The organism is Streptomyces sp. NPDC004647, from assembly GCF_040609575.1.
Lineage (GTDB): Bacteria > Actinomycetota > Actinomycetes > Streptomycetales > Streptomycetaceae > Streptomyces.
Genome location: NZ_JBEXKU010000021.1, coordinates 1 through 57,671, shown reverse-complemented (window position 1 = coordinate 57,671; position 57,671 = coordinate 1). Strand labels below are relative to the sequence as shown.

General features: G+C 70.8%; 44 protein-coding genes, 6 tRNA genes and 1 riboswitch. Of the genes, 31 read left to right on the top strand and 19 right to left on the bottom strand.

What is annotated here, in order from left to right; translation table 11 throughout:
• Positions 1 to 13: 13 nt before the first annotated feature.
• A complete protein-coding gene (locus ABZW18_RS12160; protein WP_356185750.1) occupies positions 14 to 331 on the bottom strand; it encodes an Lsr2 family protein in 318 nt (105 codons plus the stop codon).
• A gap of 358 nt (positions 332 to 689) precedes the next feature.
• Between ABZW18_RS12160 and purS the strand changes: the two genes are divergently transcribed.
• From purS to ABZW18_RS12135, 5 genes are all read left to right on the top strand, one after another.
• Complete coding sequence (gene purS, locus ABZW18_RS12155; protein ID WP_356185748.1) at positions 690 to 935, top strand: phosphoribosylformylglycinamidine synthase subunit PurS; 246 nt, start codon at positions 690 to 692, stop codon at positions 933 to 935.
• A gap of 62 nt (positions 936 to 997) precedes the next feature.
• Positions 998 to 1,699: a phosphoribosylformylglycinamidine synthase subunit PurQ gene (purQ, locus tag ABZW18_RS12150; RefSeq protein ID WP_356185839.1), complete on the top strand. Its 702-nt coding sequence runs from the start codon at positions 998 to 1,000 to the stop codon at positions 1,697 to 1,699.
• 32 nt (positions 1,700 to 1,731) lie between these two features.
• Entirely contained in the window at positions 1,732 to 3,981 is a 2,250-nt protein-coding gene (gene purL, locus ABZW18_RS12145; protein WP_356185745.1) for a phosphoribosylformylglycinamidine synthase subunit PurL, read from the top strand.
• 145 nt (positions 3,982 to 4,126) lie between these two features.
• The gene (locus ABZW18_RS12140) at positions 4,127 to 4,636 is read left to right on the top strand and encodes a winged helix-turn-helix domain-containing protein (RefSeq protein ID WP_356185743.1); all 510 of its coding nucleotides are present in this window, start codon (positions 4,127 to 4,129) and stop codon (positions 4,634 to 4,636) included.
• A 44-nt stretch (positions 4,637 to 4,680) separates the two neighbouring features.
• Entirely contained in the window at positions 4,681 to 5,505 is an 825-nt protein-coding gene (locus ABZW18_RS12135) for a M23 family metallopeptidase (protein ID WP_356185740.1), read from the top strand.
• A 57-nt stretch (positions 5,506 to 5,562) separates the two neighbouring features.
• Here ABZW18_RS12135 and ABZW18_RS12130 read toward each other — a convergent pair whose 3' ends face one another.
• On the bottom strand, positions 5,563 to 5,958 hold the full coding sequence (locus tag ABZW18_RS12130; RefSeq protein WP_356185737.1) for a nuclear transport factor 2 family protein: 396 nt from the start codon (positions 5,956 to 5,958) through the stop codon (positions 5,563 to 5,565).
• Between the two features lie 105 nt (positions 5,959 to 6,063).
• Between ABZW18_RS12130 and ABZW18_RS12125 the strand changes: the two genes are divergently transcribed.
• From ABZW18_RS12125 to purM, 3 genes are all read left to right on the top strand, one after another.
• On the top strand, positions 6,064 to 6,912 hold the full coding sequence (locus ABZW18_RS12125; RefSeq protein ID WP_356185734.1) for a sterol carrier family protein: 849 nt from the start codon (positions 6,064 to 6,066) through the stop codon (positions 6,910 to 6,912).
• A gap of 249 nt (positions 6,913 to 7,161) precedes the next feature.
• Entirely contained in the window at positions 7,162 to 8,721 is a 1,560-nt protein-coding gene (purF, locus tag ABZW18_RS12120) for an amidophosphoribosyltransferase (protein WP_356185731.1), read from the top strand.
• 32 nt (positions 8,722 to 8,753) lie between these two features.
• Positions 8,754 to 9,839, top strand: coding sequence for a phosphoribosylformylglycinamidine cyclo-ligase (purM, locus tag ABZW18_RS12115; RefSeq protein ID WP_356185729.1), 1,086 nt, complete (start codon positions 8,754 to 8,756; stop codon positions 9,837 to 9,839).
• A gap of 83 nt (positions 9,840 to 9,922) precedes the next feature.
• Here the strand turns inward: purM and ABZW18_RS12110 are convergent, their stop codons facing one another.
• Positions 9,923 to 10,177, bottom strand: coding sequence for a DUF3073 domain-containing protein (locus ABZW18_RS12110; protein ID WP_356185726.1), 255 nt, complete (start codon positions 10,175 to 10,177; stop codon positions 9,923 to 9,925).
• Between the two features lie 312 nt (positions 10,178 to 10,489).
• Entirely contained in the window at positions 10,490 to 11,590 is a 1,101-nt protein-coding gene (locus ABZW18_RS12105) for a Glu/Leu/Phe/Val dehydrogenase dimerization domain-containing protein (RefSeq protein ID WP_356185723.1), read from the bottom strand.
• Between the two features lie 189 nt (positions 11,591 to 11,779).
• Between ABZW18_RS12105 and ABZW18_RS12100 the strand changes: the two genes are divergently transcribed.
• Together ABZW18_RS12100 and bldC are read left to right on the top strand one after the other, a co-directional pair.
• Positions 11,780 to 12,616 carry a hypothetical protein gene (locus ABZW18_RS12100; RefSeq protein ID WP_356185721.1) on the top strand — a complete coding sequence of 279 codons (837 nt, stop codon included), beginning with the start codon at positions 11,780 to 11,782 and terminating at the stop codon, positions 12,614 to 12,616.
• Between the two features lie 521 nt (positions 12,617 to 13,137).
• On the top strand, positions 13,138 to 13,344 hold the full coding sequence (gene bldC, locus ABZW18_RS12095; protein WP_003949541.1) for a developmental transcriptional regulator BldC: 207 nt from the start codon (positions 13,138 to 13,140) through the stop codon (positions 13,342 to 13,344).
• A gap of 432 nt (positions 13,345 to 13,776) precedes the next feature.
• Here bldC and ABZW18_RS12090 read toward each other — a convergent pair whose 3' ends face one another.
• The 7 genes from ABZW18_RS12090 to ABZW18_RS12060 form a co-directional block, all read right to left on the bottom strand.
• Positions 13,777 to 13,998, bottom strand: a complete 222-nt coding sequence (locus ABZW18_RS12090) for a DUF6274 family protein (RefSeq protein ID WP_356185718.1) — start codon at positions 13,996 to 13,998, stop codon at positions 13,777 to 13,779.
• Between the two features lie 112 nt (positions 13,999 to 14,110).
• Positions 14,111 to 14,185: transfer RNA gene (locus ABZW18_RS12085), tRNA-Asp, on the bottom strand.
• A 115-nt stretch (positions 14,186 to 14,300) separates the two neighbouring features.
• Positions 14,301 to 18,329: an ATP-dependent RNA helicase HrpA gene (gene hrpA, locus ABZW18_RS12080; protein WP_356185716.1), complete on the bottom strand. Its 4,029-nt coding sequence runs from the start codon at positions 18,327 to 18,329 to the stop codon at positions 14,301 to 14,303.
• A 204-nt stretch (positions 18,330 to 18,533) separates the two neighbouring features.
• A tRNA-Phe gene (locus tag ABZW18_RS12075) sits at positions 18,534 to 18,607 on the bottom strand.
• A gap of 4 nt (positions 18,608 to 18,611) precedes the next feature.
• Positions 18,612 to 18,686: transfer RNA gene (locus ABZW18_RS12070), tRNA-Asp, on the bottom strand.
• A 37-nt stretch (positions 18,687 to 18,723) separates the two neighbouring features.
• Positions 18,724 to 18,796, bottom strand: a tRNA-Glu gene (locus ABZW18_RS12065).
• Between the two features lie 118 nt (positions 18,797 to 18,914).
• Complete coding sequence (locus tag ABZW18_RS12060) at positions 18,915 to 20,462, bottom strand: metallophosphoesterase (RefSeq protein ID WP_356185713.1); 1,548 nt, start codon at positions 20,460 to 20,462, stop codon at positions 18,915 to 18,917.
• A 161-nt stretch (positions 20,463 to 20,623) separates the two neighbouring features.
• Here ABZW18_RS12060 and ABZW18_RS12055 point away from each other — a divergent pair, with 161 nt between their 5' ends.
• The 5 genes from ABZW18_RS12055 to ABZW18_RS12035 all read left to right on the top strand — a co-directional run bounded on the left by ABZW18_RS12055 (position 20,624) and on the right by ABZW18_RS12035 (position 25,690).
• Positions 20,624 to 20,974: a metallopeptidase family protein gene (locus tag ABZW18_RS12055; RefSeq protein WP_356185711.1), complete on the top strand. Its 351-nt coding sequence runs from the start codon at positions 20,624 to 20,626 to the stop codon at positions 20,972 to 20,974.
• An 80-nt stretch (positions 20,975 to 21,054) separates the two neighbouring features.
• Complete coding sequence (crcB, locus tag ABZW18_RS12050; RefSeq protein WP_356185709.1) at positions 21,055 to 21,603, top strand: fluoride efflux transporter CrcB; 549 nt, start codon at positions 21,055 to 21,057, stop codon at positions 21,601 to 21,603.
• The gene (gene crcB, locus ABZW18_RS12045; protein WP_356185706.1) at positions 21,600 to 21,974 is read left to right on the top strand and encodes a fluoride efflux transporter CrcB; all 375 of its coding nucleotides are present in this window, start codon (positions 21,600 to 21,602) and stop codon (positions 21,972 to 21,974) included. Before crcB (ABZW18_RS12050) ends, crcB (ABZW18_RS12045) begins: the two co-directional genes overlap by 4 nt.
• 1,140 nt (positions 21,975 to 23,114) lie before the next feature.
• A complete protein-coding gene (locus tag ABZW18_RS12040; protein WP_356185704.1) occupies positions 23,115 to 25,370 on the top strand; it encodes a DEAD/DEAH box helicase in 2,256 nt (751 codons plus the stop codon).
• Between the two features lie 247 nt (positions 25,371 to 25,617).
• Positions 25,618 to 25,690 (top strand) — tRNA-Lys (locus tag ABZW18_RS12035).
• A 128-nt stretch (positions 25,691 to 25,818) separates the two neighbouring features.
• Here the strand turns inward: ABZW18_RS12035 and ABZW18_RS12030 are convergent.
• Complete coding sequence (locus ABZW18_RS12030) at positions 25,819 to 26,310, bottom strand: phospholipase D-like domain-containing protein (RefSeq protein WP_356185701.1); 492 nt, start codon at positions 26,308 to 26,310, stop codon at positions 25,819 to 25,821.
• 432 nt (positions 26,311 to 26,742) lie between these two features.
• On the opposite strand from ABZW18_RS12030, the gene ABZW18_RS12025 reads away from it, so the two are divergent.
• The 10 genes from ABZW18_RS12025 (at position 26,743) to ABZW18_RS11980 (ending at position 36,162) form a co-directional block, all read left to right on the top strand.
• Positions 26,743 to 27,846 carry an aromatic acid exporter family protein gene (locus ABZW18_RS12025; RefSeq protein ID WP_356185698.1) on the top strand — a complete coding sequence of 368 codons (1,104 nt, stop codon included), beginning with the start codon at positions 26,743 to 26,745 and terminating at the stop codon, positions 27,844 to 27,846.
• A gap of 74 nt (positions 27,847 to 27,920) precedes the next feature.
• Entirely contained in the window at positions 27,921 to 29,534 is a 1,614-nt protein-coding gene (locus ABZW18_RS12020; protein ID WP_356185836.1) for an AI-2E family transporter, read from the top strand.
• Between the two features lie 256 nt (positions 29,535 to 29,790).
• A tRNA-Lys gene (locus tag ABZW18_RS12015) sits at positions 29,791 to 29,863 on the top strand.
• Between the two features lie 437 nt (positions 29,864 to 30,300).
• Positions 30,301 to 31,725 (top strand): ATP-binding protein, encoded by a 1,425-nt coding sequence (locus tag ABZW18_RS12010; protein ID WP_356185696.1) that lies wholly within the window; start codon positions 30,301 to 30,303, stop codon positions 31,723 to 31,725.
• Positions 31,722 to 32,156: a roadblock/LC7 domain-containing protein gene (locus ABZW18_RS12005; protein ID WP_356185693.1), complete on the top strand. Its 435-nt coding sequence runs from the start codon at positions 31,722 to 31,724 to the stop codon at positions 32,154 to 32,156. Before ABZW18_RS12010 ends, ABZW18_RS12005 begins: the two co-directional genes overlap by 4 nt.
• Complete coding sequence (locus ABZW18_RS12000; protein ID WP_356185690.1) at positions 32,153 to 32,512, top strand: DUF742 domain-containing protein; 360 nt, start codon at positions 32,153 to 32,155, stop codon at positions 32,510 to 32,512. The genes ABZW18_RS12005 and ABZW18_RS12000 overlap by 4 nt, the downstream gene beginning before the upstream one ends.
• The gene (locus tag ABZW18_RS11995; protein ID WP_356185687.1) at positions 32,490 to 33,089 is read left to right on the top strand and encodes an ATP/GTP-binding protein; all 600 of its coding nucleotides are present in this window, start codon (positions 32,490 to 32,492) and stop codon (positions 33,087 to 33,089) included. Before ABZW18_RS12000 ends, ABZW18_RS11995 begins: the two co-directional genes overlap by 23 nt.
• A gap of 185 nt (positions 33,090 to 33,274) precedes the next feature.
• Entirely contained in the window at positions 33,275 to 34,612 is a 1,338-nt protein-coding gene (locus ABZW18_RS11990) for a cytochrome P450 (protein WP_356185833.1), read from the top strand.
• Positions 34,594 to 35,733, top strand: coding sequence for a cytochrome P450 (locus ABZW18_RS11985; protein ID WP_356185830.1), 1,140 nt, complete (start codon positions 34,594 to 34,596; stop codon positions 35,731 to 35,733). Before ABZW18_RS11990 ends, ABZW18_RS11985 begins: the two co-directional genes overlap by 19 nt.
• 237 nt (positions 35,734 to 35,970) lie before the next feature.
• Positions 35,971 to 36,162 carry a hypothetical protein gene (locus tag ABZW18_RS11980; RefSeq protein ID WP_356185685.1) on the top strand — a complete coding sequence of 64 codons (192 nt, stop codon included), beginning with the start codon at positions 35,971 to 35,973 and terminating at the stop codon, positions 36,160 to 36,162.
• A gap of 212 nt (positions 36,163 to 36,374) precedes the next feature.
• Here ABZW18_RS11980 and ABZW18_RS11975 read toward each other — a convergent pair whose 3' ends face one another.
• Positions 36,375 to 37,748, bottom strand: coding sequence for a hypothetical protein (locus ABZW18_RS11975; protein WP_356185683.1), 1,374 nt, complete (start codon positions 37,746 to 37,748; stop codon positions 36,375 to 36,377).
• 201 nt (positions 37,749 to 37,949) lie between these two features.
• On the opposite strand from ABZW18_RS11975, the gene ABZW18_RS11970 reads away from it, so the two are divergent.
• On the top strand, positions 37,950 to 39,242 hold the full coding sequence (locus ABZW18_RS11970) for a PP2C family protein-serine/threonine phosphatase (RefSeq protein WP_356185680.1): 1,293 nt from the start codon (positions 37,950 to 37,952) through the stop codon (positions 39,240 to 39,242).
• 215 nt (positions 39,243 to 39,457) lie between these two features.
• Positions 39,458 to 39,629, top strand: a riboswitch (cyclic di-AMP (ydaO/yuaA leader).
• A 7-nt stretch (positions 39,630 to 39,636) separates the two neighbouring features.
• Entirely contained in the window at positions 39,637 to 40,704 is a 1,068-nt protein-coding gene (locus ABZW18_RS11965; protein ID WP_356185677.1) for a M23 family metallopeptidase, read from the top strand.
• 312 nt (positions 40,705 to 41,016) lie between these two features.
• Here ABZW18_RS11965 and ABZW18_RS11960 read toward each other — a convergent pair whose 3' ends face one another.
• The 4 genes from ABZW18_RS11960 to ABZW18_RS11945 all read right to left on the bottom strand — a co-directional run bounded on the left by ABZW18_RS11960 (position 41,017) and on the right by ABZW18_RS11945 (position 47,160).
• Positions 41,017 to 42,594 carry a PrsW family glutamic-type intramembrane protease gene (locus ABZW18_RS11960; protein ID WP_356185675.1) on the bottom strand — a complete coding sequence of 526 codons (1,578 nt, stop codon included), beginning with the start codon at positions 42,592 to 42,594 and terminating at the stop codon, positions 41,017 to 41,019.
• Between the two features lie 77 nt (positions 42,595 to 42,671).
• A complete protein-coding gene (gene trmB, locus ABZW18_RS11955; RefSeq protein WP_356185827.1) occupies positions 42,672 to 43,409 on the bottom strand; it encodes a tRNA (guanosine(46)-N7)-methyltransferase TrmB in 738 nt (245 codons plus the stop codon).
• Between the two features lie 704 nt (positions 43,410 to 44,113).
• Entirely contained in the window at positions 44,114 to 45,505 is a 1,392-nt protein-coding gene (lhgO, locus tag ABZW18_RS11950; RefSeq protein WP_356185672.1) for an L-2-hydroxyglutarate oxidase, read from the bottom strand.
• A gap of 227 nt (positions 45,506 to 45,732) precedes the next feature.
• Positions 45,733 to 47,160, bottom strand: a complete 1,428-nt coding sequence (locus ABZW18_RS11945; RefSeq protein WP_356185669.1) for an MFS transporter — start codon at positions 47,158 to 47,160, stop codon at positions 45,733 to 45,735.
• A gap of 763 nt (positions 47,161 to 47,923) precedes the next feature.
• On the opposite strand from ABZW18_RS11945, the gene ABZW18_RS11940 reads away from it, so the two are divergent.
• Positions 47,924 to 50,038 carry an asparagine synthase-related protein gene (locus tag ABZW18_RS11940; protein WP_356185666.1) on the top strand — a complete coding sequence of 705 codons (2,115 nt, stop codon included), beginning with the start codon at positions 47,924 to 47,926 and terminating at the stop codon, positions 50,036 to 50,038.
• A gap of 511 nt (positions 50,039 to 50,549) precedes the next feature.
• Here ABZW18_RS11940 and ABZW18_RS11935 read toward each other — a convergent pair.
• Positions 50,550 to 51,362 carry a helix-turn-helix domain-containing protein gene (locus tag ABZW18_RS11935; protein ID WP_356185663.1) on the bottom strand — a complete coding sequence of 271 codons (813 nt, stop codon included), beginning with the start codon at positions 51,360 to 51,362 and terminating at the stop codon, positions 50,550 to 50,552.
• Positions 51,363 to 51,793: 431 nt separating this feature from the next.
• Here ABZW18_RS11935 and ABZW18_RS11930 point away from each other — a divergent pair, with 431 nt between their 5' ends.
• Entirely contained in the window at positions 51,794 to 53,137 is a 1,344-nt protein-coding gene (locus tag ABZW18_RS11930) for an NAD(P)/FAD-dependent oxidoreductase (RefSeq protein WP_356185660.1), read from the top strand.
• Between the two features lie 182 nt (positions 53,138 to 53,319).
• Positions 53,320 to 55,200 carry a SpoIIE family protein phosphatase gene (locus ABZW18_RS11925; RefSeq protein WP_356185657.1) on the top strand — a complete coding sequence of 627 codons (1,881 nt, stop codon included), beginning with the start codon at positions 53,320 to 53,322 and terminating at the stop codon, positions 55,198 to 55,200.
• 82 nt (positions 55,201 to 55,282) lie between these two features.
• On the opposite strand, the gene ABZW18_RS11920 is transcribed toward ABZW18_RS11925, so the two are convergent.
• Complete coding sequence (locus ABZW18_RS11920) at positions 55,283 to 56,596, bottom strand: MFS transporter (RefSeq protein WP_356185655.1); 1,314 nt, start codon at positions 56,594 to 56,596, stop codon at positions 55,283 to 55,285.
• Between the two features lie 126 nt (positions 56,597 to 56,722).
• Between ABZW18_RS11920 and ABZW18_RS11915 the strand changes: the two genes are divergently transcribed.
• Entirely contained in the window at positions 56,723 to 57,283 is a 561-nt protein-coding gene (locus ABZW18_RS11915) for a MarR family transcriptional regulator (protein ID WP_356185652.1), read from the top strand.
• Positions 57,284 to 57,671 lie beyond the last annotated feature (388 nt).

Genomic DNA, 57,671 nt, shown 5'->3' with positions numbered 1-57,671 from the left:
TGTGCAAGTCGGATCAACTGGCGGCGTTGAACGCCTCGTAGACCTTCTTGGGGATGCGGCCGCGCGGCGGGACGTCCATGCCGTTGGACCGGGCCCAGGCGCGGACCGCCGCCGGGTCGGGGGCGACCGAGGTGCGGTGGTACGTCTTGCCCGACTTGGACCGCTTTCGGCCTGCCTCCACGTAAGGTGCGAGAGCGCCGCGCAGTTTCTTCGCATTGGCTGTGTTGAGGTCGATCTCGTACGACTTTCCGTCGAGGCCGAAGATGACCGTCTCAGCTGCTTCCCCGCCGTCGATGTCGTCGGCGAGTGTGACGACTACGCGCTGAGCCACGGATATCGGTCCTTTCGTACGGCGCTGCCGCAATGACGTGCGGAGATGCGGAGGGCCGAGTTGTTTGACGACAGTTCTTTTTCATTTGTACAGCGGCGGGCATTATATTGCGAGGCTCAGTTAATTCCGCCCGCGTGGCACGCCGCAATCGGGACCATACGTTTTTCCCCGGATTTTCCCCAGGGGTTACTGGTGCCGATGCGTAAACGTGACCCGCCCTGGCATATCTACCCGCGTAGAATTTCGATCGGGGTAGGCTGAGGTCACCGGATCCGGGGGTCTGGGACTGTGAGCATGCAGCGGCTGCCGCCGCGGGCTCCCCAGAAGACACAGCCGCACCACACCATCGGGAGTGCCAGTGGCACGCGTCGTAGTCGACGTCATGCTCAAGCCGGAGATCCTCGACCCTCAGGGCCAGGCGGTGCAGCGTGCACTGCCTCGTCTGGGCTTCGAAGGAATCGCGGACGTCCGCCAGGGAAAGCGCTTTGAACTCGAGGTCGAGGGGCCGGTGGACGACGCCGCGCTCGCCCGGATCAATGAGATGGCCGGGACTTTCCTCGCCAACACCGTGATCGAGGACTTCACCGTGAAGGTGGAGTCGTGACGGCCCGCCCGTCTCCCTCCGCCACCCTCGACGGAGGGCCTGCGGTCCGCGGCAATGTCCGCATCGGAATCATCACCTTCCCCGGAAGCCTGGACGACCGGGACACCCAGCGCGCGATCCGCCTCGTCGGCGCGGAACCCGTTCCGCTGTGGCACCGCGACAAGGGACTGAATCAGGTCGACGCGGTCGTACTGCCCGGCGGTTTCTCCTACGGCGACTACCTGCGGGCGGGCGCTATCTCCCGTTTCTCGCCGGTGATGGACACCGTCATCGAGCAGGCGAAGGCCGGGCTCCCGGTCCTCGGCATCTGCAACGGCTTCCAGGCCCTCACCGAGGCGCACCTGCTGCCCGGCGCCATGCTCGGCAACGACCATCTGCACTTCATCTGCCGCGAGCAGAAGCTGCGGGTGGAGAACGCGGCCACTGCCTGGACCGCGGACTACACCGTGGGTCAGGAGATCCACATTCCGCTGAAGAACATGGACGGCCGCTACGTCGCCGACGAGCGCACGCTGGACATGCTGGAGGCGGAGGGCCGGGTCGCCTTCCGTTATCTGGGCGGCGGACCCGGGGGGTATCCGCTCAAGGAACGTGCCAACCCCAATGGTTCGCTCCGCGACATCGCCGGCATCACCAATGAGGCGGGCAATGTCGTCGGCCTCATGCCGCACCCCGAGCACGCCGTTGAGCCGCTCGTGGGCACCGGCGGGACCGACGGCCTCGGCTTCTTCACTTCGATCCTGAAGCGCCTGGTGAGCACGTGACCGAGCGAGGCGAGGAAACAAAGAGGACCAGCATGACTCTGGACACCGTCAAGCACGCCACCGAGACCCCGGAGTCCGGCCAGCCCTGGGCCGAACTCGGTCTGAAGCAGGACGAGTACGAGCGCATCCGCGAGATTCTCGGCCGACGCCCGACCGGCGCCGAACTGGCGATGTACTCCGTCATGTGGTCCGAGCACTGCTCGTACAAGTCGAGCAAGGTCCATCTGAAGCAGTTCGGGGAGAAGGCCCCCGCGAACGACGCCCTGCTGGTGGGCATCGGCGAGAACGCGGGCGTCGTCGACGTCGGCCAGGGCTACGCCGTCACCTTCAAGGTCGAGTCGCACAACCACCCCTCGTACATCGAGCCCTACCAGGGCGCGGCCACCGGTGTCGGCGGCATCGTCCGCGACATCCTCGCGATGGGCGCCCGCCCGGTCGCCGTGATGGACCCGCTGCGGTTCGGCGCCGCCGACCACCCCGACACCAGGCGGGTGCTGCCGGGAGTCGTCTCGGGTATCGGCGGCTACGGCAACTGCCTGGGCCTGCCCAACATCGGCGGCGAGGTGGTCTTTGACCCCTGCTACCAGGGAAATCCGCTGGTCAACGCCCTGTGTGTGGGTGTGATGAAGCACGAGGACATCCACCTCGCCAAGGCTTCCGGCAGCGGCAACAAGGTCATCCTCTACGGTGCCCGTACCGGCGGCGACGGCATCGGCGGCGTCTCGGTCCTGGCCTCCGAGACCTTCGACGACAGCAAGCCCACCAAGCGGCCCGCCGTCCAGGTCGGCGACCCGTTCCAGGAGAAGCTGCTCATCGAGTGCACGCTGGAGATCTTCGGGGAGGACCTGGTCGCCGGCATCCAGGACCTCGGCGGCGCGGGTCTGTCGTGCGCCACCAGCGAGCTGGCGTCGGCCGGTTCGGGCGGTATGCGCGTCGAGCTGGACACCGTCCACCTGCGCGACTCCTCCCTCTCGCCCGAGGAAATCCTCATGAGCGAGTCGCAGGAGCGCATGTGCGCGATCGTCGAGCCCGGCAAGGTCGACCGCTTCCTGGAGATCTGCGAGAAGTGGGACGTCATCGCCACCGTCATCGGTGAAGTGACGGACGGCGAGCGGCTGGAGATCTTCTGGCACGGCGAGAAGATCGTCGACGTTCCGCCGCGCAGCGTCGCCCACGAGGGCCCGACCTACCACCGGCCCTACGCCCGCCCCGAGTGGCAGGACGCCCTCCAGGCCGACGACGCGAACAAACTGGCCCGCCCGGCATCCGGCGCGGAGCTGCGGGAACAGATCCTGTCCCTCGTCTCCTCCCCGAACCAGGCGTCCAAGTCCTGGGTGACGGACCAGTACGACCGGTTCGTGCAGGGCAATACGGTGCTGGCGCAGCCGGAGGACTCCGGCATGATCCGCATCGACGAGGAGTCGAACCTCGGCGTTGCCGTCGCCACCGACGGCAACGGCCGCTACGCCAAGCTCGACCCGTACACGGGCGCGCAGCTGGCGCTCGCCGAGTCGTACCGGAATGTCGCGGCGTCCGGCGCCCGGCCGCTGGCCGTCTCCGACTGCCTCAACTTCGGCTCGCCCGAGGACCCGGCGGTCATGTGGCAGTTCGCCGAGGCCACGCGCGGTCTGGCCGACGGCTGCCTGGAGTTGGGCACCCCGGTGACCGGCGGCAATGTGTCCCTCTACAACCAGACCGGCGACGTCGCCATCCACCCGACCCCGGTGGTCGCGGTGCTCGGCGTCATCGACGACGTCAGCCGCCGTACGCCGATCGGCTTCGCGGACGAGGGCCAGCTCATCTACCTCCTCGGTGACACCAAGGAGGAGCTGGGTGGCTCGGCCTGGTCCCAGGTGGTTCACGACCATCTGGGCGGCCTTCCGCCGCAGGTGGATCTGGAGCGCGAGAAGCTGCTCGCCGAGATCCTGATCTCGGCGTCCCGCGACGGCATGGCCGACGCGGCACACGACCTGTCCGACGGCGGTCTGATCCAGGCCCTCGTGGAGTCGTGCCTGAAGGGCGGCCGGGGCGTCCGGATCGTCGTACCCGACGACCTGGACCCGTTCGTCTTCCTCTTCTCGGAGTCCGCGGGACGCGCGATCGTGGCGATCCCGCGCAGTGAGGAGCTCCGCTTCACCGATATGTGCGGCGCGCGGGGTCTTCCGGCCACCCGCATCGGTGTGGTGGACGGGGACTCCCTGGAGGTCCAGGACCAGTTCAGCATCCCGCTGTCCGAGCTGAAGCAGGTGTCGGACGCCACGATCCCGGCGCTGCTCGCCTGACGCACCCGTTTCAACGCCGCGGCCCCGCCCATGTCTTGGGCGGGGCCGCGGCGTTTTGCGCGCGGACCGCGGACCGCGGACGGACTCAGGACGGACCACGGACGGCCCTTGTGGCAAGGAGTACGTAATTACGTATTCTCGACCCATGGAGTTGGAGCAGCGGGTCACCGAGCTGGAGAGACGGCTCGCGGCCCTCGAGAAGCCGGGCGGGAGCGGCAAGGGCCCCGCCTTGCCCAGCGGAGTCGACTTCTGGGCGCTCGAAGGGCTCAAGGCCCAGCTCTCGGAAGCCGGAGAGGCGAGCGGCGGGGTGCTGTTCACCGGGGCCGTGCATCTGCCGACCGGTGAGCAGTACGAGTGGCAGTACGGCCGCACCACCGACGATCTGGTCGGGAGCGAGTGGGCGGACGCCGCCGACGCGTTCGCGGCGCTGGGTCAGCCCGTACGGCTGCGGCTGCTGCACGAGATACTCGCCGGCCGCCGCACCGCAGCCGAGCTCACCGAGCTCGACGGGGTCGGTACGTCCGGCCAGGTCTACCACCATCTGCGACAGCTGACCGGGGCCGGCTGGCTGCACAGCGCGGGGCGGGGACGGTACGAGATCCCGCCCGCGCGGGTGGTCCCGCTGCTCGTGGCGCTGGCCGCGGCCCGGTCTTGACCAGCTCGGCGAAACGGAAGCACTGGAGAGGGGAAGGGAAAGAGATGTCCGCTGTCCGCCTGATCAAGCGGCTGCGGCCCGGCTTCTACGGTCTGGTCGTACTGATCGTCGTCGTCGGGTTCTTTGTCGAGATCCCGGTCTGGGCGAGGCTCGGAGCGATCGTCCTGGCGTTCTCCACCGAGCTGGTGCGCGTCCCGGGGCACAAGAAAATCCCGGGCGGCGGGACCCCGGAAACCGCGGCCATCGAGGTCGCGGCACCGGTCACCGGCCGCTGGAGTGCGCTCAACAGCCCGGCGAACAAGGTCCCCAGCCATGGGACACGCGCCTGCGGGCAGGCGTTCGCGATCGACGTCCTGCGGGAGCCGGAGGACGGATCCCGGCCCGCGTTCGGCTGGTGGCCGCTCGTGCGACCGAATCGCGACTTCCCGGCTTTCGGGGAACCCGCGCTGGCCGTGGCCGATGCGACGGTCGTACGGGCCCGGGACGGGAAGCGCGACCACCTCAGCCGGAACTCCTACCCCGCGCTGCCGGCCTTCTTCGTCGAGGCGGCCGCACGTGACATGGCCGGTCCCGGCGCCCTGATCGGCAACCATCTGATACTCGACCTCGGCGACGGCACCTACGCCCTCTACGCTCACCTCCAGCGCGGCTCGATCACGGTCCGGGAAGGGGAGCGGGTGCGTGCGGGTGAGCAGCTCGCCCGCGTGGGCAATACGGGCAACTCCACCGAACCGCATCTGCACTTCCAGCTGATGGACAGCGCTGATCTGCACACGGCGCGCGGGATCCCGTTCAACTGGCGAGGCGTCGGCGTGCCCAGGAACGGCGATGCGTTCACGGTCGAACCTTCCACGGCCCCGCTCCCGTAGAGGGCGGGGCCGGGCGGCCGGCTCAGGGGGCGGCCGGCTCGGGGCAGAAGAGGCGGTTCAGCGCCAGAACTCGTTCTCGACCTCGATGTCCTCGACGCACTCGTCCAGATCGCTGACCTTCCCACCGACGATGGTGAAGAAGATCCCGCCGGGCATCTCGACTCCGCGGTCGCCCCGGTCCGCGTAGCTCCGGTGGACGGACATGACATGCCCGCGGCCGTCGGCGAAGAGGTGCTCGAGCTCGACCCTGAACGTGCCGTTGGTCTCCTCGGCGATGTTGCGGTAGAGCTGCATGACGGCGTCGCGGCCCTTGTGGTGGCCCGACATCATGTTGTCGCCGGGCACGTGGTGGGTGACGTCCGAGGTCATCAGGGTCGCCAGGGTGTCGAGGTCGCCGCTGCTGAAGGCTTCGTAGCCCCGGCGTACCAGGGCACAGTCCGGGTGCTCAGCCATAATGATTCACACCTTTCGTTCCTGTGTTCCCGCTATGTCTCCATCATCTGCCGGGCCCGGAACACTGTCCATGTCGGGGGCGGGCGCGTGACTATGCTCGGCGGCATGCCGCCCGCCCAGCGCAAGTCACGGTCCCGCAAGTACGACCCAGCGACAGTGCGCGGCGCGCTGAACGCGGAAGTGCGGGCGGTGCGCGAGGCCGTGGCGGTGATGTGCGCGGCCGGGGACGCACCGCAGCTGCTGGAGGCGCCGACGCGGCTCCAGGGGTGGTCGGTACGCCAGTTGATCGTCCATATCGCCATGGGCCTGGAGACATTGCCGCGGCTGCTCGCCGAGCGTCCGGCACCCGCCCGGGCCGAGCTCGACCTCCAGGGATATCTGCGCAGCATGCGCGGCCGGTCCGGAGACATCGCCATCGCCGGGACGGCTGTCGTGGAGGAGGACGCGCTGCCGGACGAGGGCGGTCCGCAGACCGTGGTCGCCCGGCTGGACTCCGCCGCCGAGCGGCTGGCAGCCGCGCTCGCCGAGATGGACGGTAGGACGGTGGTCACCACCCGCTTCGGGGCTATGACCGTGGACGACTTCCTGGTCACCCGGCTCCTGGAGACCGTGGTGCACGGAGACGACCTCACGGCCGCCACCGGCGCGGCCATCGGGCACGAACGGCAGGCGCTCGCCGCCGTGACCCGGCTGCTCGCGGACGCCCTGGCGGCCGAGGCGCCGGGCGGCTCCGTGGAGGTGCGTATCCCACCGTTCGCCGTCGTGCAGTGTGTCGAAGGCCCCAGGCACACCCGGGGCACCCCGCCGAACGTCGTCGAGACCGACCCGATGACCTGGATCCGCCTCGCCACGGGCCGGATGAGCTGGGACGCGGCGCTCGACGCGGCGGAGGTCTCCGCCAGCGGTGAGCGCGCCGACCTGAGCGCCCAGCTGCCACTGCTCGGCCGGCCGTAGAACTGCACTCCCGTGCTCTCCCGGCACCGGTGGGGTGCCCGCGCGGCATCGCTCCGCAAGTGTGACGCAGACGTCATCCACGAGCCGCAGTGATCGCCGGCCCGACCCTCCTCACCAGGCAAGTCAACGGGAAGTCCCGCAGAGTGGACGAGGTTCTGGACGGTTCTCAGCGGCTCTGCCGTCGGATCGGACAGGTCACCGGACATCCCTGGTTCGGATGAATCCGCGACCTGGCCTAGACTCGGTGGCGTGCCACGTGGTGACGGACGACTCAACCACGATCTCCTCCCCGGCGAGAAAGGCCCCCAGGACGCTTGTGGCGTCTTCGGTGTCTGGGCTCCTGGCGAAGAGGTCTCCAAGCTCACCTATTTCGGGCTGTACGCGCTGCAGCACCGGGGACAGGAGTCCGCGGGCATCGCGGTGAGCAACGGCTCCCAGATTCTCGTCTTCAAGGACATGGGCCTGGTCTCGCAGGTCTTCGACGAGACCTCACTCGGTTCCCTGCAGGGCCACATCGCGGTGGGCCATGCCCGCTACTCGACCACCGGTGCATCCGTGTGGGAGAACGCGCAGCCCACCTTCCGTGCCACCGCGCACGGCTCGATCGCCCTCGGCCACAACGGCAATCTGGTCAATACCGCCGAGCTCGCCGAGATGGTCGCCGAGCAGCCCCGGGAGAACGGCCGGGCCACCCGGGTCGCCGCGACCAACGACACCGATCTCGTCACCGCCCTCCTCGCGGGCCAGGTCGACGAGGACGGCAAGCCGCTCACCGTCGAGCAGGCCGCACCCCGCGTGCTGCCCGCGGTCAAGGGCGCCTTCTCCCTCGTCTTCATGGATGAGCACACCCTCTACGCCGCCCGTGACCCGCAGGGCATCCGCCCGCTGGTCCTCGGCCGCCTGGAGCGCGGCTGGGTCGTGGCGAGCGAGAGCGCTGCCCTGGACATCGTCGGCGCGTCCTTCATCCGGGAGATCGAGCCCGGCGAGATGGTGGCCATCGACGAGAACGGCCTGCGTGCGACCCGCTTCGCCGAGGCCCGCCCCAAGGGCTGCGTCTTCGAGTACGTCTACCTCGCCCGCCCCGACACCGACATCGCGGGCCGCAATGTCTACCTCTCCCGCGTCGAGATGGGCCGCCGGCTGGCCAAGGAAGCCCCGGCCGACGCCGACCTGGTGATACCGACTCCGGAGTCCGGCACCCCGGCCGCCGTCGGATACGCCGAGGCCAGCGGCATCCCGTACGGCTCGGGCCTGGTCAAGAACAGCTATGTCGGCCGGACCTTCATCCAGCCGAGCCAGACCATCCGCCAGCTCGGTATCCGGCTCAAGCTCAACCCGCTCAAGGAGGTCATCCGGGGCAAGCGACTGGTGGTCGTCGACGACTCGATCGTCCGCGGCAACACCCAGCGCGCGCTGGTCCGGATGCTGCGCGAGGCCGGCGCCCTCGAGGTCCACATCCGGATCTCCTCGCCGCCGATCAAGTGGCCGTGCTTCTTCGGCATCGACTTCGCCACCCGCGCCGAGCTGATCGCCAACGGCCTGTCGGTCGAGGAGATCGGCAAGTCGCTGGGCGCGGACTCACTCGCGTACATCTCCATCGACGGCATGATCGAGTCGACCACGATCGCCAAGCCGAACCTGTGCCGCGCCTGCTTCGACGGCGAGTACCCGATGGATCTGCCGGACCCGGAGCTGCTGGGCAAGCACCTGCTGGAGTCCGAGACGGCCCAGACCTCACGCAGCGACGTGGACGGCATCGAGACGCTGACCGCCGGTATCGGCGGCAGCGACGCGCTCCGCCGCCCGTAGAACGCTCCCCACGAAGGAAAGATCCTCAGGCAATGTCCGAGTCCGATTCCTCCACGGCCGCGGCCGGGTCCAGCTACGCAGCCGCGGGCGTCGACATCGAAGCCGGCGACCGCGCGGTCGAGCTGATGAAGGAGTGGGTGAAGAAGGCCACCCGCCCCGAGGCCATCGGCGGCATCGGCGGCTTCGCCGGGCTCTTCGACGCCTCCGCCCTCAAGCGCTACGAGCGCCCGCTCCTAGCCTCCGCCACCGACGGCGTCGGTACGAAGGTCGACATCGCGCGGCAGCTGGGCGTGTACGACAGCATCGGACACGACCTGGTCGGCATGGTCGTCGACGACCTGGTGGTCTGCGGCGCCGAGCCGCTGTTCATGACCGACTACATCTGCGTCGGCAAGGTCTACCCGGAGCGGGTCGCCCAGATCGTCAAGGGCATCGCCGAGGGCTGTGTGCTGGCCGGCTGCGCGCTCGTCGGCGGCGAGACCGCCGAGCACCCCGGCCTGCTCGGGCCGGACGACTTCGATGTCGCGGGCGCCGGAACGGGCGTGGTCGAGGCCGACCGGGTACTGGGCGCGGATCGTATCCGTACGGGTGACGCGGTGATCGCCATGGCGTCCTCCGGACTTCACTCGAACGGGTACTCGCTGGTCCGGCACGTGGTCTTCGACCGGGCCGGCTGGGCTCTGGACCGGGAGATCCCGGAGTTCGGCCGCACCCTCGGCGAGGAGCTGCTGGAGCCCACCAAGATCTACTCGCTGGACTGCCTGGCGCTGACCCGTACGACCGATGTGCACGCCTTCTCGCACATCACCGGCGGCGGACTGGCGGGCAACCTGGCCCGTGTCGTCCCCGACCACCTGCACGCCACCGTCGACCGGTCCACGTGGACCCCCGGCCCGGTCTTCGACCTCGTGGGCAAGGCAGGACAGGTGGAGCGGTTCGAGCTGGAGAAGACACTCAACATGGGCGTCGGCATGGTCGCGGTCGTCCCGCAGGAGTCGGTGGACGTGGCGCTGGCCACCCTCGCCGACCGAGGCGTGGACGCCTGGGTCGCCGGCCGGATCACCGAGCGCGGCGCCCACACCCAGGCGGCGGCCCTGACCAGTGACTACGCTGGCTGAGGACAGCACAGAACCCGGTCCGGAGAAAGGCCCCGGACCGGGTCAGTGGTCGTGCTGTGGACGGCCTGGACGCAGTGAGAGCGTCAGGCGCGCCGACGATATGCGGACTGGTCGGACGACTCGTCGTCGTCCTCGTCCTCGTCGTTGTAGCGATCCGCGTACTGTGCGTACGGGTCGTCGTCCAGCTCATCGTCCTCGAACGGCTCGCCATTCGGCGGCTGGTTCGTCGGCGATGCGCCCAGCTCCTCAGCCAGGCGTGAGAGATCAGTCCCACCGCTGTTGTACTTCAGCTGGCGGGCGACCTTCGTCTGCTTGGCCTTGGCCCGGCCGCGCCCCATGGCTCGACCCCCTCAACGACGGGGCTCGACGGCCCCAGAGTCTTGACACGCGTTCATGAGTCGGAGCGGGCCCTCGGGGGAGAGACCGGTCCGTAGGGCTTCAACGGTACCTGCTTCCGCGCCCATCCGGTACGTCGCCCGCAGGACGCGACACGCAGCAGCACCCGCGAGGAGCCCCGTCCTCGCTGGTCAGATGTGATTTTACCTCCTGCCCCGGATCGACCCGCCGACGGGTGGTGAATCTTCTCTCGTCACCCTCGCCGACGGGTCTCCCCGCTCTGCGTAGCCGATGGGACGACCCTGCATCGGACCCTAGGGCCTGCGGCTGCGCGCATCCGCGATGCGCTGCTCCGCGAGGCGGTCCGCGGCGGCGGCCGGCGGGATGCCGTCCGCCTTGGCGCGGTCGAATATGGCCAGCGTCGTGTCGAAGATCTTCGTCGCCTTGGCCTTGGCGCGGTCGAAATCGAAGCCGTGCAGCTCGTCCGCCACCTGGATCACGCCGCCCGCGTTCACGACGTAGTCCGGGGCGTACAGGATGCCGCGGTCGGCGAGGTCCTTCTCGACGCCCGGGTGAGCCAGCTGATTGTTGGCCGCGCCGCAGACGATCTTCGCGGTGAGTACCGGGACGGAGTCGTCGTTCAGCGCGCCGCCGAGCGCGCAGGGGGCGTAGATGTCCAGGTCGGCGCGGATCAGCGCGTCGGTGTCGGCGACGGCGGTCACCCCGGGGTGCCTGGCCGTGACGCGGTCCACCGACTCGGCCCGTACGTCCGTGATCACGACCTCCGCGCCGTCCTCCAGGAGGTGCTCGACGAGGTGGTGGCCGACCTTGCCGACGCCGGCAACACCGACCTTCCGGCCGCGCAGCGTCGGGTCGCCCCACAGGTGCTGGGCGCTGGCCCGCATGCCCTGGAAGACGCCGAAGGCGGTGAGCACGGAGGAGTCGCCGGCGCCGCCGTTGGCGGGCGAGCGGCCGGTGGTCCACCGGCACTCGCGGGCGACGACGTCCATGTCGGCGACGTAGGTGCCGACATCGCAGGCGGTGACGTAGCGCCCGCCCAGCGAGGCCACGAAACGGCCGTAGGCGAGCAGCAGCTGCTCGCTCTTGAGTGTCTCCGGGTCACCGATGATCACCGCCTTGCCACCGCCGTGGTCGAGCCCGGCCAGGGCGTTCTTGTACGACATGCCGCGGGCGAGATTGAGCGCGTCCATGACGGCCTCGGCGTCCGAGGCGTAGGCGTGGAAGCGGGTGCCGCCGAGGGCGGGGCCCAGCGCGGTGGAGTGGATGGCGATGACGGCCTTGAGGCCGCTCTCGCGGTCCTGGCAGAGGACGACTTGCTCGTGTCCGCCCTGCTCGGAACGGAACAGGGTCGACAGCACGCCGAGATCGTCGGCAGGCGGACGTACGTCGGTCACGGTGGTGACTCCCGAAGACGTGAGGGAACGCCCTCCTTGGGGTGGGGAGGGCCCGGTGGCCACAGCGTAGATCCTGTGACCCCCCGGCAGCACCGAGGTGCAGAGGATCACCCTCCGGTGGCCTACACACGTGGGACGATCAGGAGGTCAGGCTGGCGATGTCCGGCGACAGCGGAGGAGAAGGCGACAGTGGGCGTGGCGTCATCGGTGGTCGTCCCGTACGCGGCATATCTGCGGGTGTACGAACCTCTGGCCGCCTTCCCCGAACCCGAGCGGTCCCATTGGTACCGCTACGCGGAGCGCGAGCACACCCCCACGGCTCAGGACGAACTCCGCCGTTCCCTCGCCGACTTGCTGCCGGTGCCGCCGGTACCGGTGCCGGTGCACGAGAGCAGTGACGCCTTCGTCACCGTCGTGGACGGCGTGACCTGTGTCTGTCCCTGGCGCACCCGGCTGCGCGGCTGGATGGCGCTGGAGGAGCTGGCGGAGCAGCTGCCGCCGCCCGTACTGGACGCGGTGCTGCCGCCGGTGGTGCGCCGGCAGGCCGAGGCGGACTACGAGCGGTGGCTGGAGCGCAATCCGGACGCCCGTCCGTGGATCCGCTCGGCTACGTGGCATGTCCCGGTCCGGTGGTTCGTGCTCTTCTCGGACGACGAGCGCGAGTACGTCAAGGACGGCCAGGAGCCGGTGCTGCGCTACCGCACCGCGATGGCGCAGGCGCGGCGGCGGGTGGCCCGCGGGCTGAAGGTGCTCCGCGAGTCCCTGGACGAGGGTCCGCTCGTCGAAGGGCTGGAGAACGTGGGGAAGTGGCTCGAGGAGTTCCATCCGCGGTCGCTGGTGGAGCTGGACTACGGCGGACTGGTGCATGCTGTTCCGGAAGGGCAGCTCGCCGATGACCGCTCGGCCGCGGATGTGGCCGAAGGGCTGGAGGCGCTGCGCGAGGGCGACGGGGCCCGGGCCGGGGAGGCGTACGAGCGGCTCACCGACCGCTGGCGTGTGGTGCGGGAGCGCCAGTTCGCGAGTTGAGGCCGGGTCGGGCGCCAAGGGCCGGGCCGAGGTGCGGCGTGGCTTCGCCGCCGTGCCGATGAGGCCGCCGAGCGGCCCGGCCGAACCTCCGGATCCGGGCCATTGCCGCAAGGGTGACGGAAAGCACTAAGACGGGCCTTGCCCTCATCCCCCATCCTCGTGCCAAAATAGGACAAGGAGTCCAGGAAGGGCTCCTTCCGTCCAACTAAGGGCGGAAAGATCGGTATTGCACTCGCATGGTGGATCTGCAGCGCCTGATCACGCTGTGACTGATCGTCACGGCCGGGTGACTGTCCGCTATGGCACGGTCCATCGGCTTCCGTCGAGGTTGAACACCTGAGAGGGCAAATCCATCGGTTTGGCCGACGCGGCTGGACAGATGGTGTAGTTGTAGTGCCGAGGACAAGCCGTTCGTCCTATAACCGACTCGGCCTGCGTGCGCCATTTCGGGCAACGTGGGTCAAGGTGCAGAATTTAGAGGAAAGAACCGTGATGGTTCGGTTCTCCCGAGGAGGCCGCTCATGACCGCTCGCACCCCTGATGCCGAGCCGCTGCTGACCCCGGCTGAGGTTGCCACGATGTTCCGCGTGGACCCGAAGACGGTCACGCGCTGGGCCAAGGCAGGCAAGCTCACGTCCATCCGCACGCTCGGAGGGCACCGGCGCTACCGCGAAGCGGAAGTCCGGGCACTACTGGCGGGCATCCCGCAGCAGCGCAGCGAGGCCTGAACAACTCCATAACGGGGCAATTCCGGGTCCCCAACCCGGATATGGCCCACCTAGCTCCACACGACGGGCGCCTGCCCCAACAGGCTCCTACTCTCAGCATCGAGGGTGCGTCGTCGATCGCGCTGGACTCCGCCGGGTCCAGCGCGATCTTTTTATGTTCCGGTCCCCTGGCGGAGGGTCAACCCGCCACTCCGGAGGGTAGGTAAGCGGACGGGCCGACGTTGGCTCATAGTCCTCCGTGGGGCTTCTGCGAGGTCTCGCCGTGCAGCCCGTCCAGCAGAGTGCAATTGCACATATTAAATCGATCTGCTGTAGGGAGGGTGTAAGTTCCCCCTCTTTTCAAACTTCGTCGGTGACTCCCGTCACAGGGCATCACGCTTGTCCCTTGAAGTGACTCTGCGGTAATGACGCGGGCGCGGCATGGCGCCATGGTCATTGAGGGGCGGGCCCGCGGCTCTCGTCGCTCCGATCGCTCTGCGAACCGCCCTGGGCGTCCCTGGACGCCCGTGCGCTTTCCGCAGGCGACGGCTCCATCGCGAGCCTCAGCAGCTGGTGGCAGATCGGGCAGTGACGGGTGAGATGCCGATAGCCCGTGGCCGCCGACAGATGGGCCCGTAGCAGTGCTCGTGTCTCGTGTCTCGCAGATGTCTTCATGCGCGCACCTCCCGGGCCCCGCATCCCTTGATGCCTGGGTACCCGCGCCACGTGCCTGAGTCAAGAGACGGACAAGGCCCGGATCCTGGGGATCCGGGCCTTGTCGATGATGCGGTCCTGACGGGATTTGAACCCGCGGCCTCCACCTTGACAGGGTGGCGAGCACTCCAAACTGCTCCACAGGACCTGGCTCGCGGCGCCTCACTGCTCTGCGCCGCGAGATGAGACTCTACAGCAGGCCAGGGCGTGCGGTCGAACTCGCGCCCGCACCCTCCGCGCGGCGTACGGGCGGGGCGTCCGGCCTACGGCACGGCGGCGTCGATCGCCTTCACGATCCGCTTGTCCGACACCGGATACGCCGTGCCCAGCGCGTGCGCGAAATAGCTGACCCGCAGCTCCTCGAGCATCCAGCGGATCTCCCGGACCTCCTGCGGAACAGGCCTGCCCCGCGGCAGCTGCTCCAGCAGCCAGGCGTACTCGTCCTGCATGTCCTTCACCTTCGCCATGCGCGTGCGGTCGCGTTCGGCGTGATGGGGGAGCTGCTGGAGGCGCCGGTCGACGGCCACCAGATAGCGCAGGAGGTCGGGCAGCCGGCGGACACCGTGGGCGGTCACGAAGCCCGGCGTGATGAGGGCCGCCAGCTGCTCCTTGACGTCCGTGAGCGACGGGAGGAGGGACGGGAAGGTGGTCGCTTTCAGCCGGCGCTCACAGGCCTGCCAGGCGGCCAGTACCTCCTGCGTCTTGCGGACCGTGTCCATCGTCGCGCCCACCAGGTCGGCGCGTACGGCGTCGAAGAGCTTGCGGAACGACTCCTCGTCCCAGGCCGGACCGCCGTTCGCCGCGATCAGCCGGTCCGTGGCCGCGGTCACGCAGTCCTCGAAGAGAGCCTGGACACTGCCGTGGGGATTGCGGGAGAGGGCGAGCTTCGCGCTGTTGCTCAGCTTGTCCTGGGCGAACTTGGCCGGGTTCGAGGGGATGTTGAGGAGAATCAGGCGGCGGGTTCCGCGCCACATCGCCTCGGCCTGCTCCGGTTCGGTGTCGAAGAGCCGTACGGCGACCGACGAGCCCTCGTCGACCAGTGCCGGGTACGCCTTCACGGGCTGGCCGGCCCGCCGCGTCTCGAAGGTGCGGTCGAGTGCCCCGATCGTCCAGGCGGTCAGCCCCGTGCGCTGCTCCGGGGCCGCGCCGCCCGAGCTCCCGGAGCCGCCCGGAGCCCCGCCGGAGGCCTTCTCGAAGGCCTTGGTGATCGCGGCCCGGGTCTTCGGTTTGAGGCTCAGCTTCAGCGCCTCGAGGTCCTTGTCCTCGGCGAGCCGGCGGCGCCGCTCGTCGACGACCCGGAAGGTGATCTTCAGATGGTCCGGAACCTTCGCGAGGTCGAAGTCGTCCGCGGCCACCGGGACCCCCACCATGCGCTGGAGTTCGGCGGCGAGCACCGCCGGCAGCGGCGCCTGCCGGGGCGCGGTGCTGTCGAGGAAGCGCTTGGCGAAGTTCGGGGCCGGTACGTAGTGCCGGCGGATCGGCTTCGGCAGGGACCGGATCAGCTCGGTGACCAGGTCCTCGCGCAGACCCGGGATCTGCCAGTCGAAGGCCTCTGAGGTGACCTGGTTGAGCACCTGGAGCGGGATGTGGACGGTCACGCCGTCCGCGTCGGCACCCGGCTCGAACTGGTACGTCACCCGGAACTTCAGCTCCCGCTGCCGCCAGGAGTCCGGATAGTCGGCCTTGGTGACCTCTTCGGCGTTCTCATTGATGAGCATCGACTGCTCGAAGCCCAGAAGGTCGGGCTCCTCGCGGCGCTGCTTCTTCCACCAGGAGTCGAAGTGGGCGCCGGAGACGATGTGTTCCGGCAGCTTCTCGTCGTAGAAGTCGAACAGCGTCTCGTCGTCCACGAGGATGTCGCGGCGGCGGGCCCGGTGCTCCAACTCCTCGACCTCGCCGAGGAGTTTGCGGTTGTCGTGGAAGAACTGATGGTGGGTACGCCAGTCGCCCTCGACGAGCGCGTTGCGGATGAACAGCTCGCGGCTGGTCTCGGGGTCGATGCGGCCGTAGTTGACCTTGCGCTGCGCGACGATCGGCACGCCGTACAGGGTCACCCGCTCGTACGCCATCACCGCCGCCTGGTCCTTCTCCCAGTGCGGTTCGCTGTACGTCCGCTTGACCAGGTGCTGGGCGAGCGGCTCGACCCACTCCGGCTCGATCTTCGCGTTGACCCGCGCCCAGAGGCGTGAGGTCTCCACGAGCTCCGCCGACATGATCCAGCGCGGTGGCTTCTTGAACAGCGCGGAGCCGGGGAAGACCGCGAACTTGGCGCTGCGTGCGCCCACGTACTCGTTCGGGCCGCTGCTCCTTCCGCCCTCCCCTCCCGTGTTCCTCCTGCCCTCGTCCCCGGCGCTCTTCCCGCCGTCCCCCGAGGTGTTCTTCAGCCCGATGTGGGAGAGCAGCCCGGCGAGGAGGGAGAGGTGGATCCGGTCGGGCGCCGCGTCCTGGTCGTTCAGGTGGATGCCCATGGTCTTGGCCACCTGGCGCAGCTGGAGGTAGATGTCCTGCCACTCCCGTATGCGGAGGTAGTTCAGGAATTCATTGCGGCACATCCGGCGGAATGCCGAGGAGGACAGCTCCCTCTGCTGCTCCCGGACATGGGCCCAGAGGTTGAGGAAAGCGAGGAAGTCGCTGCTCTCGTCCTTGAAACGGGCGTGCAGCTGGTCGGCCTGCTGCTGCTTGTCCGAGGGGCGCTCGCGCGGGTCCTGGATGGAGAGCGCGGCGGCGATGACCATGACCTCGCGTACGCAGCCGTTGCGGTCGGCCTCCAGGACCATACGGGCCAGACGCGGGTCGACCGGCAGCTGGGACAGCTTGCGGCCGGTGTCGGTGAGGCGCTTCTTGGTGTCCTTCTGCTGGGGGTCGAGCGCACCGAGCTCTTCGAGGAGCTGGACGCCGTCCTTGATGTTGCGGCGGTCCGGCGGGTCGAGGAACGGGAACTTCTCGATGTCGCCGAGGCCGGCCGCGGTCATCTGGAGGATGACGGACGCCAGATTGGTCCGGAGGATCTCGGCGTCGGTGAACTCCGGGCGGGTGAGGAAGTCGTCCTCGGAGTAGAGCCGGATGCAGATGCCGTCGCTCGTACGGCCGCAGCGGCCCTTGCGCTGGTTGGCGCTGGCCTGCGAGATCCGTTCGATGGGAAGCCGCTGGACCTTGGTGCGGTGGCTGTAGCGGGAGATACGCGCCATGCCCGGGTCGATGACGTACCGGATGCCGGGGACGGTGAGGGAGGTCTCGGCGACATTGGTCGCCAGGACGATCCGGCGGCCCGTGTGCCGCTGGAAGACGCGGTGCTGTTCGGCGTGCGAGAGCCGGGCGTAGAGGGGGAGCACCTCGGTGAGGCGGAGGTTCTTCTTGTTGAGCGCGTCGGCGGTGTCGCGGATCTCGCGCTCGCCGGAGAGGAAGACGAGGATGTCGCCGGGGCCTTCGGCCTGGAGTTCGCCGACGGCGTCGCAGATGGCGGTGATCTGGTCGCGGTCGGAGTCGTCGCCGTCCTCCTCGAGGAGGGGTCTGTAGCGGACCTCGACGGGGTACGTACGGCCGCTCACCTCGACGATGGGCGCGTCGCCGAAGTGGCGGGAGAAGCGCTCCGGGTCGATCGTCGCCGAGGTGATCACGACCTTGAGGTCGGGGCGGCGGGGGAGCAGCTGGGCGAGGTAGCCGAGGATGAAGTCGATGTTGAGGCTGCGCTCGTGCGCCTCGTCGATGATGATCGTGTCGTACTGGCGCAGCTCGCGGTCGGTCTGGATCTCGGCGAGCAGGATCCCGTCGGTCATCAGCTTGATGTGGGTGCTGCCGCCGACCTGGTCGGTGAAGCGGACCTTCCAGCCGACCGATTCGCCGAGCGGTGTGCTGAGCTCCTCGGCGACCCGCTCCGCGACGGTGCGGGCGGCGATACGGCGGGGCTGGGTGTGGCCGATGAGGCCCCTGACGCCGCGGCCGAGCTCCAGACAGATCTTGGGAATCTGGGTCGTCTTGCCGGAGCCGGTCTCACCCGCGACGATCACGACCTGGTGGTCGCGGATCGCCTCGCGGATTGTCTCCTTCCGCTGGCTGACCGGCAGCTCTTCCGGGTACGTGACCGCGGGCGTCGCGGCGCGCCGCCCGGCGAGCCGCCGCTCGGCCTGTTCGATCTCGGCGGAGATCTCCTCGAGGACGGCCTGCTGCGCCTCGGGCTTGCGGATACGGCGCGCACCGTCGAGCCGCCGCCCGAGCCGGCGCTCGTCGCGCAGCATGAGCTCGGGCAGCCGCTGCTGGAGGGCGGCGAAGGAGGAGGACGAGGTTGTAGGCATACCTGGCCCAGGATCTCACCTCGCGGAAAGAGTCGGCCAACCAATTCCCCGCGGGCCCGGGTGAGCGATTCGGCTACGGGGTGCGGCGCACACGGACCGGCGCGGCCCGCTGCCGCGGCGGGACGGCGTACGCGTTGGTGTCCGGAGCATGAAGAAGGCCCCGGCGGATAATCCCGTCGGGGCCTTCTTGCTGTTCAGCGGCGGTGGCTGGGGCCGGGGTCGAACCGGCGACCTTCCGCTTTTCAGGCGGACGCTCGTACCAACTGAGCTACCCAGCCGCAGCGGTCCTGACGGGATTTGAACCCGCGGCCTCCACCTTGACAGGGTGGCGAGCACTCCAAACTGCTCCACAGGACCTAGCTCGTGCGAGAACCAGTCTCGCACAGGTGTTACGTGCCCCCAACGGGATTCGAACCCGTGCTACCGCCTTGAAAGGGCGGCGTCCTGGGCCACTAGACGATGAGGGCTGATGGCCCACCTGGGCGCTTCTCGGCGCCGTCGGGGACGTGAGAAGCATATGGGATGGGACGAGGGTTCGCCAAAACGGTTTGCCGGCAGTCGCTCGCACGGCCCGTGGGGGTCGGGTCACTCCGACGGGGAGGGGGTCGCTTCGGGCGTGTTGTCCTCGGGGAGATGGCGGCTCACCTCGGCCGTCGAAAGCCCCAGCCCGCCCAGCGTGATCTCGTCCCAGGCCTGGAGCCGGCGGGTTTCCCGGTCCAGATAGAGGACCGATGTCTCCACCGGATCCGGCTTGACGCCCTCCACCGCGCGCAGTCCGCTGCCGCCCGTGGAGCCCTGGGTCATCAGAGTGGTGCCCTGCTCCAGGACACGGTGGGACCGCCGGTGGATATGGCCGGCCAGCGCGAGCGGGACCGTGCCGTCGGTCTCGGCCGCGGCGACCGGGTTGTGGGCCACCGCGATGTCCACCGGGCTGCCCACGGCCTTCTGGACCCGGATCGAGGACGCCAGCTCGCGGCCCACGAGCGTCTCGGCGGGATCGCCCGCGGCGACGACCGAGCGATCGGGGGTGAACTGCGGGTCGCCGATGCCCGCGATGCGCAGTCCCGCGACCTCCACCGGCTTCCCGTGGTCCAGGACGTGGACGTTTTTGCGCCGTTCCATCGACTTCTGGGTCGCGGCGGAGTCGTGGTTCCCGCGCACCCAGACGTACGGCGCGCCGAGGTCCGGGATGGGGTCGAGGAAGCCGTTCTCGGCGGCCGAGCCGTGGTCCATGGTGTCCCCGGAGTCGATGATCACGTCGATCTCGTACTGGTCGACGAGCGACTCGATGATGCGCCAGGACGCCGGGTTGAGGTGGATGTCCGAGACGTGCAGCACGCGCATCGTCGTCGGGTCGGGCTGGTACGTGGGGAGGGTGGACGTGACGTCGTACAGCTTGGTGACATTGGTCACCAGCCGGGCCAACTCCTCCTGGTAGACGTCGAAATCACTGACGATGCTGCGCGCGTTGCCGACCACGTTCGGTGCGGAGGACAGGAGTCCGGAGAACTTCGGCTCCAGGACGGACTTGGGGTTCCAGGTCGCGTACGCCGCGCCGCCCGACGCGGCGAGGAGGACCAGCGCGAGGCCCCCGGCGGCGAGTGCGCGGCGCGGGCGGCGATAGACGGCGAGGCCCAGGGCGGTGGCACCGGAGACCACGGCGATGCAGGAGCGCAGGGCCAGGCCGAGGGTCCCGTCGGTGACATCGCCGGAGACCTCCTCCTGGAGGCCGGAGAGTCGCTCCGGGTGGTCGACGAGGGCCTGGGCGCGCTCGGGGTCGAGCTGATCGACATCGACGTCGAGCCGTATCGGGGCGGTGTGGCTGCGGAGTTCGAGAGATCCGAGCGGGGACACGTTCACCTTGGTGCCGCCGGTGAAGGACGGGCGCAGGGTCATCCGGGTGTCCATCGGCCCCACGGGCGTACGGACGCTGCCCACGATCAGCAGTCCCAGCCAGGCACCGAGGAGTACGACGGCCGTGAGGCCGGCGGCCCGGGCCAGGGGCCGCGGGGTCCGGGTGAGGGCGACCGTCGGGGACTGGTGTCCCGACTCGACGAACCTGCGACAGCGCCGCAGCACTCCTCCGCCGAGTGCGCGGAGAAAATGGGGCGACCGGAAGGGTGCGCGATCCATTGGGGCCGTATGCCCGGGGGCCGCGCCCGCTATGCGGGTGCGGGCCGACCGGCGGGAGCTCGGGCCCCTCGCGTGGAGTCGTGCGAGGGCGCGCCGGGTCCGGGCACCTTCCCCCGGCGCGGGCGCCACGGTGGGCGGCTGCTTGGCGGAGAATGAGTCACGTGCTGGAGATGACGCGCGAAGAGTTCGAGGAACTGGTCGGCGAGGCGTTGGACCGGATTCCGCCGGAATTGACGCGGCTGATGGACAACGTCGCGGTGTTCGTGGAGGACGAGCCGCCGACGGATGATTCCGGGCTGCTCGGACTGTACGAGGGGACGCCGCTGACCGATCGCGGGGAGTGGTACGCGGGGGTGCTGCCGGACCGGATCACCATCTACCGGGGCCCGACGCTACGGATGTGCGACACGCGTGAGGACGTCGTCGCGGAGACCGAGGTGACCGTGGTGCACGAGATCGCCCACCACTTCGGCATCGACGACGACCGGCTGCACGCCCTGGGCTACGGGTGAGCGTGGGTCCGGGGCGCGAGGGCGGGGGGAGCACCGGCCGGGGGAGCGCGGGGAAGGGAAGCGAGGGCCGGGGGAGCGCCGTGCCGCGGCCCGGGGGCGCGACCGCGGCTACCGGGTACCGCGGTGAGCCCGTCGACCCGGATGTCGATCTGCACGTCGCCGCCGACCGGGCCGAAACCGCGGGCCACCGGCTGTGGAGGGTGCTCCTGGTGATCGCGGTGGGGGGCGTGCTCGGTGCCTGTGCCCGCTACGGGGCGTCGCTGGTGTGGCCGACGCCGGCGAGCGCCTTTCCATGGACCACGTTCGCCGTGAATGTGATCGGCTGCGGGCTGATCGGGGTGCTGATGGTGCTCGTCGCGGAGACGGGGGAGGCGCATCCGCTGGTCCGCCCCTTCCTCGGGACCGGCGTGCTGGGCGGCTTCACCACCTTCTCCACGTACGCCGTGGACCTCACGCGGCTGCTGGACCGCGGCGAGCCGGGGACGGCGATTGCGTACGCGGGTGGCACGCTGCTGGCCGCGCTCGGGGCGGTCTGGGCCGCCGCGTCGCTCACGCGAGCGCTCGTACGGCGGCGCGTGAATCCGCCCGTGGCCGCACGGCGCGCGCGAGCGCAGCGGGAGAGCCGGTGAACTGGCTGCTCGTGGTGGCGGGCGCCGCGGTCGGCGCACCGATGCGCTATCTGATCGACCGGGCGGTGCAGGTCAGGCACGAGTCGGAGTTCCCGTGGGGGACGTTCGTCGTCAATGCCACCGGGTGTCTGGTGCTGGGTGCGGTGACCGGCGCGGTGTCGGCGGGGGCGGAGTCGTCACGGCTGCAGCTGCTGCTGGGGACGGGGCTGTGCGGGGCGCTGACCACCTATTCGACCTTTTCGTACGAGTCGCTGCGGCTGGCCGAGCGGGGGCGGCAGTTCCTGGCTGTGGCGAATACGGCCGGATCGCTGCTGGTGGGGTTGGGTGCGGCTGTTCTCGGCACGGCGCTGGCCGAGTGTCTGCTGGGCTGAGATATGACCGGCCGTGTCCGGGCGATCCTGCCGCACCCGGAGAGGGGCGCGGGTCCGCGAACATCCGCCGGACGCGGCCTGATCGGTCGGCTCGAGCGCGTGTCCTGGGCGGGGCAGGGGGAGTTGAGCACGGAGGTCCCTGTTACGCCCTGCCCCGGAGGTGCCCGCCCGTGCGCCCGTTCCCCGACCGTCTTCCGGAGTCCGCAGCCCGCAACGAGCCCCGCAAACCGTGCCGTTCCTCAGCGCGTGCCGCGTTCCGGACACCGGTCCGGACACCCGCCCGGACGTCGGCCAGGGCACCGGCCCGTATCGCCGTTGCCGCGCTCGCGTTCGTGGCGGCGACCGGCTGCATGAGCGTCAGTGATCCGGTGGAACCCGAACGCTCCGGCCCTGCCGGGCACCGGAGCGGCGTGGCGACGCCGGACGGCGGGGTGTCCGCGACGTCCGGCGGTACGAGGAGCGGTCTCGGGCAACGGCACGGCCGGGCGGGGCACGGTGGCGAAGCGGACGGGAAGGGCGGGGCGAAGGGCGGCGAGCGGAGCGCGGAAGAGAGCGCGCGGCCGGGTGAGAGCCCCTCGAGTGACCGCGCGCGGCCGGGAAGGCCGCCGGACAAGGCCCCACGGCCGTCGGCTCCGTCGCGGCCTGCGAGCGCCTCACCCTCGCGCAGCACTCCGCCGCCGCAGCCGTCTCCCTCCTCGCCGTCGCCGTCGCCTTCGTCACCCCGGCCGAGTGAGCCCACGCCGCCGCCCGGCGCCCCGAGCTCCTCGGACAAAGGGGCGTCCGAGCTCGAGCCGGCGGCAACGTCGCAGGTCGGGCCGGTGTCGTAGCCGGCGGCCGGGGGGATCGGGCGTGCGCGGACAGGCGGAAGGGGCCGGGGGCGTCGGCTGTCGACGCAGGACGGGCGGGAGGGGGAAGCGAGGAGCCGTAGAAGCGATTTGCCTCCGGGGTCGCCGGGTGCGTATGGTGGCAGATCGTTTGATCCCATTTGCCTGGCGCCACGATGTCCTCTCGAGAAGAGGGGGTGAAGAGCGCCGCGTGGCGCGTTCCTGTTCCTTGCCGTGGCTGACCGCATTGAGGCGGTCGTATGCGAATCACGGAGTTTGGGCGCGTGCCGAGACTCCGGAAGGTTTCGCATTTCGCATGTCAATTTCCGCTTCTGACCACGCCGTCATGCCCGAGAACGGCAACGACGAGCCGGTCGACGCCGTCGAGCCCGCCCCCGTCGAGAAGGCTCCCGAGGTCACCTTCGCGGACCTGGGCCTCGCCGAGCAGGTCGTCCGCAAGCTCACCCAGAACGGCGTCGTCACGCCGTTCCCGATCCAGGCCGCGACCATCCCGGACGCCCTGGCCGGCCGGGACATCCTCGGCCGCGGCCGTACCGGCTCCGGCAAGACCCTCTCCTTCGGCCTCCCGCTGCTCACGCAGCTGTCCGGCGGCCACACCGAGAAGAAGCGCCCCCGCGGCCTGATCCTCACCCCCACCCGCGAGCTCGCGATGCAGGTGTCCGACGCGCTCCAGCCGTACGGCGATGTGCTCGGCCTCAAGCTCAAGGTCGTCTGCGGCGGCACCTCGATGGGCAATCAGATCTACGCCCTGGAGCGTGGTGTCGACATTCTCGTCGCCACCCCCGGCCGGCTGCGTGACCTGATCAACCGCGGTGCGGCCTCGCTGGACAAGGTCCAGATCGCCGTGCTCGACGAGGCGGACCAGATGGCCGACTTGGGCTTCATGCCCGAGGTCACCGAGATCCTCGACCTGGTGCCGGCCGGCGGCCAGCGGATGCTGTTCTCCGCCACGCTGGAGAACGAGATCGACACGCTGGTCAAGCGCTACCTCTCCGACCCGGTCACGCACGAGGTCGACGCGGCGCAGGGCGCGGTCACCACCATGACCCACCATGTGCTCGTCGTGAAGCCGAAGGACAAGGCGCCGGTCACGGCGGCGATCGCGGCGCGCAAGGGCCGCACGATCATCTTCGTCCGGACCCAGCTGGGCGCGGACCGTATCGCCGAGCAGCTGATCGACGCCGGTGTGCGGGCCGACGCGCTGCACGGCGGCATGACGCAGGGAGCCCGTACCCGTACGCTCGCCGACTTCAAGGACGGGTACGTGAATGTGCTCGTCGCGACGGACGTGGCGGCGCGCGGTATCCACGTCGACGGCATCGACCTGGTCCTGAACGTGGACCCGGCCGGTGACCACAAGGACTACCTCCACCGGTCCGGCCGTACCGCCCGTGCCGGCAAGAGCGGCACCGTCGTGTCGCTGGCCCTGCCGCACCAGCGCAAGCAGATCTTCCGGCTGATGGAGGACGCGGGCGTGGACGCCTCGCGTCACGTCGTCGCCGGCGCCGGGGTGTTCGACGAGGACGTGGCCCTGATCACGGGTGCGCGCTCGCTCACCGAGGTACAGGCCGATTCGGCCTCCAACTCGGCCAAGCAGGCCGAGCGCGAGGTGCAGGACCTGACGCGCGAGCTGGAGAAGGTGCAGCGCCGGGCGGCCGAACTGCGCGATGAGGCCGACCGGCTGGTGGCGCGTGCCGCGCGGGAGCGGGGCGAGACGCCCCCGGCCACGGCTTCCGTGACCGACGCCGCTGAGGGTGCTGCTCCGGCCGCCGGGACCCTTCCGGCACAGACCGCTCCGGCCGCCGAGGCGGCTGTCGCGAACTCCGCTGCGGAGCCGGTGGCCGCCGAGGCACAGCGCCACTCCTCGTACGAGCGCCGTGACGACCGGGGCAACTTCGAGCGCCGCGACAACCGGCAGGACAACCGGCAGGACGAGCGTCCGGCCCGTTCGTTCGAGCGTCGTGACGACCGGGGTGGCTTCAACCGCGACCGCCGTGACGACCGTGGTGGTTTCCAGCGTCGTGACGACCGGGGTGGTTTCCAGCCGCGCCGTGACGACCGTGGTGGTTTCCAGCGTCGTGACGACCGGGGCGGGGACCGTCCGGTCAACCGTGACCGCCGTGACGACCGGGGCGGCTTCAGCCGTGACCGCAGGGACGAGCGTCCGGCCCGTTCGTTCGAGCGTCGTGACGACCGGGGTGGCTTCAACCGCGACCGCCGTGACGACCGGGGTGGTTTCCAGCGCCGTGACGACCGGGGTGGTTTCCAGCCGCGCCGTGACGACCGGGGCGGGGACCGTCCGTTCAACCGCGACCGCCGGGACGGCGAGCGCGGTGGCTTCGGCGGCGGCCGCTCCTTCGAGCGCCGTGACCACAACCACCGTGGCGGCGACCGTCCGGTCAACCGTGACCGCCGTGACGACCGCCCGGTCAACCGCGACCGCCGCGACGACCGTCCGGCGCGCCGTGACGACCACCGCGGCGCGAGCAACACCGGGGGCCGTACCTCCGACCGCCGGGCCGACAAGCCCCGCTGGAAGCGCAACGGCTGATCCTCAGCTCTGAACGGGGCCGTCCCGGACACCTCGGTGTCCGGGACGGCCTTTTTGCTGCGACCTGTGGCAGCGGAATCCCGGCGCGACCCAGGACGGGTGGAGCCCCAACCGGGTGATGTCACCGGCCCGTTCGCGGTGGAGAAGCGGGGGGCGCCCGGTGCCGGCCTCGCCGCCGGGCGACGCGACCGGCCGCGGAGCAACCCCTTCGGAGGCCGGCCGGTGATCGGGCTATGCTGCTCGGTGCGGGCCGTTAGCTCAATTGGCAGAGCAGTGGACTTTTAATCCATTGGTTGTGGGTTCGAGTCCCACACGGCCCACTGCGAGAGACCGCAGGACCTCGACGACCTGCGGTTTCTTCGTTTCTCAGGGTGCGGCGGCGGCCCCGGAGGCCTACGGCGGCGCTGTGCGGCGGGTCGGTCCCGGTTCCGGGTCGGTTCCGGGTCGTTCAGAGGAAGCACCGGATCGGGGCCATGGCGTCTCGCTCAGACGCTGTGCCGCGGAGCGTCTCTTCCAGCGGCCGGCGACCATGCGTTCGCTGACCGGCCAGGTCCTCTTCGAAATGCCCGTCCAAGCGCGCGGGTGAAGTCCTCGTCCAGCACGGCGAGCATGACTTCCCGTCGTGGTCCAGGGAACGGCGGTTGAGGTTGGTGGATCCGATGAGCGACGCCACGCTGTCGATGGTGATGACCTTGGCGTGCATCATCGTCGGCTGGGGCTGCCAGGTCCGCACCCGCAAGCGAGCAGGTCGGCGTAGTAGTGCCGGCCCGCCGGCTGACAGACCCCATCCATTGCGCAGGGGCAGCAGCGCGTTGCCCTCGGTGGCGGCGGTGCCGATCAGACCCTCCAGCCGGCGACGTAGCCGCTGTCTCTGATCGCCGGGAGCCCCGCCGGTTTCCGGTGTGTACGGCTGCGCCCGGGGCTGGTCCTGAAGGGTCATGGTCACCTGCCGGCCGGGAAGTGAAGGAGGGGCGGAGCCGGAGCGTTCCGACAGCGGATGTCCGCGGCGTGCCGGCTGTCATCATGCGATGCGAACGGCAGGTCCGGCGGACAGCGGTACGTCCCGTTACGCGCTGGGCGGCGCCGCGTACGGCATGCCCGGTGCCGCTGTGGCAGCCTGGGTAACTGCCCGAGTACAGCATCGTTTCCGGGCCGAGCGGCGCACCCGGCCGACGATGACGCCGGCCCCGCACTGGCGAGCTGCCCACGGTGGAGTGACGATGGTCACGTTGATCGTGAGGCTCGTTACGCACCGGAGAGTCGGGGCACCTGGTCGTCGTGCGGGCCCTCATCAACGCTCTTCGTCCTGATCGCGATCCCCATCCGGCGCCCGTCCCGACTTCCGCACCAGCAGCCCCGAACGGTGATCCGCATGTCTGACCGCAACGGCCGGACGGCCCTGCCGAAGCCCAGCGAGGTCGGCCCGTACCTCCAACTCGTGTGCAAGGCCACGGGAGCAGCGGCCGTCGCGTGGTGGCTGGCACGGCTCGTGCCGGGCCATCCTCAGCCGATTTTCGCTGCTCTGGCCGCCCTGCTGGGGGTGTACCCGACCGTGGCGCGCTCACTGCGCCAGGGGCTGCGGTACGCCGTGGGCTTCTTGTTGGGCGTTCTCGTCGGAGTGCCCGTCTCCCTGCTGTTCGGGCCGACGATCTGGGGCATCCTCGTCGTGGTCCCGGTCACTCTGGTGGTCGCCGCCTGGCCGAAGTTGTCCGGGCAGGGCGTGCAGGTGCCGTTCACGGCGCTCTTCGTCGTCCTCGCCGGTGGCAGTGCGCCCGTCTCGTACGCCGTACCGCGGCTGGGGGACGTCGCGATCGGCGTCGCCACCGGTCTGGTGATCAACGCGGCGCTGCCTCCCACGCTCTACCGGGAGGAGACGAGGAACGCGGCGGACCGGCTCGCCGAGCGCACAGCCGACCTCCTGCGGGCCACCGCCGAGGAGGTCCGTCACAGCGAACCGCCGCGCCCGGAAGCCGGAACGGGACTCGCGCTGGCGGTGCACCACAGCACTCTGGACGTGGTCCATGCCCACGAGGTCGCCGCCGAGAGCCACCGCTTCAACGCCCGGTCGCTGCTGACCCGGCGGCGTGATCCACGCCCTGCGCACAAGACATTGGAGGCGCTGTACGCGGCTGCCGAGCAGGCCAGGGTCCTCGCCCGGGAGGCCCAGCGCATCAGCTCCGGCAGGGACCGCTCTCCCCTCGGTGATGGCTTCCGTGAGGAGTTCACGGAAGTACTCGAGGCGCTGGCCGATCTGGTGTCCGCTCAGCGCCCGTCGGGGCCCCGCCCCTCCGAGGAACAGGTGGAGAGGGCCCGCACCTCGTACTGCAAGCTGCGTGACACCGCTGTGGAGAGCCCTGAGAAGAGCCCTGACCAGCGCCTCGCGGAGACGCAACTGTGCGCACTCGCACTCCAGCTTCTCTTCGACCTGGGCCATGACGGGGCCGTCACTCCGGAGCAGCTCGGTGTGTCCTGCTGAGGTCTCGGAATGACACGGGAGGCGCCGGCCGGAGTGTGGAGGACAAGTGGGGGTAGAGGGGCCGCATGCCAGGAATGCCTCAGTGGGTCGACGGCCTGAAGGCCGGTCTGACGCGGTTCGCGGCGCGTCTCGACGAGCGCCGTACGGCCGCGGATGAGGGGGACGACCCTACGACGGGCGGTCCCCACGGTGCTGGACCGCGGGGGGAGCAGGACCACTCCTCCGTGACCGGTCCGTCGGCAACCGGTCCATCCGGAGCTGCCGTACCGCCCGGAGCCGTACCGTCGGGAGCCGCATCGTCCACGGCCGGTTCGTCGGTTGCCGGTCCGTCGGTTACGGGTCCGTCGGTTGCCGGTCCGTCGGTTACGGGTCCGTCGGTTGCCGGTCCGTCCGTTACGGGTCCGTCTGTCACCGGTCGGTCCGGCACCGGTCCGTCCGGAGCCTCCGCGTCCGGCTCCTCGGCGGCGCGGGGCGGGCCGGACCATGTGGCCGTGCCACCCGCCTCCGCACCGGCTGTACCGACCGAGGCGGCGAGGCCTGATCCCGCTCTCGCCGTGCCGTGGGGGGTCCGCGTCGCGGCGGAGGCCGGCTGGCGGCTGCTCGTTCTCGCGGCCGCGCTCTGGGTGTTGATGCACGCGATCAGCGCGGTCCGGTTGGTGGTGCTCTCCTTCGTCGCCGCCCTGCTGATCACGGCCTTGCTCCAGCCGTCCGTCGCCCGCCTCAGCCGCCTCGGCCTCGCGCGCGGCGTCGCCACCGCTGCCACCTTCATCGGCGGATTCCTCATCATGGGCCTGGTGGGCTGGTTCGTGACCTGGCAGGTCACGGAGAACCTCGACACGCTCTCCGCGCGACTCCAGGACGGGATCGACGAGTTGCAGAAGTGGCTCCTGGCGAGCCCCTTCCACGTCACCGAGGAGCAGGTCAAGGACGTCGCCAAGAACATGCGTGAGGCGGTGGGCTCCAACACCGAGGAGATCACCTCGGCGGGCATCGCCGGCGTCGCGGTCGTCATCGAGGTGATGTCCGGCATCCTGCTCGCGATGTTCAGCACCCTGTTCCTGCTGTACGACGGGCCCCGGATCTGGAACTGGCTGCTCAAACTCCTTCCCGCACAGGCCCGGCCGGGTGTCGCGAGTGCCGGTCCCCGGGCGTGGCACACGCTCACCGGCTATGTGCGCGGCACGGTGATCGTGGCCCTGATCGACGCGATCTTCATCGGCTTGGGGATCCATCTCCTCGGCGTGCCGATGGCTGTGCCGCTCGCGGTTCTCATCTTTCTCTCCGCCTTCGTCCCGCTCGTCGGCGCCGCCGTCTCGGGTGCGCTCGCCGTGATCGTCGCGCTGGTCACCCAGGGGGCGTTCACCGCGCTCATGGTCCTGCTCGTGGTCCTGGCCGTGCAGCAGATCGAAGGCCATGTCCTGCAGCCGTTCATCCTCGGCCGGGCGGTACGGGTCCATCCGCTCGCGGTGGTGCTGTCCGTGGCGGCCGGCACGCTCGTTGCGGGCATCGGTGGCGCGGTCGTCGCCGTACCCCTCGTCGCCGTCACCAACACGGTCGTGGGACACCTGCACGTCTACGCCAGGAACAGGTCGCTGATCCCGGTGCCCGGCCCGGCCGTCGGCCCCGCCGCGGCGGCCGCCGCCGTACCGCCGCAGAGCGCCAACGCTCCGGAGGCGCCGCGCGAGTAGGCCGCCCGGCCGTGCCGGCAGTCAGCGCCGGTGGAGGTCGTGCAGCGCGAGGGCTCGTGGGCCCGGTGGGGAGCCGTGGGGGTCCGGTTCGTGACTCCGGTTGTGGCCCCGGCCGTGCCTGGGGACGTCGCCGGGGGTGCGGAACAGCGCGGACCCGGAGGTGTGGACGAGCCCTCGGCCGGGGGGTTCCCGCCCTGTTCCCACCGGGGGGACGGCTCCCGGAATCCGGCCGGCATCCCACTATGCTTCCGGGTGCGGGCCGTTAGCTCAATTGGCAGAGCAGTGGACTTTTAATCCATTGGTTGTGGGTTCGAGTCCCACACGGCCTACCGGAGAACCGCAGGTCAGGCGCGTCTGGCCGGTGGTTTCTCACTCTCTGGGCCGTGGGTGCGCCGGGCGGAGGGGACCGTCGGGTCCCCAGCCGGTTGTCGGCTGGGCCGCGTAGTTGACAGGCTGGGACGAGCAAGCCACGACCCCGTGCCGAACCCGGCGCCGGGTCCCGCACCACTGTCTCAGCGGGTGCCTGGCTAAAAGCATCGGACGCACGCGCCACTTGAGGATTTGTTGTCATGGCTAGGATGATTGCCACACTCCGTTTCTCCGCTGGACACCGAGGGTGGTGCCCTCATCCCGTGCGTCACGCTCCGGCTTCCACCCGACGGAACTCCGGTGGGCCGCGTCCCCCGGTGTCCCTCGCCCTCCCCCCACCCTTCCTCCGCATTTCGTCCTCCTCCGCCCCTCGCAACCCCCCGTTCACGAGGATCTGATGACACGACACATACCGGAGGCGGTGTTCTGGTGCCTTTCTGCCGGTGTGCTCGCAGGCCTAATCCTGCTGGTACGCCAGCGCCAGATCACCGCTGCCCTACGCAAGCGCGTGGCGGCGTTGGAATTCAGCCTGCACGTTCGTGACGAGGAGGCCCGGCACCTGGTCGAGGTCCGGCTCCCGGCGCTGGAGGAAGCCCAGCAGCACCATCACCAGCTGGTTCCCGTACCCGGCCTCCTCGACGGGCGGCTGGAAGGAACGGCGTACGCGCAGAGCCTCCAGACCGTGGTGAACCTGTTCGCCGGAGCCGCCGACAAGGCACGGTCCCGCGCCGACCAATCGGCGAAGGCCGCGCTGAAGGCGGCGATGCGCGCGCTCCAGGCGCTCGCCAACGAACAGCAGCTCTCCATCTCGGACATGCAGGACAGGCACGACAACCCCGATGTCCTCCAAGGTCTTCTGGAGATCGACCACGCCAACTCCCAGTTCGGCCGGCGGGCGCAGGCCATCGCCGTTCTCTGCGGGTCGTGGCCGGGGCGGCAGCGGGTTGCCTCACAGCTGATCGACGTCGTACGCGGCGCGACGTCGCGGATCCGGGACTACCGGCGCGTCGAGATCCACTCGCGGGTCGACATGGATGTGGTGAGCCGGGCGGTGGAGCCTGTGGTCCTCACGGTCGCCGAGCTGCTGGACAACGCGGCGCGGCACTCGCAGCCGAACACCACGGTCGAGGTCAGCATCCTGCCCGGGCACAACGGCATCTCCGTGGTCATCGACGATGCCGGAGTCGGCATGGACGCGCGCGAGACCGCGGAGGCGGGCCGACGCCTGTCGGGCCTTGAAGACGTCGATATCAACCATCTCGGAGACCCGCCGCAGTTCGGCTTCGCCGTCATCAGTGTGCTCGCCGCGCGGTACGGGTTCAGCGTCTCGGTCGACACCCGGTCCCCCTACGGGGGTGTGCGAGCCGTCCTGTTCCTCCCCAATTCACTCCTCAACCGCGTACGCGCCGTCAGGGCGGCGATCCCACAGGAGGCCGCGCAGGCCCCCGTACCGGCCTCCGTTCCGGCCACGCCCCCCGAGGCCGTTCTCACATCCGAGGCCCGGGATGCGCAGCCCAGTTCCGAGGAGCCCGGGCCGACAGCCCCACAGTCCCCTGAACCGGCGCCTTCGCCCGCGCCCATGCCTTCGCCCGCGCCCATGCCCGCGCAGGCGTCCACAGCCGGAGGCCTGCCCAAACGCACCCGCCGCCGCCCCGTCCCGGAACATGTCTCCGCCTCCCGGACGGCCCCCGCGCAGCCAAGCGCCGATCCGTCACCCGCCCGCGAGGCTCATGAGACCGCCTCGCGCATGGGGGCGTTCGCCCGCGGGACCCGCTCCGGCCGCGCCGCCTCCCCAGACGATGAAGGGAACCCTCAGGCATGAACGACCATATGGCCAATGAACTGGGCTGGATGCTCGACGAGGTCCTGAAGGTCCCGGAGGCGCGCCACGCGATCCTGCTCTCGGCGGACGGGATGCTCCGCTCCCACTCCCAGGGGATATCCCGTGACGAGGCCGACCGGCAGGCGGCCGCGCTGTCGGGACTCCAGTCGATCAGCCGCAGCACCGCCGAGTTCTGCTCCCACGAGAGCACTCCGTGGCAGCAGACGCTGGTCGAGTTCGTCGACGGGTACGTCTTCCTGGTCGCCGCCGGTGCGGGCGCCTATCTGGCGGTCTCGGCCACCCAGAACGTGGACATGGAGGCGGTCACCTACCGCATGCAGAAGCTGGTCGACCGGCTGGGCAAGGAGCTGACCAGCCCGCCACGCCGGGACGCCGACCCCGCCCGACTCGGCACCGCCGGCCCGGCATGAGCCCGCCCCGTAAGCGTGAGCGGGGACTCGTAAGACCTTATGTCGTGACGGACGGCCGTGCTCATCCGACGCGGAACACGCTCGACATGGTGACGCTCGTGACGGCCATGAACGACCGGCCGCTGAGCGGGCTGAGCCCCGAGAAGCGCCGCGTCATGGAGCGGTGCCGCGGCGGGGCGCTGTCGGTCGCCGAGGTGGCAGGACATCTGAAGCTGGCGATCAGCGTCACCAAGGTCCTGCTCAGCGACTTGATCGACAGCGGCCACATCACCACCCGGGCTCCCATCCCCAAGGCTCAACTCCCCGATGCCCAGATCTTGCAGGAGGTGCTCGATGGGCTCCGCGCTCGCCTCTGACCACGTCCATCTTCCGGATACGGTCAGGACCGCGGCCAAGATCCTGATCGTGGGTCACTTCGCCGTCGGCAAGACCACGTTCGTCGGCACCCTGTCCGAGATCCGGCCGCTGCGCACCGAGGAGACGATGACGCAGGCCGGCGCGCTGGTGGACGACCTGGCCGGGATCGAGGGCAAGTCCACCACCACCGTCGCCATGGACTTCGGCCGTCTCACCCTCAGCGAGCGGCTGGTGCTGTATCTGTTCGGCGCTCCCGGGCAGAAGCGTTTCACCCAGCTGTGGAAGGACATGACCTACGGCGCCCTCGGGGCACTGGTGCTGGCGGACACCCGGCGGCTCGACCAGTCCTTCGACGTCATGGGCCTGCTGGAGGAGCACGACGTGCCGTACGCGGTCGCCGTCAACCACTTCGACGGCGCGCCGTCCTTCCCCGACGACGAGATCCGTGAAGCCCTCGATCTGCTTCCCGAAACCCCCCTCGTCACCTGCGACGCGCGGGACGCCGAATCCTCGACCATGGCGCTGATCTGCCTCGTTCAGTACCTCCAGACCCGTATCGCCCAGGAGCACGCGTGACCACTCCCTCACCCGCACCGGGCGAGACGCCGCCGCCCGGCTGCCCCGCACACGCCGGCACCGACGATGAAGCGCCCGCCACCGCCCAGGACACCGGCACGACCAGGGCACCGGACACCACCACCGCCGCGGCCCCGGGCGCCGGCACAGTCACCGGCACCGCCGCCCGGCCGGGCACGGCCGAACTGCTGCACGGACCCGAGTTCGCCGCGGACCCGGGCGCCACCTACGCGCGCCTGCGCGCGTACGGTCCGATCGCACCGGTGGAGCTCGCCCCCGGCGTTTCCGCGTCCCTCGTCACCGGCTACGAGGCCGCCCTCGAAGTGCTGCGCAGCCCGGATCGGTTCGCCAAGGACCCGCGCCGGTGGCGTGCCCTCGCCGATGGGACCGTGCCGGCGGACAGCCCGGTCGTCCCGATGATGATGTACCGGCCGAACGCCCTGTGGACCGACGGCGACGAGCACGTACGGCTGCGCGGTGCGATCACCGACAGCCTGAGCCGGGTGGACCCGAACGCCCTGCGCGGCTACGTCGAGCAGAGCGCGGACACCCTCATCGACCGGTTCGGCCCCAACGGCCGGGCCGACCTCCTCGGCGAGTACGGCGCGATGCTGCCTCTCCTCGTCTTCAACCAGCTCTTCGGCTGCCCGCCCGACCTCGGGGAGAAGCTGGTCGAGGGCATGTCCGGGATCTTCGACGCCAACGTCGACTCCGAGAAGGCGAACGCGCTGCTCGTCAAGACCCTCGCGAGTCTGGTCGGCCTCAAGCGGCTGAAGCCGGGGGCGGACGTGACGTCCTGGCTGATGGCCCACCCCGCGCAGCTCACCGACGAGGAGATGATCCACCAGCTCGTGGTGCTCATGGGCGGGGGCACCGAGCCTCAGCAGAACCTGATCTGCAACGGGCTGCGGCTGCTGCTCGCGGACGACCGGTTCGCCGGTGATCTGGCCGGCGGCAGCATGCCCGTCGAGGACGCGCTCGACGAGGTGCTGTGGACGGACCCGCCGCTCGCGAACTACGCCATCCACTACCCCGTCCACGACCTCGACTTCGCCGGAATCCGGCTGCGCGAGGGCGAGCCCATCCTGATCAGCCTGGCAGCCGCCAACACCGATCCGGCCCTGGCGTCCGACCGGCGGGGCGGCAACCGTGCCCATCTGGCCTGGAGCGCGGGACCGCACACCTGTCCGGCGAAGGACCCCGCCCGGCTGATCGCCGCGGTCGCCGTGGAAAAACTCCTCGACCGGCTTCCGGATGTCGAACTCGCCGTCGGGGTAGAGCAGTTGGAGTGGCGGCAGGGCCCGTTCCACCGGGCTCTTGCCGCCCTGCCTGTGCATTTTCCGCCGATAGCCGTGCCGGTTACCACGCACGAGACCCCTGGAGACACTGGATGGAACGCCAGTCCTGCCCCGTCGTCATCGACCCCTCAGGTAGCGACATCCACGGTGAGGGAGCCAGAATCCGGGAAGCCGGCCCCGCGGCGCTGGTGGAGCTCCCTGGCCAGGTGGTGGCGTGGGCAGTAAGTGACCACACGCTGCTCAAGAAACTGCTGACCGACCCCCGCGTATCGAAGGACCCCCGCCAGCACTGGCCCGCGTTCGTCAACGGGGAGATAACCCCGGAGTGGCCGCTGTTCACCTGGGTCGCGGTGACGAACATGTTCACCGCCTACGGAGGCGAGCACAAGCGGCTGCGGAAGCTGGTCTCCCCGGCCTTCACCGCCCGCCGTACGGAGGCCCTGCGCCCGCGCATCGAGCGGATGACCGCCGACCTGCTCGACGGCCTCGCCGCCGCCCCCCGGGGTGCGGCGGTGGACCTGCGGGAGGAGTACTGCTACCCGATCCCGATCCAGGTGATCTGCGATCTGTTCGGAGTCTCCGACCCGGGCACGCGGGAAGATCTGCGCCGCCTGGTGGACGGCATCTTCAACACCGCGGCGTCCGCCGAGGAGGCATCGGCCACCTTCGCGGGCATCCACACGGTTCTCTCCGGTCTCGTCGCTCTGAAGCGAGAGACCCCGGGCGATGACATGACCAGTGTCCTCATCGCCGCCCGCGAGGAGGACGGTTCGCGGCTGGCCGAGGCCGAACTGGTCGACACCCTGCTGCTGATGATCAGCGCCGGGCACGAGACCACGGTCAACCTGCTCGACAACGCGATCCACGCCCTGCTCACCCACCCGGAACAGCTCGAACTGGTCCGTAAGGGCGCGGTCTCCTGGAACGACGTGATCGAGGAGACGCTGCGCTCGCAGGCCCCGGTGGCGAGCCTGCCGCTGCGTTACGCGGTCGAGGACATCGAGCTCGAGTCCGCGGGTGTGGTGATCAAGAAGGGGGACGCGATCCTCGCCGCCTACGCCGCCGCGGGCCGCAACCCCGCCTCGCACGGCGAGGACGCGGACCGTTTTGACCTCACCAGGGTCGACAAGGAGCATCTCGCCTTCGGACACGGCGTTCACTACTGCCTCGGGGCGCCGTTGGCCCGGCTGGAAGCCGAGATCGCCCTGCCCGCCCTGTTCGAGCGCTTCCCCGACCTGGCGCTGGCCGTCCCGGCGGACGAGTTGCGGCCGGTGGAATCGTTCATTTCCAACGGCCACCGCAGCCTGCCCGCCCGCCTGGCGCCTGAGACGCCGACAGCAGGCTGAGCGACCCGGCGCGTCCGACCGCCGCGCATACGCCGCCTCCTGCCCGCAGCAGGAGGCGGCGGGCTCACCGAGGGTGGGACTCTGGCGCGCGGGCGTGACCGAGGGTCTGGGCAGACCGGCGTCACGAAGCCCTGGACCCGCCGAAGAATCCGCCGCCGGCTCCAGCGGCATGGTGCTGCTCCGGCCCTCGGCCGACGGTCGTTGTCATCGCCGTCCGGGTGCCTTTTCATGGAGTGCATGGCTGATGAGGTGAAGGCGCCGGCGACATCCACCGATGCCGTTCGTCAGAACCTGCGGCAGGAAGTACGGGAGCAGGGCGGGGAGGCGGCCTGCCAGTTGCACCGGGTCTGCACGGAGTGCGGGCGGATGAACGAGCTCGCCGACGGGGGCAGCTGTGAGGCCTGCGGCGCCGCCCTGCCAGAGGGCTGAGCGAACCGCAGGAACCCCGGGTCGCAGGCACGGACGGTCCGTCGCAGCTTCACAGAACCTCGTGGTCAGGAGCCCGTGGCCGGACCACCCCGCCACCGGCGCCCTGCCACCGGCGGCTGCCCCCTGCCCCCGGGATCACCGTCCCCGCCCGGGATCACCGTCCCGGATCACCGTCCACCGGATCACGGCCCTGTGGGCGGAAGGCCCCGCGCTCAGAACCCGCCGCCGAAGTCGCCGCCCCCGAAGCCTCCGCCGTAGTCACCTCCGCCGAAGCCGCCGCCGAAGTCGCCCGAGTTGTAGTCGCCACCGGAGTAGTCGCCCCCGGCGTCCCCGCCGCCGTAGTCCCCGTAGCCGTCCCCGTACGCGTTCGGCCCGCTCATCAGGCTGCCCAGCATCGTGCCCACCAGCAGCCCCGGCAGCAGACCGCCGCCGAAGTAGCCGTAAGCCCAGGGCCCGTAGAGCGGACCGGCCTCCCAGTACGGCCGGCGTCCTGACGCCGTCTCCACCATCCGGCCCGTCGGCGCCTCGCCGTCTTCCAGCCGGGCCGCGTCCGCCGCGCACACCGGCACCGTCCGCTCCTCGCCGTCCGCCGGGGCCCACTGCGCGTCCTCGACCGACGGGCCGTGCCGCGGATCGAAGAAGCAGGGCGGCCGGCGGTCGGGCAGCGGTGCGCCGTCCCGCCGCGCCTCCAGGGTGGCCAGCGAGAACCGGCCGTCCTCCAGTTCCTGCGTCACGCCTCGTACGTCCTGTGGCCGCCGTGCGACCTCCATCGACGCCTTCGCCTTGTCGTACGAGTCCAGGGCGCGTGCGTAGTCCTCGCGCATCGCGTCGTCCGTCTCCGCGGCGGACGGGTCGAAGTCGATCCGGTCCAGTTCCTCGCCGAAGGCGGTGATGTCCTCGTCCACCACCGGCCGGAGGGTCTGGAGCTGCACCCGGTCCCACTCGGCCCGGCGCTTCTTCCCGCGGCTGCTCACCAGCAGCGCTCCGCCGGTGGCGGCGGCGACCAGCACGCCGAGCGTGACGACCAACCCTGGGCCGCTGACACCGGTCTCCGGGCCGGTGCCCGTGCCCGTGCCCGGGCTCCAGGCGGCCGGGGCGTTGCCGTTCGCCTGCTTGATGGCCTGGTCGGTGAAGCCCGTGACCATCGCCCCGACATCACCGCGGTCGGAGCGCTCCACGGCCCCGGTGATGTTGTCGACGGCGTTGCGCGGCATCACCGAGGAGTCCGCGCCCGCGTCGAACCGGTCGCCCAGCGCGACCGCGTAGACGCCGGTGATCCCCACCTTGGTCCGCAGATCCTGCAGCAGCGTGGACGGATCGAATTCCGAGGCGGCGGGGAGCACGGCGACGAAGACCGGCTTGTCCGCCTTCTCGATCTTGTTTGCCAGGGCGTCGGCTTCGGACGGAGGGAACGCGTCCCGGGCCCGCGGATCGACGTAGACAGGGCCCCTCTGCAGGGCCTGAGCGGCGCTGTCCAGCCCGTCCGCAGCCCGCGCTCCGGGTGCCATCACGGCCACCAGTACGAGGACAGCGGCGATCGCGGCCAGCACCGGCAGAAGGACGGTGTGACGCACTGCGCTGTTCATACTTACGACGCTAACTCCAAAGCCGCAATAATGGGCCTTCGAGGCATGAGTAATGAATCCGTCAGCGCGGGCGACGGGGCCCGGGCGCAGAGATCTACCTGGCCTACGTCGAATCGCCCGGTGCCCGGTCACCCGCCAGCCTGGAGAGGCGCGGTGTCGAACCGCTCCCGCGCGGCGTACGCACGGGCAGGAGACAGGCAGGTGGGGATGCGACGCGGAGGGGGCGGTCGTACGGGGCGCCTCCGGCGGGGCGCGGGCAGCGGTACGTCCCCCATCCGCACCACCCCGGACCGTCAGGGCGGGCGCCGAAAACCCACCAGCCGCGACCTGGCCCGCTGGCTCCCGGCCGCGCTGATCATCGGCGGTCTTGCCTTCGACCTCTCGACGCCGTCGCGCTTCACCGGCTCGCCCTTCTTCTCGGCCGCCCCGCTGGTCGCCGCCCCGTTCTTCTCGCTGCGCGCCACGGCGACCGCGGGCATCGCCGCCGGGCTCGCCGTGGTCACGCTGCACCTCGTCAACCGCGACCTGGGCGCCGTGGAGTCGGTGACCGAGCTGGTCACCGTCCTGACCGTCGCCGTGCTGGCGCTCTTCATCAACCGTGTGGTGCGCCGCAGCGGGCGGGAGCTCGCCTCGGCGCGGAGCATCGCCGAGGCCGCCCAGCGGGCCGTGCTTCCGACACCCGACGAGCGGATCGGCGGCTTCCATGTCGCCGCGCGCTACGAGGCCGCGCAGACCGACGCCCGGATCGGCGGTGACCTCTACGCGGTGCAGGACACCCCGTACGGGGTCCGCCTGATCGTCGGTGACGTCCGCGGCAAGGGCCTGGACGCCGTCGAGGCGGTGGCCGTCGTCATCGGCGCCTTCCGGGAGGCCGCGGAGCAGGAGGCGACCCTGGTGGGGGTCGCGGCCCGGCTGGAGCGGGCGCTCCAGCGCGAGAGGCAGCGGCATGAAGGCCCGGACCGGTCCGAGGGCTTCACCACGGCCGTGCTGGCCGAGGTGCCGACCATCCGGCGTACGGACACGGGAGCCGCTCTCCCGGAACCCGCTCTCCGCATCCTCAACCGAGGCCATCCCTCCCCCCTTCTGCTGTACGCCGACGGCGGCGTGTTCGTAGCCGACCCCGTCGTGCCTGCGCTGCCCCTCGGCCTGGGTGAGCTGGCCGACCAGCCGGAGCGGGTGGATGAGTTCGCCTTCCCCGAGGGCGCCACGCTGCTGCTCTTCACGGACGGGATGACCGAGGCCCGGGACGCCAACGGCGTCTTCTACGATCCGCAGGAGCGGCTGCGCGGCCGGCTGTTCTCCGGACCCGATGCCCTGCTCGACGCCCTCGTCGAGGACGTGGCCCGGCACACCGCGGGCGGGGCCGCGGATGACATGGCGCTGCTGGCGGTCAGCCGCCCGGCCGAGCGGCAGCCGATGCGGCGTAGGGCGGTGGGAATCGTGCGCGGCGCGGGCGACGGCTCGAGGTCCGGCCACCCTTCTGACGGTCCGTAACCGGTCCGCGCCACTCCGCATAACAACTGGCACACGATCAGCCGGGACGGGTTTTCCGCCGCAGGGGCAACTCGCCCGGATTAGGCATTTCGTGTCCTGGTTGGTCCCCGCGATATCCGTTAACGATCACCCGGAACAGCTTGGAATAGGCACCCCGGGTCTATTAACGTTCGATAACGCAGCGCGGTCGTCCCAGCCGCCACAAGAGGTGGCACCGTGCGCTGACGCCGAATCCCGCACGATCTGCTCCACCCGCAACACCAGTACCAAGGGAACCGGGGAACCACTACATGGGGTGAATCGGACGCCTCTTCGGAGGGGTCCGTAGGAGACCTTCCTGCTCCGAACCCGTCAGCTAACCCGGTAGGCGAAGGAAGGAAAGGAGTGCGCCCGCGTGGCGTCCAACAGCCCTGCCCCCGAGTTCCTGTACGAACCCGAGAGTCACGATGCCGGGTTCGCCGAGGAGCCCCCGGCCGGAGTCGGTGACTGGAATCCGACCGCGGAATCCGTGGCCGCGGTGCGCGGCAGGCACCGCGTCGTCAAGCAGCGCGGTGGCGGCATGGCCCGTAGCAGCGCTGTCCTCGGAGTCGGCGTCTTCGCCGCTGTCGGTGCGGGCGGCATGGCCAGCGCGCAGGAGAAGCCGCCGGTCTCGATCTCCATGCCGGACCTCGCCTCCGTGTCGGAGAAGCTCCCGGATGCCGGATCGCTGCCCGGTATCGGGTCCCTGGTCTCCGACGACTCCGGCTCCGGCTCTGACGGTGCCGGTGAGGGCGTTGTGGCCGCCCAGGCTCCGCTCTCCCAGGCCGGGCTCACGGACAGCGAGGTCACCGACGGCACCGGCGCCGGCGAGGCGCTGCGGGCCCGCATCATGAAGCAGGCCGAGCAGCAGCAGTCCGCCGCCGAGAAGGCGGAGCGCGAGGCCGAGGAGAAGGCCGCCGCCGAGAAGGCCGCCAAGGTCGCCGCCGAGAAGAAGGCGGCGGCGAAGGCAGCCGCCGAGAAGGCCGAGGCAGAGGCGGAGCGCAAGGCGAAAGCGGCGGCGGAGGCCGAGCGGCTCGCCAAGCTCGCCCGCGAATACACCGCCCCGGTCTCCTCCTACACCCTCACCTCCAGCTTCGGCCAGTCCGGTTCCATGTGGTCCAACGACCACACTGGCCAGGACCTCGCCGCCCCGACCGGCACCCCCGTCAAGGCAGTGCACGGCGGCACCATCACCGAGGCCGGATGGGCCGGTTCGTACGGCTACCGGATCGTGCTCACCCTCGAGGACGGCACGGAAGTCTGGTTCTGCCACCTCTCCTCGATGACCCAGACGTCCGGGAAGGTGGCGACGGGCGAAACCATCGGCCGCGTCGGCGCCACGGGCAATGTCACCGGCGCGCACCTCCACATGGAGGTCCGGCCGGGCGGTGGCGACCCGATCGACCCGGCTGCCTGGCTGCGCGAGCACGGTGTGAGCCTCTGAGGCATCGTCCGTAACTTCGACGCACCTCGCTCCTGGCGGGGTGCGTCGCTGTTTGCGGAGGTGCGGAGTGCGGAGGCCGAGAGCCGCGGAGGTAGAGACGCGCGGAGCGACGTCACGCCCTGCGCCTGATCCGGCTCCTGATCCGTAGAGCCAAGAGCCAAGAGCCGTGAGCCGTGAGCCGGGCGTCGAGAGTCGGGGAGAGAGTCCGGCCCCGTACCTTCGGGACTGGTCTGCCCGGTCGGCGCGGCCTTCGGGCGTATGCGGCTGCGCTTCGGAACCGGCCACCGGGGCCAGGTCTGCCTGGCTACTCGCTCAGCGGTGGTACCGGGGTGGCGCGTCGTAGGGCCAGGGGGGCGGTCCCTCCTGGGTGCCGGGGTACGAGGTGCCGCCGTACGCCGGACCGGACCCGTACTGCTGCCCGTACACCGGCTGCTGCGCTGAGCCGTTCGGCTGTCCCTGCCCGTACGGCTGCTCCGCCGGCTGTCCCTGCCCGTACGGCTGTCCCGCCGGTTGCCCGTACTGCCGCTGTCCCTGCGCCGGGCCGTACTGCTGCTGCCCCTGCGGCGACCCGTACTGCTGTCCATGCGGCGCCCACTGCGGGGGGACCGAGCGGCGCGTGGTGACCAGCGCGGCATGGGCGAGTGCAGGCTGCGCCACATCCTTGCGCTGCCACAGGTGGTGAAGCAGCTCCTGCTCGCGGGCGACGAAGTCCGGGCCCGCCGCGCCCCGGTGCGCCCGCTGCCGCAGAAAGGCCAGCGCCGTCGCGAAGGACTCGTACTCGGCGACCGCTCGGGCCGCCGCGCTCCCATGGGCGCGCCGCACCACATCGCGGGCGATCGAGCGGGCCCGCATGGAGGACAGCGCGTGCGGCTCCGGGGGGACCAGCCAGCCGGCTGCCACGTAGGCGGGCAGGTGGCTGCGTACGGTCTTCAGCTCGTTGCCGCGGGACCAGATCACCAGCCAGGTGAGCAGCGCGAAGACCGGGACCATGAACATGCCGTAGACGGCGATGAAGCCGTAGCCCCCGAGGCTGGCCGAGCCGTTCCAGACGGCGTGCAGGACCATCGCGGTGAGCAGTCCGGCGAGCGGCAGCAGAATGCGGCGGGCGCGCTGGTGCGGTGCTGCGAGAGCGGCGATGCCGAAGCCGATGCCGGTCAGCGCGGTGAAGAGCGGGTGGGCGAAAGGCGACATCACGATGCGGATGAAGAAGGTCGCGGCAGTGACCGACTGGAATCCGGAGGAGCCGAGCGCCTGGTCCTCACCGAAGGCGTTCCCGAGATAGAGGATGTTCTCGGTGAAGGCGAAGCCGGTCGCGGTGATCCCGGCTATGACGACGCCGTCGACGATGCCGTCGAAGTCGCGGCGGCGGAAGACGAAGAGCAGGAGCAGGGCCGCGCCCTTGGCGCTCTCCTCGATGACGGGCGCGATGAACGTGGCGCCCCAGGCCTCCGCCTCGGTGGCGGAGGACGTCTCGACACGGGTGGCGATCCACTGTGTGGCGAAGCCGTTGGCGATGATCGCCACGAGCGTCGCAGCGCAGGCGCCCCAGGCGAAGGCAAAGAGCAGATTCCGCCAGGGCTCGGGTTCGACGCGGTCGAGCCAGCGGAACGCGGCCAGGAGCAGCGGCACGGGCAGCACGGCCAGGCCCAGGCCGACCAGGAACCCCTCGGTACCGGTCTGTTCGCGTACCAGGGCGAGGATGACCAGGCCGGAGAGTACGAGCACCGTGATCAGGGCGCCGACGCGCACTGCCTTGCTGTGCCAGAACTGGCGGGACGGGCGGTAGCGCCAGTGTGCTCGCTCCGGTACGGCGTCGAACTGCGGCTGCGGTTCGTAGACCGGGACCGGCGGCTGCTGGCGCGGCTGCGGCGGGAGCGGGGACTGATGCACCTGTCGACCCTAACGAGGGTGTGGGGTCGGGGGCGACGCCATAAGGATGTGCGAAGAATCGCTCGGCGGGCCGTCGTTCAGCGGCGCACGAACAGCAGATCGTGCACGGAGTGCCCCTTGTCCAGGCCGGCACCCTCGAATTTGGTCAGCGGCCGGCCGGCCGGACCGTCGAACGCGGGGCGCGGTGCGTACCCGCCGTCGGGCTGGGTGTTCTCCAGCGCGCTCTCGGCGGAGAGCACCTCGAGCATCTGCTCGGCGTACGGCTCCCAGTCGGTGGCGCAGTGCACCAGCGCGCCGGGCTTCAGCCGGGTCACGGCCAGTTCGATGAACTCCCGCTGGATCAGCCGGCGCTTGTGGTGGCGCTTCTTGGGCCAGGGGTCGGGGAAGAAGACGCGGAGCCCGGCGAGCGCCTCGGGCGCGATCATCTCCCGGAGGAGGATGATCGCGTCGCCGTTCGCCACCCGTATGTTGGACAGGCCGTTCCGCTCCGCGAGACCGAGCAAGTTGCCCTGGCCGGGGGTGTGCACGTCCGCGGCGAGGATCCCGGTGCCGGGATCGGCGGCGGCCATGTGGGCGGTGGCCTCGCCCATTCCGAAGCCGATCTCCAGGACGACGGGCATCTCCGGGTCTCCGAAGAGCTCGCCGAGATCCAGGACGCGCTGCCCGTCGATGTCCAGCCCCCACTGGTGCCACAGCCTCCGCAGCGCCTCCCCCTGCCCGGCGGTCACCCGTCCCCGCCGCGGCCGGAAGCTCCGAATCCGACGCTCGTGATGCGACCCGGCGGGGTCCACGGCGGGGCCGCCGGGGAACTGCAGACTCTTGCGCTCGGCGGCGGGGCGGTCTGCGGTGGGCCGGTCGGCCTGCGGGCGATCGGCGACCGGGCGCTCGTGCTCTCCGCCGTCGGCGGGTGTGGGGGCGGGGAGTGAAGTCGATTCATACACAGTGCCTCCGATTCTACGGTCGCCCCGGCCCGGAGCGTCTCGTGCCCTCGGAGTCCGTACGGCCCGTGCCGGCTGTCTCGGGCCGCGCCCGGATACCTCCGGCGGGGGTGCGCCCGGATACCTCCGGCGGGTGCCCCGGCTATCTCTGGGCTGTGCCTGGGCTATCTCTGGGCTGTGCCCCGGCTGCCTCTGGGCTGTGCCCCGGCTGCCTCCGGGCCGCCGGTGCCGGCTCCCCCCGGGCCCTGCCCCGACTGCCTCCGGGACCTGCCCGGCTCCCTCCGGGCGGGTTGTGCCGGCTACCTCGGGACCGTGCCGGCTCCCCCGGCAAACCCGTGCCCGCCTCCAGGCCATGCCCGGCTACTCCCAGGCCCTGCCCGGCTCCCTCCGGGCCCTGCCCGGCTCCCTCCGGGCCCTGCCCGGCTGACTCCGGGCCTGTGGTGCCGGGCTCCCTCCGGGCCCTGCCCGGCTGACTCCGGGCCTGTGGTGCCTGGCTACCCCGGGACGTGCCCGGCTATCCGGGCCCGCGGCCTGGCCACCGCCGGGCCGGAGGTACCCGGCTGGCCCGGGACCCTGCCCGGCTACCTCCAGGCCGCGCCCTGAGCACCCGCTGCACCCGCTGCGCCCTGAGCCCCCAGCGCGGCCAGCGCCCGCCGCGCCACCTCGCGGCCGATCGGCAGCGATGCGGTCGCCGCGGGCGAGGGCGCGTTCAGGACGTGGACCATGCCCGGGGACTCGGCGAAGAGGAAATCGTCGACAAGCGTCCCGTCCCGTAGCACCGCCTGCGCGCGTACCCCCGCCGGCGCAGGCACGAGGTCCGCTTCGCCCACCTCCGGAAGGAGCCTGCGCACGGCATCCGTGAACGCGCGCTTGGACAAGGAACGGTGCAGCTCACCCCTGCCGTACCGCCAGTGCCGGCGGGCTATCCGCCACGCTCCCGGGTAGGCCAGCGTCTCCGCCAGCTCCGCGGGCCGTACGGTCCGCCAGCCGTATCCCTCACGGGCCAGCGCCGGAACCGCGTTGGGCCCGATGTGCACCGAGCCCTCGATGCCGCGGGTCAGATGGACGCCCAGGAACGGGAACGCCGGGTCGGGCACCGGATACACCAGCCCGCGCACCAGATCCTCGCGACCCGGCGCCAGTTCGTAGTACTCACCCCTGAACGGCACGATCCGCATGCCGGGGTCGTCGCCCGCCAGCCGCGCCACCCGGTCGCAGTGCAGCCCGGCGCAGTTCACCAGCACCCGTGCCCGCAGCACCTCGCCGTCCGCCGTGCGGACCGCGACCCCGTACGGCTCGTGCGGCTGCCCTCCGGTACGCCCCTGCCGCCCTTCCACAGGCCGGTCCGCATCCCCTTCGGTATGTCCCTCGGTGCGTCCTTCGCTACGTTCCTCGATGCGGCCTTCCGTGCGCCCCTCCATACGCCCCCCTGTACGCCGCGCGATCACCCGCACCTGCGCGCCGTACCGGATCCGGGTGCCGCCGTCCTGCGCGAGCCGGGCCAGTTGCGCCGCCACCGCCCCGAAGTCGCACACGCCCGTGGTGCCCACATGGATGGCGGCCAGCCCCCGCACATGCGGCTCCCGCTCCGCTATCTGGGCCGGGCCGAGTTCGCGCACCGGAATACCGTTCTCCCGGCCCCGCTGGACCAGTGCGTGCAGCCGGGGCAGTTCGGCCCGGTCGGTCGCGACGATCAGCTTGCCGGTCACCTCGTGCCCAATGCCGTGCTCCGCACAGAACTTCACCATCTCCGCGGCGCCCTGCACCGCGAACCGGGCCTTCAAAGAGCCCGGCCGGTAGTAGATCCCGCTGTGGATCACACCGCTGTTGCGACCTGTCTGGTGCCGCGCTGGGCCGGACTCCTTCTCCAGGACCGTGACGCGGGTACCGGGCGCGGCGCGGGTGATCGCATACGCAGCCGACAGGCCGACGATCCCGCCCCCGACCACCAGCACATCGCTGTCGTACGCCACCGCTCCACCTCCTTGCTCCGTCCGCTCCGTTCCGCTCAGCCCCATCCGGCCCGACACGGCCGGCTACGCCCCGCACGGGAGCCCGCACTCACGATGATGCCTTGGCCCACCGACAAGCGCCCGAAACCGCCCGGCGCCCGCCTTCTCCACCGGGAGTCCGCCGGAAAGGCGGGAGCGAAGGCGGGGCGCAAGGCGGGGGCGGAGGGCGGGGCGCAGGGGCAGCCGCTTCACGCCGGGGCGACCAGCAGCGGGCGCGCCCGCTCCCGCAGCTCGACGACCCGCGGCTCGTCCCCGTACGGCTCCAGCCGGTGCAGCAGATCGCGCACGTACTCCGTGGTCCGCGCGGACGATATGCGCCCGGCGACCTCCACCGCGCGCGTGCCCTGCGCGCACGCCGCGTCGAGATTCCCGGACTCCAGTTCGGCCACGGCGGAGACGACGAGGCGCAGACCGTGCGAGCGGACGAACTCCTCCGTCGGCCGGGACAGCGCCTGCTCCGTGAAACGCCGCACCTGGCGCGGCGCCTTCAGATCGCGGTAACACTCGGCGGCGTCGGCGGCGAACCGGTCCTCCGAGTAGAAGCCGAGCCAGGAGGGGTCCGCGTCGCCGTCCCGGGACCGCTCGAGCCAGCCCTCGGCCGCCTTCAGGGCCGCGCCGGCCGCGTGCGAGTCCTCGGCCTTGGCGTGGGCGCGGGCCTCGACGAGCCGGAAGAAGCTCATGGTGCGGGCCGTCGCGAGCCCCCGGTTGCGCTCCAGAGCCGCCTGCGCGAGATCGACTCCCTCGTCGGCGAAGCCCCGGTACGTGGCCTGAAGGCTCATGGAGGCGAGGACGTAGCCGCCGAGCGGGACATCGGCCGCGGCGCGGGCAAGGCGCAGGGCCTGGATGTAGTAGCGCTGCGCGGCCTCCTGCTGGCCCGTGTCGAACGCCATCCACCCCGCGAGCCGGGTGAGTTCGGCGGTCGCGCCGAAGAGCGAGCGGCCGACCTCGTCGCTGTACGAGCCGAGCAGCAGTGGCGCGGCGTCAACCCGCAGGCACTCCGGCACCATCGACGAACGCCAGTCCCCACCGCCGTACTTGGAGTCCCAGCGGCGCGCGTCCTCGGCCGCCTCGCGCAGCTTCGTCACATCGCTGTGGCCCACCCGGACCGTTCCGTCCGCGCCGCTCGCCTCGGCCTCCTTGGCGTCGCGCGCGGCCTCGCTGTCGGCCGGAGTGATCAGCCAGCGGGAGGCCGGCGTCGCGTAGGCGCTGACCGAGAACGAACCGGCCAGGCTCTGCCAGATGCCGCCGCCCGCCCGGCGGCCCGCCAGGTCCAGCCGGTAGAGCTCGGTCGCCGACCGGACGGCGGCGCCCACGTCGCGCGGGAACGCCAGACCGACCTCGGGCGCCGGATCGGCGTCCGCCAGACCGATCTCGTGCAGCGGCACGGGCCGGCCCAGCTTGCTGCCGATCGCCGCGGCGATGAGATGGGGCGCGGCTCCCTGCGGCACCATTCCCTTGGACACCCACCGGGCGACCGAGGTCTTGTCGTAGCGCAGGGTCAATCCGCGCTGCGCGCCGAGGTCGTTGACTCTCCGCGCCAGCCCCGCATTGCTGATCCCCGCGAGGGCGAGAACGGTGCCGAGCTTCTCGTTCGGCCCGCGTTGCTCCCTGGACATGCGCCACCCCTCGACACACCGACGGCCGCCCCGGCATAGGCACGGGGCATTCGTAAACCCAGCGTAGTTCGCCGCATCCCTACCGTTAAGGGGCGGTGTTCCGGATGGCGAGATTGTTGTCCGTACCGGAGTGCGCACAGGAGATGCGTGCTCCTGGCGCGTGTGGCCGTGCGCCCGGCCGTGCGCTCTGTCCTGGCCATCCGGGGGAGCGCTTCCATGGGCAGTGCGTGGGTCGGCCCGCTGCAATGGATTCAGTGGGCTGGGGGATACCGCCACCTCAATTCCCCGCGGGTGGTGGAACGGTCCGGGGGGTGGTTGCCGCCTCCCGGACCGCGCCGTTCCGACTTCCGGACTGCACCGGTCTGCGGCGAAACGCCCGTGCTCGCACCCCCGCGGCAGTTTGGCTGAATGGCGCCTGTCGAGCGGGAGTTTGGGCGGCCCTCCCGTCTTGAGAGCGGGGTTCAGGAAGGGCGTTCTCCGGCCTTCCGCAGGTGCGCTCCCGGGACTGCGCCGGGTCCGCGCCGGGTCCGCACCGGGTCCGTACCGGCTCTCCGCCCGGTCGGCGCCAGGGCGCTCGCCGTTTGCGTATGCGCTCGCCCGATCCGGTCCAGTGCGCCCTTGTCGTGGCAGCATGGTCCCTGACGGACAGCACCACCCCCTGGCGAACCGCCTGTTGCACTCGGCGGGTTCGATACGGGAACCGTCGGCTTACTGTGCATGATGACTGCTACTTGTTGGTTGTCCACAGCCTGTGGAGGCGGCGATGCGGTGGTTGGTGGGATGGAGCAGTGCCGCCGCGATGCCGGTACAGGGGGCGGGCGACGGGGGCACGGTCCACCCGGTCGGAGCCCAACTGCTGTGGGGAGACCCCGATCCGCTGTGGGCCGTCGGCGACTGGCGTCCCGATGAGGTGCGCGTCGTCCAGGCCGCCCCGTTCACCCGTCTCGCCGTCCTCGGCTGCTGCGGCGCGAGTGACGAGCAGCTGCGCGCCGGCCTGTTCACCGCCCGCGGCGGCGCCTTGCGCCACCTCACGGCCTGGCCCGGCAGCTACACCGCCGTTGCCCAGGTCGGCCGCCGTATCACCATCGCGGGCGATCTGGCCGGCGCACGGCCCGTCTTCTACACCCCCTGGGCGCGGGGCACCGCGTACGCCACCGCAGCCCTGCCGCTCGCCGATCTCATCGAGGCGCAGCTCGACGTCAGCCACCTCGCAGCGCTGCTCGCCTGCCCCGAGACGCCCGAGGCCCTGGGCGACCGCACACCCTACGCGGGCGTGCGACGCGTGGCGCCGGGCCATGCGCTGATCCTGCGCGACGGCGCGCGCGAGATCACCGGGTACGAACCGACCGCTTCGCTCGCCGTCGCCGCGCCCCAACTCGAGGCCGCCAAGGCCGTGGACGGCGTACGGGACGCGCTCGTCGATGCCGTGCGCGCCCGGCTCGCCGCGCCTCGGCACGCCCCCGACATGCCCGAGCCCGACCCCGGGCCCGTCCCCGGGATGGGGCCGGCCGAGCGGCGGGCGGCCCGCGGCGGGCCCGCGCCGGGCATCGGGGCCGATCTGTCCGGCGGCGTTGCGTCCGGGACGCTCGCGCTGCTCGCCGCCGGGCTGCCGGGAGCGCCGGGAACGCCACTCGGCCACGGTACGGCGGCGGGTGAGCGGCTGCTCGCCGTCACCTTCAACGACCTTGCGGCGGGTGGCGGTCACCTGCGGGAGGCCGAATTGGAGCGCGCCCGCAGCATCGCCGCCAATCCGCGGCTGCACCACGTCGTTGTTGCCGCGGGGGAAGAGGCGCTGCCGTACGCCGACCTGGACATCGGACCGCTGACGGATGAGCCGGGGCCCTCGCTGGTGGTCGCCGAGCGGCACCGGCGGCGGCTTTCGGCGGGCAGCGCGGACCATTTGGTCGGCCACGGGGCGAGACAGGTGCTCGACGCCCATCCGGCGCGGCTGGCAGACCTGTTGATGGACCGGCAGCGGCGACGGCTGCTGCGCCCTGTGGCCGCTCTGGCGAAGGCCGACGGGCCGTCGGCGTACTCGCTGTTCGTACCGTTCACCGTCTACCGGGCAGCACGCAGACTGGCCCGTACGCCGTACCGGGAAGGCGTACGGGAGGTCGCCTCTCAGCTGCTGGAGCGCCGTTTCGAGGACGGCACGGAGGGGCTTGCCGCGGTGGGCGGCAGTCAGGCCGCCATCGGCGCCGTGGACGCCTCGCTGGCGGCCCTGGCCTGGTGCCGCCCGGGACCGGCGGCGCGCTGGCTCACGGGGGAGGCACTCGCGGAAGTATCCGTTCGTCTGCACGAGGCCGCGGACCGGCCGGGCCCGGTGGAGCGGCCCGGCGAACGCCGGGCGCGGGCCGCTCTCGCCCGGCATGCGGCCGACCAGCGCGTGTTCGAACAGGCCGCGGAGGTAAGGAGCCAGCGGCTCCACGCGCCCTTTCTCGACAACCAGGTCGTACGGGCGTGCCGTGCGCTCCCCGAGGCGCTCCGCGTACAACCGGGGGCGCGGGCCTCCGTGCTGCGCGCTGTGCTCGCGGGCGCCGGTGTCCGCGAGCTCCCGCCCGGCTGGGGCGCCCCCTCGCACGCCTCCAGCACGGCCGCGGTACGCACCGGACTACGAGCCGCTGTCGACGATCTGGTCGCGCTCTTCGACGCGCCTCTGCTGGCCGATGCGGGTCTGATCGAGGCCCGCGTCGTCCGTAAGGCACTGCGCGGCGCGGCGCAGGGTGAGCCCCTGCCGCTGGACGGCTTGGCGGAACTGGTCTCGACGGAACTGTGGCTACGACGCCTGCTGTCGCGCCGGGGCACTTGCTGGACGGGCTCGGCTGCGCCTCGACGGCGCGCGGTCGCGGCCGGCGTGGTCCCGCGCCCGTCGCTCTGACACCTTCTCCCGGACCTCGCTCTGCCTCCCCCCGAAGCCCGCTCCGCCAACCCCGCCCGCTCGCCGTGAGGATGGGGCAGCCGCCGCCCAACGGGCACCCGCCCGGAGGCTGTTCCATGCCGAGAGCGCGCTGCGGTACCGCGTTCGGAGTACCGCCCCCCTGCTCGTTGAGAACACCTGCTCGGAGCACGCCGCAGGATGAGCCCGGCGCATCCGGCACCTGCCGTACTCCGTGCACCCGCCGCACTCCGGGCACAAGACGGCCGACAGGCAGCCCGACCGCACCGGGCAGCCCGGAACCCCGGCACCCCGGCACCCCGGCACTGACGAGATTCCCTCGCCCACCAGCGGCTACCGTCCGGAGGGGGCAGCCGTACAGAACCGCTGGATGCGGGCCGCGGCAAACGGCCCTGTCGGCGTTCCCCGGCCTTACCGTTCCCCGGCTTACCGTCCCCGGCTTACCTTCCCCCGCTACCGGTGGCCCGGTAGCTCCCGTTCTCAGCTTCCCGGATCACGCCACAGGACGTGAGCGCAGCCCCTCCAGCAGGATGTCCAGCAGCCGGGCCGAAGCAGCCTGCTGCTGTGCCGCGTCCGGCAGCGACGGCGCGGCCGTCGCTATCACCAGCAGCACATCCGCGACCGTCACATCGGCGCGCAGCGCGCCCGCCGCCCGAGCCCGGTCCACGAGCTGTCCGACAATTTCCAGCAGTGCCCCTGCCCCGGCGTCCTGGCCCGGTTCGTCGGCCACCGGCTGCGAAGGCCGTTGTTCGACCAGCCTCAGCCCCGGCTGGCCCTGCCGCTGATGCGGCACCCGCTCCTGCGGAGCAGCCTCGACCGCCGCGACAGCGGCCTCCGTCTCGGCGTCGACGCCCACCCGCAGCACCTGCGGTGGCAGCAACCGCCCCGCACCCGACGCCACGGACGTCCGCAGGAAGCGGGACAGCGCCGACCACGGTTCGTCCTCCTGACCCAGAGCGGCACGCGCCTGCTCGGTCAGCCGGGCCGTCTCCTCCTCGGCTATTCGCCGGACCAGCACGTCCTTGCTCGGGAACCGCCGATAGACCGTGCCAACGCCCACCCGCGCCCGCCGCGCCACATCCTCCATCGGGGCGCCGTACCCCAGCTCCCCGAAGACCTCACGGGCCGCACGCAGTACGTGCTCCAGATTGCGCTGTGCGTCCACCCGTAGCGGCGCCGAGCGGCCGCCCGGCCCACCGCTCACTGTCGTGCCCCCGCCCACCGCGGCGGCATCCGCCGTGACAGTGCGTCCAATGCCGTCGGAAGCGACAGCAGTCGGCCAATGAGAAGAGCCATGAATGTGCATACCGTTCCCCCGGTAATGTTTCGTCTCCCCCCGGAGACTCCCCGCCCTGACTGCCGGGGAGCGGTCGTAGCACCCCGACGAGGTACGAACATAGTTGAGCCCAGGTCAAGATAGAAGAGGGTAGTTCCGCACGGGTCGCCCACCGATCCGGGTACGAGCCCGATCCGCCCGGATTCCGTACCCGCCCGTCGCCCCCGCCCCACACGCTGACCTGCGCCGCTGCACTCCGCCCCGGAAAATCCTGGAGCGCCGCACCGTAAGCCTCCGCCGGTCACACATTTCGTCGAGGCTGTGGACAAACGTCGGCGGCCAGTGCGTCATGGGGGAGTGCTGTGCTTTCCGGGGTACACAGCAAAGGTCAGCGGCTCCGCCGCGGGGGCACTCCCCCGGCGTAGGACCCAGGGGCTGAGCAACGTTGCGAGGAGACCTTCGTGAAGGAACCGGCGCGCATTCTCGTTGTCGGCGGTGGCTATGTCGGGATGTACACCGCGCTCCGCCTCCAGCGGAAGCTGAGGCGCGGTGAGGCCCAGGTCATCGTTGTCGATCCCGAGCCGTACATGACGTACCAGCCGTTCCTCCCGGAGGCGGCCGCCGGCTCGATCTCCCCCCGCCACGTGGTCGTCCCGCTGCGCCGTGTCCTGCCCGACTGCCAGGTCGTCATCGGCGAGGCCAGATCCATCGACCACGCCAAACGCACCGCGACCGTCACCACCCTCGCCACCGAGGAAGAGGGCGCCGGCGCGATCGAATTGCACTACGACGAGCTGGTCCTCGCCCCCGGCTCCGTGTCCCGCACTCTCCCGGTCCCCGGCCTCGCCGAGTACGGCATCGGGTTCAAAACGGTCGAAGAGGCCATCGGCCTGCGCAACCACGTCCTGGAACAGCTCGACATCGCCTCCTCCACCCGCGACCCCGGCATCCGCGACGCGGCCCTCACCTTCGTTTTCGTCGGCGGCGGCTACGCGGGCGTGGAGGCGCTCGCAGAGCTGGAGGACATGGCCCGATACGCCTCCCGCTATTACCACAACGTCTCCGACGAGGACATGAAATGGATCCTCGTCGAGGCGACCGGCAGGATCCTCCCCGAAGTCGGCGAGGACATGGGCAAGTACGCCGTCAGTGAGCTGCGCCGCCGCGGCATCGACGTACGCCTGGAGACCCGGCTCGACAGCTGCGAGGACCGGGTGGCGGTGCTGAACGACGGCTCCCGCTTCCCCACCCGCACCCTGGTCTGGACCGCCGGCGTCAAGCCGCATCCCATCCTCGCCGCGAGCGACCTGCCGCTGAACGAGCGCGGCCGCCTCAAGTGCACCGCCGCCCTCCGGATCGACGGAGTCGAGCACGCCTGGGCGGCCGGCGACGCCGCCGCCGTACCGGACATCACGGCGGACACACCGGGCAAGGAGTGCGCCCCCAACGCCCAGCACGCGGTCCGCCAGTCCAAGGTGCTCGCCGAGAACATCCTCGCGTCCCTGCGGGGCGAGCCCGTGAAGGACTACGAGCACTCCTACGTCGGCTCCGTCGCCTCGCTCGGCCTCCACAAGGGCGTGGCGCACGTCTACGGCAGGAAGCTGAAGGGCTACCCGGCCTGGCTGATGCACCGCGCTTACCACCTCAGCCGGGTGCCGACCTTCAACCGCAAGGCCAGGGTGCTCGCCGAGTGGACCCTCTCCGGGCTGTTCAAGCGCGAAATCGTTTCTCTCGGCTCACTGGAAAACCCGCGCGCGGAGTTCGAACTCGCCGCCGGCACCGGCCGCCACAACGAAACGACGTGACCCCCTGAACGGAGCCAGGAACTCCCGGGCGGTCACCCGCGTCTGACGTATGTCAGTCCACTCGGTCACACTGGACGTGTGACCATGGGTGGGCTCCCACCTACGAAGAGTGCTGCTCCCAACCGAACAGCTGCACCCGGCCGGCCCGGCTGACCCGAAGCGACATCACGAGGCAAAACTCAGTGAACTTCACGCGCTGGAGCGCCCGGCTCCCCGGAACACAGCGGCGCGCCGCCGCGCGGACCGCCCGCGGCCCGCGCCCCTCACAGCCGTCGGCGGCCGCGGGCAGCGGAAGCCCGGTGCCCGCCGCGCGCGGTGAGCAATCGGAGTCCGCTGCTCCGCCCCCGGCTGCGCCCGCCGATCCCGGGACGACCCCCGTACCGTCACCCGGCCCGGCCGCCGGACACCCGGACCGCGACACCGGCACCGGCCCCGTTGACGGGCCCACGCACGAGCGCACCCACGAGCGCACCCACGAGCCCACCCACGAGCCCACGGACGGCACCACTGACGGCCCCACTGTGCACGGCCTGTCCGTCCACGATGTCCTCGGCCAGGTGCCAGGCCTGGTCGCGGTCGTGCACGGCCCCGAGCACCGCATCGCGTACGTCAACGACGCGTACGCCACTGTCTTCGGCCCGCGTGCCCCCGGCGCCCCCGCACGCGAAGCGCTCCCCGAACTCGCCGGCCTCGGCCTGCTCCCGCTGATGGATCAGGTCCTGCGCAGTGGCAAGCCCCGCACGGTCAAGTCCCGCCGTGTCGCCCGCGCAGACGCAACGGCGGCACCGGCGGGAACGGGCGGACCCGCCCGCCACGGGTACTTCACCTTCACCTGCAGCCCGATCGACCTCGCCTCGGAAGCCGCGTCCCACCGTGGAGTTCTGGTCTTCGCCGTCGACGTCACCGACCAGGTCGAGGCCGCCGAGCGGCTGCGGACCAGCGAGCGGCGGCAGCGCGAGGCCGCGGTCACCCTCCAGCGCAGCCTCCTCCCGCAGGAACTGGAGCAGCCCGACGATCTGCGCGTCGCCGCCACGTATCAGCCGGGCGGTACGGACGCCGCGGTCGGCGGTGACTGGTACGACGTCATCACCCTCGGCGCCGGACGGACCGCGCTGGTCATCGGCGATGTGATGGGCCGTGGTGTACGGGCCGCCGCCGTGATGGGCCAGCTCCGCACTGCCGTACGAGCCTATGCCCGACTCGACCTGCCCCCGCACGAGGTCCTCCAACTGCTCGACGGACTCGCCTCCGAGATCGACGCCAGCCAGATCGCCACCTGCGTCTACGCCGTCCACGACCCCAACGAGGGCCGCCTCGTCTACGCCTCCGCGGGGCACCTCCCGATCGTCGTCCGCGACCCGGACGGCACGGTCCACCGGGCCGGCGAACCCACCGGCCCGCCGCTGGGCACCGGGGGCTGGCTGCACACCACCGGCTCCCTCCCGCTAGGCCCCGGCTCCACCGCCGTTCTCTACACGGACGGCCTCGTCGAGCGGCGCGACAAGGACATCGACGAAGGCATCGCCGCCCTCGAACGCGCGCTCGCGGGCGCGACCGGCTCGCCGCAGGTCATGTGCGACCGGCTCATCCGCGCCCTCGGCGTCACAGCGGCCCATGACGACGATGTCGCCGTGCTCGTCCTCCAGCACCCCACGCGTACGGGCCACGACGCGGAGCTCTTCCACAACGCCGCGCTCGAACTCCTGGGCGGTGTCGAGGCCGCACCACGCGCGCGTGCCTTCGCCTCCGGAGTCCTCGCCAGCTGGCGCTTCCCTACCGAGCTGCGAGACCTAGGCGTGCTGGCCGCCAGCGAACTGGTCGCGAACTCCCTCCAGCACGGCATCCCGCCGATGCGCCTGAGGCTGCGCCGTACCGACCGCCGCCTGATCATCGAGGTCACGGACGGCGACGACCATCTGCCGCGCCGACGCAGCGCCGATCCGGTGGACGAGGCCGGCCGCGGCATCTCGATCGTCGCCACCATCGCCTCCGCCTGGGGCTCACGCCGCACCCCGGGCGGTGGCAAAGCGGTCTGGTGCGAATTCGCCCTCCCGGTGGGATAGCGCAGCCCGACGGAGCCCGGACGCGGCCCCAGGAAGCCCTTCGCGCCAGCCCCCGCACCCCCAGGCCGCGGGCGGTGGAACGTCAGACGGCGGCAGCCACCGACTCGGCAACCCCGGACTCCGTCCGCTGCGCGGGCACCTGGGCCCGGGCCTCGACGGCAACCCGGTGCGGGCTGTCCTGAACGAGCGACAACCGCCGTCCCAGCCGCAGCGCCAGCACGGTGATGCCCAGCGAGCACCCGATGAGCATCGCGATGTACGAGGTGTACATCCCCGCCCCGGCCATCAGCCCGCCCACCGCAGGACCGACCGCCAGCGCCAGCTGCTTCACCAGAGCGAAAGCGGAGTTGTACTGCCCGATGCGCGAGGACGGCGCCAGATCCGCCACCAGCGGCGCCACCGTCGGTGACAGCATCGCCTCGCCCAGACCGAACAGCGCATAGGTCGAGATGATCGCCCCGGTCGCGATCGCCGGGGTGCCGTGCACCAGCCCGGACACCCCGGCCGCGACCCACGCCACCGTCCAGATCACGCCGACCAGCGCAACGACCCGGCTGCGCCGCCGCCGCTCCACCAGCTTCAGCACCACGAACTGCGCCAGCACGATGACCGCCGTGTTGGCGGCCAGCGCCACGCCCAGCATCGTGGGCGAGATCCGCGTGACCTCGACGGCGAAGGCGGAGAGTCCCGACTCGAACTGCCCGTAGCAGGCGAAGAACATCACGAAGCCGAGCACGCACAGCTGCACCATCGCCCGGTCACCGAGCAGCGTCCGCCAGGCGCCCGTGGCAGGGTCGCCCGTCGGCACCTGGTCCTCGACCTTGGGCACCCTCGGCAGCCGTACGGTCGCCACGGCTGTGCCCAGCACCACGAACATCGCGGCCTCGATCGAGAACAGCGTCACAAAGCTCGATTCCCGCGAGGTGTCGACGATCAGACCGCCGAGCAGGCCACCGACCCCCAGCCCGAGGTTGTTCAGAAAGAACTGCATGGCGAAGGCGCGCGACCGCGTGGCCGTCGTCGAGCACCACACGATCATCGTGGCCAGCGCGGGATGGATCACCGCGATGCCGGCACCCAGCATGCCGGAGGCGGCGATGACGAGCAGTTCGCTGTCGGCCAGCCCCAGCCCCATCGATCCGACCGCCCCGGACAGGGCGCCCGCGACGACGACGGGCAGCGGACCCCGCCGGTCGATGACCCGGCCGGTGAAGGGCAGAACGGTCAGCGCGGCCACGGCGAACGTCGCCAGCACCACACCCGCGGTACTCGCGCCGAGATCCCGGACCTGCGCCACATAGATGAACAGGAACGGGACAGTGAAGCCATTGCCGAACGCGCTCAGCGCGTTGCCCAGCTGGATCCGGCGCAGCGCTGCGCCCATCGCGGTGGTCACACTCACCTACCTAGGTCGAGAGAGGGTGGAGAGTCGAAATCTGAAGACTTCAACCCTAAAGTTAGAAGCTAAAGAGTACATGGCGAAGGAGTTCAACGCCAATGAGTTGCATGGCATACTCCGGACATGGCTGACACCCCCGCCCGGGCCGGGCCGCGCGTCGAGCCGAGCCTCGACGAGCAGATCGCGGTCTACCAGCGCGAATTCCAAGACCTCGACCCCCAGGTCGAGCAGGTCGTCTCGGCGCTCCAACGCCTCAACCGCCGGATGAACGTCGCGTACGGCCGCCAGACCGCCACGCTCGGGATCAGCAACGCCGAGTGGGAAGTCCTCAAGGCGCTCGTCCTGGCCGGCGCGCCATACCGGCTGGGCCCCGGGGATCTTGCCAAGCGCCTCGGCCTCACCCCGGCCGCGATGACCCACCGCGTCGACCGGATGGCGAGCGAAGGTCTCGTCACCCGGGAGCGCGACGAGTCCAACCGGGTGCGGGTCATCGTGGAGCTGACAGACGAAGGCCGCGAGAAGTGGCTAGAGGCGATGCGTATGGCTTCGGTGCTCGAAGAGGAGCTCCTCCAGGACCTCTCGGACGAGGAGCGGGGCAGCCTCGGCGAGATGCTCACGCGGTTGCTGCGACGGGTGGAGGACGCCCAACCGGACGCCGAGGGACGGCTGTCCGACCTCGACTGACGCAAGTTGACACGGGTGGGCCGGGTACGTAATGTTCTCCGAGTTGCCACGGGGCCTTAACGGTTCTGCGGCGGCCACTTGAGCCGCACCGGCGGCACACCACCTCTTGCAGGACCTCCCATCGGGAACGATTTCGGCATGCCGGAATTCGATTCGGTCGGCTCGATTATGAGCCGGCGGGGAAATCCGTTAATGTGGTGGACGCGCCGGAAGGCGAAAGCAAAACCCCCTCCAACGGGGACCGGAATTGATTCGGACCGGAAACGGTGTGAAGAAAAGGTCTGGTAGGGTTGGAAACACCGAAGGGAAGCGCCCGGAGGGCCCGGAGACGGGGCCGAAGGAAGCGTCCGTTCCTTGAGAACTCAACAGCGTGCCAAAAGTCAACGCC

Excerpts from the sequence above, each read along its gene's own strand:
- purL (WP_356185745.1), top strand. The coding sequence starts at position 1,732 with ATGACTCTGGACACCGTCAAGCACGCCACCGAGACCCCGGAGTCCGGC.
- ABZW18_RS12140 (WP_356185743.1), top strand. The coding sequence starts at position 4,127 with ATGGAGTTGGAGCAGCGGGTCACCGAGCTGGAGAGACGGCTCGCGGCC.
- ABZW18_RS12135 (WP_356185740.1), top strand. The coding sequence starts at position 4,681 with ATGTCCGCTGTCCGCCTGATCAAGCGGCTGCGGCCCGGCTTCTACGGT.
- ABZW18_RS12130 (WP_356185737.1), bottom strand. The coding sequence starts at position 5,958 with ATGGCTGAGCACCCGGACTGTGCCCTGGTACGCCGGGGCTACGAAGCC.
- ABZW18_RS12125 (WP_356185734.1), top strand. The coding sequence starts at position 6,064 with ATGCCGCCCGCCCAGCGCAAGTCACGGTCCCGCAAGTACGACCCAGCG.
- purM (WP_356185729.1), top strand. The coding sequence starts at position 8,754 with ATGTCCGAGTCCGATTCCTCCACGGCCGCGGCCGGGTCCAGCTACGCA.
- ABZW18_RS12110 (WP_356185726.1), bottom strand. The coding sequence starts at position 10,177 with ATGGGGCGCGGCCGGGCCAAGGCCAAGCAGACGAAGGTCGCCCGCCAG.
- bldC (WP_003949541.1), top strand. The coding sequence starts at position 13,138 with ATGACCGCTCGCACCCCTGATGCCGAGCCGCTGCTGACCCCGGCTGAG.
- ABZW18_RS12090 (WP_356185718.1), bottom strand. The coding sequence starts at position 13,998 with ATGAAGACATCTGCGAGACACGAGACACGAGCACTGCTACGGGCCCAT.
- hrpA (WP_356185716.1), bottom strand. The coding sequence starts at position 18,329 with ATGCCTACAACCTCGTCCTCCTCCTTCGCCGCCCTCCAGCAGCGGCTG.
- ABZW18_RS12060 (WP_356185713.1), bottom strand. The coding sequence starts at position 20,462 with ATGGATCGCGCACCCTTCCGGTCGCCCCATTTTCTCCGCGCACTCGGC.
- ABZW18_RS12040 (WP_356185704.1), top strand. The coding sequence starts at position 23,115 with ATGTCAATTTCCGCTTCTGACCACGCCGTCATGCCCGAGAACGGCAAC.
- ABZW18_RS12030 (WP_356185701.1), bottom strand. The coding sequence starts at position 26,310 with ATGACCCTTCAGGACCAGCCCCGGGCGCAGCCGTACACACCGGAAACC.
- ABZW18_RS12025 (WP_356185698.1), top strand. The coding sequence starts at position 26,743 with ATGTCTGACCGCAACGGCCGGACGGCCCTGCCGAAGCCCAGCGAGGTC.
- ABZW18_RS12020 (WP_356185836.1), top strand. The coding sequence starts at position 27,921 with ATGCCTCAGTGGGTCGACGGCCTGAAGGCCGGTCTGACGCGGTTCGCG.
- ABZW18_RS12010 (WP_356185696.1), top strand. The coding sequence starts at position 30,301 with ATGACACGACACATACCGGAGGCGGTGTTCTGGTGCCTTTCTGCCGGT.
- ABZW18_RS12005 (WP_356185693.1), top strand. The coding sequence starts at position 31,722 with ATGAACGACCATATGGCCAATGAACTGGGCTGGATGCTCGACGAGGTC.
- ABZW18_RS12000 (WP_356185690.1), top strand. The coding sequence starts at position 32,153 with ATGAGCCCGCCCCGTAAGCGTGAGCGGGGACTCGTAAGACCTTATGTC.
- ABZW18_RS11995 (WP_356185687.1), top strand. The coding sequence starts at position 32,490 with ATGGGCTCCGCGCTCGCCTCTGACCACGTCCATCTTCCGGATACGGTC.
- ABZW18_RS11980 (WP_356185685.1), top strand. The coding sequence starts at position 35,971 with ATGGCTGATGAGGTGAAGGCGCCGGCGACATCCACCGATGCCGTTCGT.
- ABZW18_RS11975 (WP_356185683.1), bottom strand. The coding sequence starts at position 37,748 with ATGAACAGCGCAGTGCGTCACACCGTCCTTCTGCCGGTGCTGGCCGCG.
- ABZW18_RS11945 (WP_356185669.1), bottom strand. The coding sequence starts at position 47,160 with ATGTCCAGGGAGCAACGCGGGCCGAACGAGAAGCTCGGCACCGTTCTC.
- ABZW18_RS11940 (WP_356185666.1), top strand. The coding sequence starts at position 47,924 with ATGCGGTGGTTGGTGGGATGGAGCAGTGCCGCCGCGATGCCGGTACAG.
- ABZW18_RS11935 (WP_356185663.1), bottom strand. The coding sequence starts at position 51,362 with ATGCACATTCATGGCTCTTCTCATTGGCCGACTGCTGTCGCTTCCGAC.
- ABZW18_RS11915 (WP_356185652.1), top strand. The coding sequence starts at position 56,723 with ATGGCTGACACCCCCGCCCGGGCCGGGCCGCGCGTCGAGCCGAGCCTC.